Source organism: Paraburkholderia sp. RL17-368-BIF-A (assembly GCF_046054045.1).
GTDB lineage: Bacteria > Pseudomonadota > Gammaproteobacteria > Burkholderiales > Burkholderiaceae > Paraburkholderia > Paraburkholderia graminis.
The window spans coordinates 1-55886 of the sequence record NZ_JARESN010000018.1 but is presented as its reverse complement, the minus strand read 5'-3'; the positions used below and the strand labels follow the sequence as shown (position 1 = coordinate 55886).

Below are 55886 nucleotides of genomic sequence, written 5' to 3'. Positions count from 1 at the left end.
GACGCTTCGTTGCGCGTGCAACGAAAGTAAGCGTTCCGGGAGGCAGCGCGAAGTAGCGCCTCGCCGCACGAAATTTGCCGCTGCCGTACTCGCGCTTATTTCCGCGCGCTCATTCCCGCAGACCCGCCTGGTCCTGCCGCTTTCACACCGATGCAGCAGGCGGCGCATCCTTCGCCGGCACGCGCCGCAAGCTCAGCTTGTGAAAGCGCAGCGTCATCAGCAACGCGACGCTCGCGAGCCCGGCCGCGAGTCCCCACCACAAACCGCGCGCGCCGAGCCCGAAGTGAAACGCGAGCGTATAGCCGGTCGGAAAGCCGATCACCCAGTAACCGAAGGCCGCGGCGATCATCGGTATGCGGGTGTCTTTCAGACCGCGCAGGCAACCGGAACCGACTGTCTGCATGCCGTCGACGATCTGAAAAATAGCGGCCACGCCGAGCAGCGAACTCGCGAGCGCGACGGTCGCGGCATTCGCCGGATCGTCGAGATGCAGGTAGAGGCCGACGATCCAGTGCGGCGCCCCGATCAGCACGATGCCCGACAGCGTCATGAAGCCGACGCCGAGCGCAAGCGCGACGAAGCCCGCGTGGCGCGCGGCCAGCGGCTGCCCCGCGCCGGACCAGAAGCCGACGCGCACATTGGCCGCCTGGCCGATCGCGAGCGGCACCATGAAGGCCACCGACGCGACGTTCAGCGCGATCTGGTGCGCGGCCAGTTGCGATTCGCCGAGCAGGCCGACCATCAGGCCGGTCGCGAGAAAGAGCGTCGACTCCACGCCATAAGTGATCGCGACAGGCCAGCCGATGCCGAACAGCTCGCCCATCAGCGGCACGTTGGGGCGCGTTGCGACGACGAAGTGGCGATAGCGCGGCCGCAGGTGCAACAGCGCCATCAGCACGAGCGCGGTCAGCCAGACGGTGATTGACGTCGCGGCGGCCGAGCCAAGAAAACCGAGCCGCGGCAGGCCGTACGCGCCGTGAATCAGCCCGTAGTTCAGAACGCCGTTCACGCCGACGCTCACAAGCGATACCCACAGGAGCCGCCGCGCCGCGCCGATCGCCGGCAAAAATGAGCGCATCAGACCGACGCCGATCAGGCTGCCGAGCGCGCCCCAGCGCAGCACCGCCGCATATTCGCCGACGTTGTGCGCGAGCAGCGCGGGCTCGCCGAACGCGAGCAGGATCGGCGTGGCGAACGACAGCAGCGCGAACGCCGGCACCGACAGCAGCACCGACAGCACGAAACCCGTCCAGTAGATGTGCGGCACGCGGCTTTCGTCCTGCGCGCCGCGCGCATGCGAGACGCTCACGCTGACGGACGTCAGCACGCCCTGCAGCAGCGTCACCACGACGAAGAAGAGATTCGCGCCGAGGCCGCCGGCCGCGAGCGCGTCGGGGCCGAGCGAGCCGAGCAGGATGGTGTCGGTGACGGCCATCGCCATTTGCGACAGTTGCGCGATCGCGAGCGGCGCGGCGAGCCGCGCGGTGTCGGCGGCGTGGCGCGAGAAAGTCGGCGGCGGGGCGGCGGACCGGGTGAAGCCGGATTGAGTCATGGAGCGTGCGTATTGAGCGGATCGGGACAGCGCGTTGGACGACAGCGGCATTAGCTTGCGGACGGCGCGGCTTACGCACGGCGTAGCGGCCGGCGCACGAGGCGCCCGCAAGCGGCGGACGCGGCGGCGGCTAAAAGTTCGCGCTCTCCTGCGATGGCGCGTGCAGCCATGAATCCGAAGCCGACGACCTCGGCCCATGCGCGTGTCTGGCAAAACCAACAGCTTATTGTGTGGCCGCTGAACTGTCGATGGAGAACGCACGTTTTTGGTGCGCGAGCCGGCTGCGGAATCTCGTGGTCCGGCGCAGCGCCCGCGTCACGCCTCGTGGACGGCGATTCGCGTGTCGCCGAGCAGCACCACCTGACCCGCGCGGATCTTGCACGTTTTACGCGTTTCGACGCGGCCGTCGACGGTCACCGCGCCGTCGGCGACCATCAGTTTGGCCTGGCCGCCGCTGTCCGCGAGTCCCGTAATCTTCAGCAGATTGTGGAGTTCGACGTAGTCGCCAGTGAGCGTGAAATCGAGGTTGGGCATGGGCGTTGCACCTTCAGGCGAGGGGTTCGCATCATAAGCCACAAGCTTGCCCTGAAGAAGGCGCGCTGTGTTTGCCAGTGCGTTTGCCCGCGTCATTGCGGATGCCGGCCGCGCGTCGGCGAGCGCATCGCAAGCAAATGCAAGCAGATGTTATGCGCTTGTCAGAAAGTGAAACGTCGCGTAACACCGGTCGCCACGAAACGACTTCACTCGTAAAGTGGGTCTCAGCAGCAAAGCTTGCCGAAAATTTGTTCGGCTGTGAGCAGACCGGGAGGCGTCCTGCAAAGCGCCGCCGACGCGGCGCCGGACGGCTCACATCACGACAACCTGAAGAGGAAATCGCCATGACCCAGATTCGTACGCTACTGATCGGTACCGCCATGACCGCCTTTGCCGCCACCGCGGCTGTGGCGCAGACCAGCCAACCCGTTCAGCCGATCCAGCCGGCCGCGGGCGTGAATACGCAAGCGCAACTTCAGGCACAGACGCCGGGCGCCGATGTCGCGCCGGCAGCGCAGGGCGTGCAGCCGGTCACGCCGCCGCCGACGCGTCTGACGGCGCCGGGCTCGGCCGATCCGCTCGTCCAGAAGCGCGAAGCGAACGCGAAGGCGAGCGCGGAATACCGCGCGTCGAAGAAGGCATCGAAGGCCGAGTTGAAGCAGCAGCAGAAGGCCGCGAAGTCCGAGTACACGGAGCAGGTGCGCGACGCGAAGATCAACATGAAGGCGGACAAGCAGGCCGCCAGCAACGAAATGAAGATGAACATGCAGGGCCAGGCCGGCGCGCAGACCGACGGCGGCGAGGTCAAGCATTAATCGCCGGTCGCGTCGGGGCGCGATGCGCCCGGCACGTCGGACTTGCGCCCGGGCGCGACGCGCTCTCGCCCGGGCCCATGAGATTTAGATTTGGCAAGGAGGTATCGCATGAACAGCACTCAATCTACGAAGTCGATGAAATCCGCCGCTGGCCGGCTTTGCGCGCTGATGATCGCGGGCTGCCTGTCGTCGGTGGCTTTCGCCCAGGCTAGCGATCCGGCCGCCGCCCCGGTCACGCACGCCGACAAGAAGGCGGCGAAGGAGCAGTCGAAGGCGGACAAGAAGGCGGCTGTCGCGCAAGCCAAGGCCAACAAGGAAAAGACTGAGGCGCAAGCCGACGCCGATAAGGCTAATGCCGAGGCCAATTTGAAGGATGCCAAGAAGCAGTAGGGTTCTGGCTCTCGGCGCGATGAAGGAGCCGGAAGGCTTGCTGGTCTATGACGGCCCGTTCAGCGTGAAGCGAACGGGCCGTTGTGTTTTCTGGCTCGGGCTTGCTGGCTGCCGACGCCATACGGCGCCACGCGTCCCGCGCTGAGTCTGCCTACAACGCCCGCGGCCGTCCGCGAAAAAAAGGGCGCTTGTGCGCCAGGGTTGTATGGATATACAGTATGCGTCGCTCCCCAATCCATCCAATGCCTGCCAAAAAACGTGCTTTCCGTCGCCGAATCTCCGCCGCCATCCGACGCCGCCGCCTGGCTCACGAAGCTCAACGACGCGCAGCGCGAGGCCGTCGAATACGGCGCGGATACGCCGCACGCACCGCCCGGCGCGTTACTGGTGATCGCGGGCGCGGGTTCCGGCAAGACCAACACGCTCGCGCATCGCGTCGCGAATCTGATGGTGAAAGGCGCCGATCCCCGGCGGATTCTGCTGCTCACGTTCTCGCGCCGCGCGGCGCTCGAAATGACTCGCCGCGTCACGCGCATCGCCACCGCGGCGCTCGGCACGCGCGCCGCGCTCGCGCAAGGGCTGACGTGGGCGGGCACCTTCCATAGCGTCGGCGCGCGGCTGTTGCGCGAATATGCGGAGCTGATCGGCCTTGCGCCGGCCTTCACGATCAACGACCGTGAGGATTCCGCCGACCTGATGAACCTGGTGCGCCATGAACTCGGGCTGTCGGCGAAAGAACGGCGCTTTCCGGCCAAGAGCACCTGCTTCGCGATCTATTCGCGCGTGGTGAACACGGGCGCGTCGCTCGGCCAGGTTCTGGACAGCGCGTTTCCGTGGTGCCGCGAATGGGAGGCGGATTTGCGCATGCTGTTCGCCGCTTATGTCGACGCCAAACAGAAGCAAAGCGTGCTCGATTACGACGATCTGCTGCTCTACTGGTCGCACATGGCCGCCGAGCCGGCCATTGCCGCGGATCTGTCGGCGCGCTTCGATCATGTGCTCGTCGACGAGTATCAGGACACCAACCGCCTGCAGGCGTCCATCCTGCTCGCGCTGAAGCCCGACGGCCGCGGCCTGACCGTGGTCGGCGACGACGCCCAGTCGATCTATTCGTTTCGCGGCGCGACCGTGCGCAACATTCTCGACTTTCCGGCGCAATTCGATCCGCCCGCCACGCAGATCACGCTCGAGCGCAATTACCGTTCGACGCAGCCGATTCTCGCCGCGTCCAATGCCGTGATCGAACTGGCCAGCGAGCGCTACACGAAGAACTTGTGGACCGATAAGGCATCGGCGCAACGCCCGCGTCTCGTGACCGTCGCCGACGAGGCCGACCAGGCGCGCTACGTCGTCGAACAGGTGCTCGAAGCGCGCGAGCAAGGCATGAAGCTGAAATCGCAGGCGGTGCTGTTTCGCGCCGCGCATCACAGCGCCGCGCTCGAAATCGAGCTTACGCGGCGCAACATCCCGTTCGTCAAGTTCGGCGGACTCAAGTTTCTCGATTCGGTGCATGTGAAGGACGTGCTTGCCGTGCTGCGCTGGGCCGAGAATCCGCGCGATCGCGTGGCCGGCTTCCGGGTCGTGCAACTGCTGCCGGGCGTCGGGCCGGCCACCGCCGCGAAGGTGCTGGACGAGATCGTCGCTCGTGCCGGCGCCGGTGTCGCTGTCGGCGGCGGTGTCGGCAATCCGGCCGGGACTGTGGCCGAGAGTCTGGCCAACTCGGCGGCCAACGCGCTCGCGGCGTTCGCGCCGCCGCCCCGCGCGCAGGAGGACTGGCATCCGTTCGTCAGGCTGATGTCGAGCGTGTACGGGCGGCAGACGCCGTGGCCCGCCGAGTTCGAGATGGTGCGGCGCTGGTACGAGCCGCACCTCGCGCGCAATCACGAAGACGCCGCGATCCGCCATGCCGACGTGCTGCAGATGGAAAGCATCGCGGGCACCTATGCGTCGCGCGAACGCTTTCTGACCGAACTGACGCTCGATCCGCCCGACGCCACCAGCGACGAATCGGGCGTGCCGCTCATCGACGAGGACTATCTGATCCTGTCCACCATCCATTCGGCGAAGGGGCAGGAGTGGCGCAACGTGTTCGTGCTGAATGGTGTCGACGGCTGCATTCCGTCCGACCTCGGCACGGGCAGCGAAGACGAAATCGACGAGGAGCGCCGTCTGCTCTACGTGGCGATGACGCGCGCGAAGGAAGATCTGCATATCGTCGTGCCGCAGCGCTTTTACGTGCACAACCAGACGCATCTCGGCGACCGCCATGTGTGGGCGTCGCGCACGCGCTTCATTCCCGCGCATCTGATGCCCTTGTTCGACGCTTATGCGTGGCCGCGCGTGCCCGTGGCGAGCGCGCCGACAGCCGCCGGGCTGGCCGCGGCGGCGCAGGCGAAGATCGAGATTGGGGCGAGGCTTAGGAAGATGTGGGATTGAGAGCCGGTTATAGCCGGTTATAGCCGGTTGCTGGCGGCTTGCCGGAGCAGTCATCGGCGAGACAAGTGCGGCGGGGCGCTAGCGGCGCGGCGGGGGCGAGCAAGGTGACCAGAGGCCGCAGCGCCCCAATGCCCCGGAAGCAGCCACGCGAGGCGGCCACCGCGGCCAAAGACCGCAGCGCCAAAGGCCGCAGCACCCAAAGACCACCGCGCCAAGACCACCGCGCCAAGACCACCGCGCCAAGACCACCGCGCCAAGACCACCGCGCCAAGACCACCGCGCCAAGACCACAGCGCCAAGACCACAGCGCCAAGACCACCGCGCCAAGACCACCGCGCCAAGACCACCGCGCCCAAGGACCACCGCGCCACTGACCGCAGCCACAAATTACCCGGAAAGCGGCTAAGCGCTCACCACGCTCACCGCGACTGACGTTGCTGCTGCTGAGGCGTCGGACGCGGCGGAACGAAAAAGTTGCGCAGCCAGGCCGCCATCCGCGAAAACACGTCGTACGGTTCTTCGACGAAAATTTCCGGTTTCAGCAGGCGCAGATATTCCATGATCTGCTGCGCTTCCTGTTTCTGGAACGAGCCGTGCGAAATGCCGAGGCGCAACAGCCCGCGCAGTTCGCCGAGCTTTTCGCGCGCCGTGCTGCCCACGTTCGTTTCGCACGCGACCTTCGCCTCGTACACGCGCTGACGCAACGATTCGACGAGCCGCCATGCCGGCGTCTGCATGACTTCCTCGAGCGCCTGGATGTCCTGCACGGCGCCCTTGATCTGCGCGGCGAGCGGGTCGACCAGCACGGCGTCGCCTTCGGCTTCCTTGACGATGGCCGCCGCCCAGTCGCGGCACTGCTTGGCGAGCTCTTCCGGCGTCCATTCCGAGCGTGCCGCGAAGCCGAAGCCGAACTCGCCGGCCTGCTGCATCAGAATCGCGACGACGTCCGGGAACTCCTTGTCCAGCGTGCGTTTCGCCCATGCATACTGGCCGCCCTGCAACATCCGCTGAACCGCGTGTTCGGTCAGCGGCACCATGTTGTCGAGCAGCTTGGCGCGCAAAAAGTCTTCGAACGACGGCGTCGCGAACTGCGGATCGAGCTTCAGCGATACGCGCAGAAAAGCCTCGAAATCCTTGCGCAGCGTCGCGATGGTCTCGTCTTTGAGCGTGAGGGTGATTTGACCCATGTGTCTATCCCGTTTGGTCCTGCCGCGCGGCCTCGTCGTGTGCTCCGGTCGCAAGCGGACCCGGAGATTCGACGCGCGATGGCCACGCGCTTGATTCCTGCCTGTTGCCGCGTCGTTGGCGGGACGTATCCCGTATCCCGACGAGCGGACCTCGACTGCTTATCGGCGGATTGACGGGAAACTTAAGGGTTTTATCGGGTAGCGCGCGGGCGCTGGAGGCGTCCTTTGGTGGCGGGATGCGGCGAGGATGCTGAGGAGCGGGCGGCGGCGACGGCGGCCAATGCGTCCGGCGAGCGGGACGAGCGGGGGCGTTGGTGGCGGTGGATTATGCATCCGGCGCGCGGACGAGCGGGCGTAGGCGGCGGTGGGCACTGCATCGGGCGAGTGGACGAGAACGCGTAGGCGGCGGGCAATGCGTCGGGTGAGTGGACGAGCGGGCGGCGGCGGCTGACTATGCGTCCGGTGCGCGGACGAGCGGGTGCAGGCGGCGGTGGGCACTGCATCCGGCGAGTGGACGAGCACGCGTAGGCGACGGGCAATGCGTCGGGTGAGCGAACGACCGGGCCGTTAGCGGCGGCGGGCAACGCGTCAGGCGAGCAGACGCGCAGGCGTTTGCGGCGGCCGGCCGCCGCAGCCATTGGCAATGCGACGGGCGCAACCGCCACCAGCGCCGCTTCCCACGTGAGTAGGCACTCACCAGGGCGCCGCCCAAGTCACTACCTCAGCACCACGCATTGCCAAACAAAAAACACCGCCAGCCCAATCGCGATGGTGACCAGCGGGCGCCGCGTCAGCGCGCTCGCCGCCACAGCGGCCAGCGCGCCGACCAGTTGCGGATTGCGCCAGGTCAACTCGGCGCCGGCGTCGGCGCCATGCGGCGAGACGGCCATCGGCACGATGATCGCTGTCAGCACGGTGACCGGCACGAAGCCGAGGGCAGTGCGCACCAGCGGCGGAAACACCAGCCGGTCGCCGAGCACGAAGACGGCCGCGCGAATCACCCAGGTGATCAGCGCCATGCCGAGTATCAGGACGACGTAGTTCATCGCGACGCCTCCGCGGAACGGCGCGAGCGCCGCGAACGAAGCCCCGGCGTCGACAGCAGAACGCCGACGACGACGCCCGCGAACACCGCAGCGAGCAGGCCGAGCTTGTACGGCCACGCCTGCCAGAGGAAGGCCAGCGTGCCCGCAGTGACCGCTGCCGCGATGTAGCGCAGCGCAACCAGTTGCGGCACGACGATCGCGATAAACGTCGCGACCATCGCGAAGTCGAGCCCGAGCGATTGCAGGCCCGGAAACGCCGCGCCGAACAGCAGACCGGCGATCGTCCAGCACTGCCAGTTCAGATACATCGCGAGACCCGCGCCGAAGAAGTAGTGCGGTCCAACGGTGCCCGGCTCACGGTGGCGATAGTGCTCCCAGGCGACCGCGAAGACCTCGTCGGTGAGAAGCGCGCCGAGCGCCCAGCGCCAGCGCGCCGGCAGATGCGCGACATGCGGCGCGAGCGTCGCGCTGTACAGCACGTGCCGCAGATTGACGACGAGCGTCGTCGCCCAGATCACGGCAAAACTCGCGTGACCGGCAATCAGCCCGAGCGCGATGAACTGCGCGGAGCCGGCGAATACGACGAGCGACATCAACTGGCCGTGCCACAACTGCAGCGGGCCGGACGCGACGAGCGTGCCGTAAATGACACCGAAGGGCGCTGCGCCGATCATCATCGGGATGATGTCGCGTGCGCCAGCGGTGAATTCCTTGAGATGGTTCGAGCGGGTCAAGACTTGCCTCCTTGAGCCGGGAAGCATAGCGGGCGAGGCGCGGCCGCACTTGTACGTTCTTGCGGACGAGCGATCGTCACGCTCCCTGCCAGCGTCCGGGCGGCACGCCGAACATGCGCCGGAAGTGCCGCGTGAAGTGGCTCTGATCGGTGAAGCCGCTGGCGGCGGCCACATCGGTGACGGGAACGCCCGCGCGCAGCGGCGCAAGCGCGCGTTGCAGCCGCACCTGGTTGCGCCACGCGTGAGGCGGGAGGCCAGTGGCGCGGTTAAAGAGCCGCGCCGCGTGAAACGGCGAGAGCCCCGCGGCCTGCGCGAGTTCGGCGAGCGTAACCGGTTCGAGAAGATCGCCTGTCAGACGCTCTTTCATCGTCGCGACGCGGGCGTCGTCGGCGGCAACGCGCGAGGGTTCCGGCTGTGTCTGCGCGTAGCGCACGAGCAAGGTGGACAGCGCGTCGAGCATCGCGGCTTCCGCGGCGAGCGCGTCGGCGCCGTCTTCGAGCAGACGATGCGCGTTCGCGAGCCGCGCGGCGAGATCAGGATCGCGGATCACGCCGGGCGTGAACCACGGCAGCGGCTGCGGCTTGCCGGCGACTTCGTCGGCGAGTTCGTGGATGAACTGCACGGGCGCATACATCACGCGATACCGCCAGCCGGCCTCCACCGCCTTCGAGCCCGTGTGCAACTCGCCGGGGTTGATGATCGGCACGCCGCCCGCTTCGGCAACGTAGTCCGAGCCGCGATACCGGTAGCCTTCCGCGCCCGCGACGATCACCGGGATCGTGTACGCGTCGTGCCAATGCGGCGCGAATTCGTGATCGTGATATTCGGCCGTGAGCAGGTCCGCGCCGGGCAGAAGCGGCGTGCGCCAGTAACGGGCGGAGTTGCGAAAACGATGGGCGGCGGTCATGGCATGGCTTTCATTCAGCCACCCAGTTTAGCGCGGGCGAGCGGTCGGCGGCATGCGCCTTCCGGCTATGCGCATGCTGCACTTTTTCGTAGGACGCTGGTTATGTGCTGCTATGTCGCGCGTTGTCTCGCCGCTGCGGGCTCACTTGAGCGGAATGGTCGTGCCGGCCGGCATGGGCACGGCGCTCACGCTGTTTTTCGCGCTGCCGCTCACCACGCGGTCGCTGTACGTGAGATAGACGAGCGCGTTGCGTTTGGTGTCGACCACGCGCACGACATGCAGTGCCTTGAAGATCAGCGACATGCTGACGGAGAACACATCGGCTTGCTGCTTGAGCGGTCCGCTGAAATGGATCGCACCAACCTGGCGGCAGGCGATGGACGCCTCCGTGGGATCTTCGGCGATGCCGAGCGTGCCCTTGACGCCGCCCGTCCGCGCGCGCGATACGTAGCAGGTCACACCTTGCACGAGAGGATCGTCATAAGCCTCGACGACCACGCGATCCGAGCCGGTGATGCGAAAGTTCGTATTGACGCTGCCGACTTCCTCGGCGTGCGCAAACGGCACGAGCACGGTGGAGGCCAGTGCAAACGCAGCTGTAAGTGCGACCGCAAACGCGGCCGCAGGCGCCGTGCACAACGAGATGAATTTCATGAGATTGCCGACTGATGAGCAGGGTTCGTTGGGCAGCGCGGTGATGCGCTGCGAAGCCGTCATCGTATACCGCCGCGTCGTTCGCGCGACGATGGATGGCCAAAGCCATCGGCAAAACAAAAAGGCCCGCACGGATGCGGGCCTTCGAATTTTGGCTCCTCGACCTGGGCTCGAACCAGGGACCTACGGATTAACAGTCCGGCGCTCTACCGACTGAGCTATCGAGGAACAGCAGTACAACTTGATCTACATAAAAAAGCCCGTCTTGGTTAACGGGCTTTTGCAATTCTTGGCTCCTCGACCTGGGCTCGAACCAGGGACCTACGGATTAACAGTCCGGCGCTCTACCGACTGAGCTATCGAGGAACAGAACAACAACAGCAGAGAAACGGAATTGTAGGAGCAGCTTTCGCACCTGTCAATACTTCGCGTTCATCTCTATTTGGCTGAAACGGCCGCGTACCGACAGCGCCGCAACGCTCAGCGCACCAGCAGCGCGAGCTTTTCCTTGACGTCCTTGAACTCGTCGGCTTCCGGCAGCGGCGCCTTCGTCTTGGTGATGCTCGGCCAGTTCTTGGCTAGATCGGCATTCAACTCGATGAAGTTTTGCTGGTCGCCCGGCACGTCTTCCTCGGCATAAATGGCGTTCACCGGGCACTCGGCCACGCACACAGCGCAGTCGATGCATTCATCGGGGTCGATCGCGAGGAAGTTGGGACCTTCGCGAAAGCAGTCCACCGGGCACACATCGACGCAGTCGGTATAGCGGCACTTGATGCAGCTTTCGGTCACAACGTGAGTCATTCAGGCAGCTCCTGCATGCGGAATCAGAAAGGCGCAAACGCCAAAAGCGCTATTGTAACGTAACGTCAAGAGGCGCATGCGGCATCACACAACGCCTTTTATATGTTTTCGTGATTAGTTTATTGCGCGCGAAAACAGTATCCCGCCGACGGCAAGCGGCGCCGCGCGGGCCGCGGCCGGGAGCCTGAAGGCCGGCGCATTCGGGTAACATGCGTCAAGCCGGTGCGCACGAGGCGCGCCGTATGCATGGGTTGAGTCACGCCTCCCGTACTTCGCAGTCCCGTTCGCACCATCATGATTATTACTTCGCTGCTCGACACCGATCTGTACAAGTTCACGATGATGCAGGTGGTCCTGCATCATTTTCCCGCGGCCAACGTCGAGTACCGCTTTCGTTGCCGCACGCCGAACGTCGACCTCGTGCCGTACATCGGCGAAATACGCGCGGAAGTGCGCAAGCTCTGCAAGCTGCGCTTCACCGACGAGGAACTCGACTACCTGCGGCGCATGCGTTTCATCAAGGGCGATTTCATCGAGTTTCTCGCGCTCTTTCATCTGAACGAGAAGTACATTTCGATCGAGCCTTCGCCGAAGAACAACGGCGAGATCGACATCGAGATCAAGGGTCCGTGGCTGCACACGATCCTGTTCGAGATTCCGATGCTCGCGATCGTCAACGAAGTCTATTTCCGCAACACGCAACAGGAACCGGACTACAGCGAAGGTCGCGGACGTCTCGTCGAGAAGATGAAACTTCTCGGCGCGCGGCCGGAATTCGCCGACTGCAAGATCGCCGACTACGGCACGCGCCGCCGCTTCTCGAAGCAATGGCACGAAGAAGTGATCCTCACGTTGAAGGACGGTCTCGGCGAGCAGTTCGCCGGCACGAGCAACGTCTTTTACGCGATGAAGCACAGCCTCACGCCGCTCGGCACGATGGCGCACGAGTACCTGCAGGCATGCCAGGCGCTGGGTCCGAGGCTGCGCGATTCGCAGATCTTCGGCTTCGAAATGTGGGCGAAGGAATATCGTGGCGACCTGGGTATCGCGCTCTCCGACGTGTACGGCATGCAGGCGTTTTTGCGCGACTTCGACATGTACTTCTGCAAGCTGTTCGACGGCGCGCGTCACGACTCCGGCGATCCGTTCGATTGGGGCGAGCGCCTGCTCCAGCACTATGAAGCGAACCGTTGCGATCCGCGCACGAAAATCCTCGTGTTCTCCGACGCGCTCGACATTCCCAAGGTGCTGCAACTCTACGAGCGCTTCCGCGGACGCTGCAAGCTCGCATTCGGCGTGGGCACCAATCTGACCAACGACCTCGGCTATAACCCGCTGCAGATCGTCATCAAGATGGTCCGTTGCAATGGGCAGCCGGTGGCGAAACTGTCGGATTCGCCGGGCAAGAATATGTGCGACGACAAGGCGTATCTCGCGTATCTGCGGCAGGTTTTCGGCATCGCGCAGCCCGAGGAAGAGCCCGCGAAGTAGCGGGTTTGTAGCGCGTTTGTCGCGTGTCCGATGTGTTCCTATGCCGTTCGGCCAGGGTGTTCGCGCGGAGGGTGGCCGGTATAATTCCTCGCATGCACGCCCCGCATCTCGCATGGCCATGCACACGAGGACTATCGAGGACTTTCGCATATGGACACATCGATTGCCCGCCGCAATATCCTGGCGCGCATCCGCGCGGCGCAAGGCCGTGAGCCCGAGCCGTCCGCGTCCGAACGCGAGGCCGCGGCGGATTATCTCGCGCGCCATCCGCCGGGTCCGCGCCCCGACATGCCTGCGGATCTCACCGCGCGCTTCATCGAAGAAGCGCGGAAATTGTCCACCACGATCGACACGGTCGAGTCGCTGAGCGACGTGCCGATCGCCGCACATCGCTATCTGGTCGAACATGCATTGCCGTTGCAGGCGATCGCGTGGCAGACGCTGCAGGATCTGCGCTGGAGCGACGCGGGCCTCACCGTCGAATTTCGCAAGCCGAAAGACGGCGACGTGGTCGGTCTCACCGGCTGCTTTTGCGCCACTGCCGAAACCGGCTCACTCGTGCTGCTGTCAGGGCCCGAGACTTATGCGTCAGCCGGCCTGCTTCCCGAAACGCACATTGCCATCGTGCCGGCTTCGCGCATCGTGGCGGGACATGAAGAAGCGTTCGCGCTGATTCGTAGCGAGCGGGGCGAACTGCCGCGTGCGGTCAACTTCGTTTCGGGGCCTTCACGCACCGGCGATATCGAACAGACCATCGTGCTGGGCGCGCACGGGCCCTATCGGGTGCACGTGATCGTCGTACTCGGCGCCTGAGTGCCGCGGCGGCGTCTATTCGTTCGCCGATGTACGCCGGCTTGCGCCGTCAGTTGCCATTTCAAAAGAACCAGGGAATCTGTTGCATATGACTAGACGTGCCGCTCCGGCGAGCATGGTGCTCGCTGCTGCATTGACGTTAATGAGCTGGCCTCAACTTGCGTGCGCCGCGACATTGGATGGCGCAACGCTTTCCGCGCTATGGGGATTGCCGTTCGCCGGCGTGCTGCTTTCCATTGCCGTCTTTCCGCTCGTCGCGCCGGCTTTCTGGCATCACCATTTCGGCAAGATCGCGGCGGCGTGGGCGCTGGCGTTTCTGGCGCCGTTCGCGTTCGCATTCGGCGCAGACGTTGCCTTCGCCACGCTCATCCATGCGTTACTCGAAGAGTACATTCCGTTCATCGTGCTGCTTACCGCGCTCTACACGGTCGCGGGCGGTATTTGCGTGCGCGGCAATCTGCACGGCACTCCGCGGCTGAACGTGACGATCCTCGCGCTCGGCACCTTGCTCGCGAGCGTGATGGGCACGACCGGCGCGGCCATGCTGCTGATCCGACCGTTGCTGCGCGCGAACGATAATCGGCGGCATGTCGTTCACGTCGTCGTGTTCTTCATCTTTCTGGTGGCGAATGCCGGCGGCTCTTTGTCGCCGCTCGGCGATCCGCCGCTGTTCCTCGGCTTCCTGCAAGGCGTCGACTTCTTCTGGACCACCACGCATCTCGCGTTGCCGATGCTGTTCGTGTGCGCGGTGCTGCTCGTCGCGTTCTATTGTCTCGACTCGTATTATTTCCATCGACGGGAAGAGGAGCGCTCGCTCTTCCTCGATCCGACGCCGGATTCGCCTCGGCTCGGGATCGACGGCAAGATCAATTTTGTGCTGCTCGGCGCGGTGGTCGGCCTCGTCCTGATGAGCGGGCTGTGGAAGCCGGGCGTGAGCTTCGACGTGTTCGGCACGCATGTGGCCTTGCAGAACGTGGTGCGCGATGTCGCGCTCATCGGCGTCACGGTGCTTTCGATTCTGTGGACGCCCCGTGCGGCTCGCGCAGGCAACGACTTCAACTGGGCGCCGATCGAAGAGGTCGCCAAGCTCTTTGCCGGCATCTTCGTGACGATTGCGCCGGTTATCACGATGCTGCGTGCGGGCGAAGCCGGCGCGTTTGCCGGCATCGTGCATCTGGTCAACGATTCCGCAGGCCAGCCGCACGACGCGATGTACTTCTGGGCGACGGGCCTGCTATCTTCGTTTCTCGACAACGCGCCCACCTATCTCGTGTTTTTCAACCTGGCGGGCGGCGACGCACAGTCGCTGATGACCACCGGGGCGACCACGTTGGCCGCGATCTCGGCGGGCGCGGTCTTCATGGGCGCGAACAGTTATATCGGCAACGCGCCGAACTTTATGGTGAAGTCCATCGCGGAGTCGCGCGGTGTGCGCATGCCGAGTTTTTTCGCTTATCTCGGCTGGTCAGGCGCGGTGTTGCTGCCGCTTTTTCTCGTCACCGGCTGGCTCTTTTTCTGACACCGGGCCTGCTGCCGAGGCTGTCTCACTCGATTCGCTACACGGAGAATTGCAATGCAGAAGATCCTCGTCGCCCGTCCGATTTTTCCTGACGTGATCGAACGGCTTCAACAGTATTTCGACGTCGACTGGAATCAGGGCGACGTACTGCCGGCGGAAGAACTGAAGCGCCGCCTCGCCGACAAGGACGGCGCGCTGACTGCCGGCGACCCGATCGGCGCCGACGTTCTCGCGGCCGCGCCGCGTCTGCGCGTGGTCTCGAATATGGCGGTGGGCTACAACAACTTCGACATGGCCGCGTTCAACGCGGCGAACGTGCTCGGCACGAACACGCCGGACGTGCTGAACGAATCGACCGCCGACTTCGGCTGGGCGCTGATGATGGCCGCGGCCAGGCGCATTGCCGAATCGGAGCACTGGCTGCGCGCGGGCAAGTGGCAGAAGTGGTCATATGACGGCTTTCTCGGCGGCGACATCCACGGCTCGACGCTGGGCGTGATCGGCATGGGCCGTATCGGTCAGGCGCTCGCGCGGCGTGCGCGCGGCTTCAACATGCAGGTGATCTATCACAACCGTTCGCGCGTCGCGCCGGAAATCGAAGCCGAACTGAACGCCGAATATGTGTCGAAGCAGGACCTGTTGCGGCGCGCCGATCATGTCGTGCTCGTTTTGCCGTACACGCAGGAAAACCATCACACGATCGGTGCGGCCGAACTCGCGCTCATGAAGCCGACCGCGACGCTGACGAATATCGCGCGCGGCGGCATCGTCGACGACGCGGCGCTCGTTCAGGCGCTGCGTGCAAAGCAGATCGCCGCAGCCGGTCTCGATGTGTTCGAAGGCGAGCCGAATCTGAACCCGGACCTGCTCACAGTGCCGAACATCGTGTTGACGCCGCATATCGCGAGCGCGACGGAAGCGACGCGCCGCTCGATGGCCAATCTCGCCGCGGACAACCTGATCGCCGGTCTTGGCGAAGGTCCGCGCGCGGGTCAGCCGCCTAATCCGATCAATGCCGAAGTCATCGGCCGGGCGCGTGCATGACGATGATTCTGGTCGCGGCCGTCGCGGTGCTGGCGGTCGCTCTTGTGCTTGCTTTGGCGTTGCTGATGCGCGGCCGGGGCCGCGCCGGCGAACAGGAACAGTTCGACCTGCTGAACGAACGCATCGACGCGGCAGCCGATGCGCAGGCGCACGCGTATGAGCGCCTCGAGCGGCAATTGCGCAACGACATCACGGAGACCGCGCGCGTTTCGCGCACTGAGCAGAGCAGCGGCTTTGCGCATTTCCAGCAGACGCTGGCCGCGCAATTCAGCAGCATGACGACGGTGCAGGGCGGCAAGATCGACGGATTCGCGCAACAGCTCGACGCGGTGCGTCACAGTCTGCAACAGCAGGCGCAACAGGCGCGCGATGAACAGGGGCGCTCGCTCAAACAGTTCGGCGATACGCTCAGCCTGCAACTCGGGCGCCTCACCGAGGCGAGCGACCGGCGCTTCGCCGAAGTTCGCGCGACCATCGAGCAGCGGCTGAAGGACATCGAGGCGAACAACGCGAGCAAGCTGGAAGAAATGCGCCGCACCGTCGACGAAAAACTGCACGCCACGCTCGAACAACGCCTGGGCGAATCGTTCAAGCTCGTGTCCGACCGGCTCGAGCAGGTGCATCGCGGCCTGGGCGAAATGCAGACGCTTGCGGCCGGCGTCGGCGATCTGAAGAAGGTGCTGACGAACGTCAAGACGCGTGGCACCTGGGGCGAAGTGCAGCTCGAGGCATTGCTGGAGCAACTGCTCACCGCAGATCAGTACGCGAAGAACGTGGCGACGGTGCCGAAAAGCGCGGATCGTGTGGAGTTCGCGATTCGCTTGCCGGGGCGGGTAGAAGCGGGCGTGGCGGGCGCGGCCGGTGCCGCGGGCGGCGCGGCGGCGCCGGTGTGGCTCCCAATCGACGCAAAATTCCCACGCGAAGACTACGAACGCCTGATCGACGCGCAGGAAAGAGCCGACCCGCTCGCGGTAGAAGAAGCGTCGCGCGCGCTCGAAGCACGGATTCGCGCGGAGGCACGCAGCATCGCCGAGAAGTACGTGTCGCCGCCGCACACCACCGACTTCGCGCTGCTGTTCCTGCCGACCGAAGGTTTGTACGCCGAAGTGCTGCGTCGGCCGGGGCTCTCGGATCTGCTGCAACGCGAGTATCGCGTGACGATTGCCGGTCCCACCACGCTGACCGCGCTGCTCAACAGTTTGCAGATGGGTTTCCGCACGCTTGCCATCGAACGGCGCTCGAGCGAGGTGTGGCAGGTGCTCGGCGCGGTCAAGACGGAGTTCGGCAAATTCGGCGATGTGCTCGCGAGGACGAAGGCGCAGCTCGAAACGGTCACGCGTTCCATCGAAGCGGCGGAGACGCGCACTCGCGTCATGAACCGCAAGCTGCGAGACGTGGAGGCGCTACCCGGCGAGGAGGCGAATGGTTTGATAGGCGGCGGTGCAGTGCCGGGCATCGAGCCCGATGAGCAGTGAGGTAACAAGAGGCTGACGCCGCGCGTGGACATCGGCGGTCCGCGCCTGCTGCCCGACCGGGCCCGCGCTCGCGGGCTCGGTAGCAGTGACGCGGAACGCAGCGCGCGTCATGCTTCTTCGGGTGCGTCGGTCAACTGGATTTCAATGCCGCCGAAGCGCGACGCCACCCAGTTGTACGCGTGGCAGGCGATCCACAGCAGGATGAAGCCGAGAATCGCATTCAGCAACAGCGCGCTGAACACCGTGCTCAGTTCGACCGAACCGTAGCGCACGAACGCGACCAGCACGCCCAGCAGCACGATAGGCACGGAGAACGTCAGGTAGACGAGGATAAGTGCTTTGGCCGTTTGTCCCGGTGCAATGAACGAGATCTGTTTTTTCATGTAAGTCAAACCCGCATGTCGTAGTGGTAATGGGTAAAACAAATGTGCCGGTGATGACAGCGCCGGATCGCGAATATTCGACGAACCGTTAGATCAGGCCGTGGAACAGCATGATACTGACGCGCTCGCCCTCGGCGACGTCGCCGTCTTCATGGCCGAGCACGATGAAACAATTCGCCTCGCTCATCGAACTCAGCACGCCCGAGCTTTGCGACTCTGTCGGCGTGACCTGCCATTGGCCGTTTGCATGCTGGGCGGCGATGCCGCGCTGAAACTCCGTGCGTCCGGGGCGCTTGCGGATCGAGCGCAGGCTTGCCGCGTGGATCACCGGCAGCGGCTGCGGCGTGACGCCCGACATGAGCAGCAGAACCTCGCGCACGATCTGATAGAACGTCACCATGACGGCCACCGGATTGCCCGGCAGACCGAAGAATAACGCAGGCAGTCCGACACCCGGCCGCTCGCCGGACCAGATGCGGCCAAATGCGAGGGGGCGGCCGGGGCGCATGGCGAGACTCCAGAACGCGACGTCGCCGAATGTCTGCAACAAGCGCCTCGTCACATCCGCCTCGCCGACCGAGACGCCGCCCGAGGTCAGCACCACGTCCGCGCTCGCCGCGGCGCTGCGCAACGCGGCTTCGAGCGCGGCGGGTTCGTCGCGGATCACGCCGAGGTCGAGCGTGTCCACGTTCAGGCGCCGCAGCATCGCAAAGAGCGTGTAGCGATTGCTGTCGTACACGGAGCCCGCTTCGAGCGGCTCGCCGAGCGAGCGCAACTCGTCGCCGGTCGAAAAGAAGGCGACGCGCAAACGCCGCCGGACATTGATTTCGCCGATGCCGAGCGAAGCCAGCAAGCCTAAATCGGACGCGCGGATCACGCGGCCCGCGCGCAACGCCGCATGGCCGCGGGCGAGGTCCTCGCCTGCGAGCCGCCGGTTTGCGCCGGCCTGCACGGCGTCGGCTGCAAAACGGATCGACGCAGAATCGGCGCTGCGCTCGACCAGTTCCTGCGGCACGACCGTATCGCAACCGTCCGGAATGCAGGCGCCCGTCATCACGCGCACGCATTGCGCCGTTGCTTCGACGCGGCCCGCGAACGGATGGCCCGCCAAAGCCTTGCCGACCACCGCGAGTTCGACGGACGGCGCGCCGCTCGTCAATGCGGCGCGGTTGAACGCATAGCCGTCCATCGCGGAATTGTCGTGCGAGGGGACGTCGATCGGCGAGACGATGTCTGCGGCGAGCACGCGGTCGAGTGCATCGCGCAGAGCCACGCGTTCGACCGCCGCGACGGGCGTGGCCCACTCGCGAGTAATCGCCTGAGCCGCCGAAACAGGCAGCGCATGAGGATCGTACTGCGCGACGCAGCGGGAAAATTCGTTTTGCGTGGTCATGAAGAAGCGGGACGTCGCGGCCGGCGGCGGGCGTGGCGCTTGCCGTGCGGCGGAGCGGGATTTCAGCCGGGACCCCGATGACGCTCGAGGTCGGCGAGTTCTTGTAAAGAATTGATATTGTAAAACGCGCGCTCGTCGGTAAAGGCGACTTCCACGGTCTTGTGGCGCGCGTACCACGCGCGGACCTTGCGCTCGCCGGCTTCGAGAAAATCCGCGAGGTCGTCGGCGAGACGGGTGCGCAGCAGCGCGAAGACAGGGTGGAGCGATACGTTGCCGCCGGCGTCCGAGGTCGTGACGGTGGCGATGTCGGCCGCGCTCGACTCGAGCGCTTCAGCGAGCCGTGCACCCAGATCCACGGGTAGCCACGGCGTGTCACACGGTGCGCTCAGCAGATAATCGCTTTGGGCCGAGCGCAAACCGGCGAGCAAACCGGCCAGTGGGCCAGGAAAGTCGGGCAGCGTGTCGGCGACGATCTTTGCGCCGAACGGCGCGCCGAGTGCGGCGTAAATGTCCGCGTGACGATTCGCGCTGATCAGCAGCGCGGCGGTTTGTGGCGCGAGGCGCTTCAACACATGCGCGGCGAGCGGTTCGCCGTGCAGTGGCTGCAAGCCTTTGTCGACGCCGCCCATGCGGGTGCCGCGCCCGCCCGCGAGCACGAGGCCGGTGATCCGTTCGCGTGTCGGCCGCCGGGTTGGCTCCATGCGCCGATCAGCCGCCGATGTACGACATTTCGACGCGGCGGGCATCCTGCGCGCCCGGGTCGGCCGCGTTGCTGCCGCGCAGTTGCGAGTAGCGGTCGCCGCGGCCTTGCCAGATTTCGGCGACGGCCGTCGCGATGTCGGCGTCGCTCGCTCCGGCGCGCAGCAGCGCGCGCAGGTCGTGGCCCGCCGATGCGAACAGGCACAGGTACAGCTTGCCCTCGGTCGAAAGGCGAGCGCGCGTGCAGCTTGCGCAGAACGCGCGCGTCACGCTGGAGATCACGCCGATCTCGCCGCTGCCGTCCGCGTAACCCCAGCGTTGCGCGGTTTCCGCGGCGCTATGCGCTTCGAGCGGCGCAAGCGGGAAATGCTCGGCGATGCGCGCGACGACATCGGCGGAAGGCAGCACTTCGGTCATGTTCCATCCGTTCGACGTGCCGACATCCATGTACTCGATGAACCGCAGCACCGTGCCCGAGCCTTTGAAATGGCGCGCCATCGGCACGATTTCGCTGTCGTTCGTGCCGCGCTTGACCACCATGTTGACCTTCACGGGCGCAAGTCCTACGGCCTGCGCGGCGGCAATGCCGTCGAGCACGTCGGCTACCGCGAAGTCCGCGTCGTTCATGCGGCGAAACAGCGTGTCGTCGAGCGCGTCGAGGCTGACCGTCACGCGAGTCAGGCCAGCGTCTTTCAGGCTGCGGGCTTTGCGCGCGAGAAGCGAGCCGTTGGTGGTCAGCGTCAGGTCGAGCGGCCGGCCGGCCGGCGTGGTGAGTTGCGCGAGCCGCTCGATCAGGAATTCGAGGTTCTTGCGCAGCAGCGGTTCGCCGCCCGTCAGACGAATTTTCTCGACACCATGCGCGACGAAGAGCCGCGCAAGGCGTTCGATTTCCTCGAAGGTCAGCAAGGCGCTGTGCGGCAGGAACGCATAGTCCTTGTCGAACACGGCGCGCGGCATGCAGTAGACGCAGCGGAAATTGCACCGGTCCGTCACCGAAATGCGCAGGTCGCGCAGAGGGCGCGCGAGCGTGTCATGCAGCGCGCCGCTAGGCGTCTGCAGCGGACCGGAGATGACCGGCGCCGCGCTGAGATCGGCAACAGGGATGATGCGTCGTGACATGGGTTGCTTGGGTTGCGCCAAACCGGGAAGACGAGTTCTTCATTCTATCGGAAATGCATGTTCCAGCAGGGCGAGGGCGGGCGCCTTCGGGGTTTACGGGGATGGCTACTGGCTGCGGGCTGACTGCGGTTCTTCGGGCGAAAAAAAGCCCGCCGGTGAGGCGGGCTTTTCGAACCGGCATCGCAGACTTACTGCGGATACCTGTTGGTTTCCACTTGCTGCATCGGCGCGCTGTCGGTCGGCGGTAACGGCTTGCGTTCGCGCACGACGCGCGGCGGCTTCGCCGTCTGCGCGGCCGCTTCCTGCGCGGCGCGCAGCTTGTCGGCGTCCGTATTCACCCAGACGAGACCGGCTTTCTCCAGCACGGGCTTCAGCGCTTCCGCCGACACCCCGCCGTTGAACGACGCCTGAGCCGGCTTGGCCGCTTGCGACACCTCGGCTGCCTGCGTGGCTTGCACGGCTTGCGACGGCGCTGCAATCGCCGGCTCCACTGCCGGCGCGGCTTCGTCCGCGGCCGGTTTCGGCTCGACGATTTCGGCTTGCGGCGCGGGCTCAGCGACCGGCGCGGCGACTACTTCGGCCGGAGCGGCGGGCTCGACGTGAGCCGGTGCAGCTTGCGCTTCAGCGGCCGGCGCAACAGCCGGTGCTTCTTCACGAACGACCGGTTCTGCAGCCGACGATACCGTTTCCGCAGCCGCGAGGACTGCCTGAGCCGGTTCGGCGGGCGCGGTGGGCGCGACCGGCGCTTCGGCGACCGGCGCTTCGGCAACCGGTTCGACGGCAGCCGGAGCAGCCGGCAGTTCCGCGACCGGCACGATCGTTTCGGTCTTCGCAGCCTTTTCGGCGGCGAGGGCCGGCGTTTCCGTGGCCGCGTGCAGTTCGCTGACGACAGCCTTTTCGGTCGCGACAGCCGCAACGACGACTTCCACCGGCGCCACTTCGTTCGCTTCGTTGGCTTCCGGCTTGCGTTCCACCGACTGCTGGGCGACGCGCACAGGTGCGTCCTCGCTCACGTTGGCGTTGTCGCCTTCCGCTTCCGCGACGTCCGCAGCCAGATTGCCGTTGACGTCTTCCTCACGCTCACGACGACCGCCACGACGGCCGCGACGGCGACGACGACGCTCTTCGCCCTCACGCGCCACCGCTTCCTGATCGACCGGCGCAACGTTTTCAGTGAGGGCGGCCTGGTTTTGCGCCACGTCCTCTGCGATCTGCGTATCGGCTTGCGTCAACGCGTCCGCGGTTTCCGTCTGCGGCTTGCGACGCTCGCCGCGCTCAGCACGTTCGCCACGTTCCCGACGCTCACCGCGTTCCTGGCGTTCGCCACGCGGGGTGCTTTCGACTGCCTCGGCACGGTCGGCGCCGCGGGTGTCGCGGTCGCGGCCTTCACGGCCTTCGCGTGCTTCGCGCGGCTCACGGTTCTCACGCGGTTCGCGGTTGCCACGCGGTTCGCGTGCTTCCCGTGCCTCGCGCGGTTCACGGCCTTCGCGTGGTTCCCGAACCTCGCGTCCCTCGCGTCCTTCACGCGGTTCGCGTTCCTCACGACGCTGCGACGGCTGCTGGCCCTGACGGCCGCCGTTTGCACCTTCACCACGCGCTGCCACGTCACGGCCGCCCGCGCCGCCACGGCGATTGCGGTTACGATCGCCGCCGCGTTCGCCGGTACGCTCACCGCGCTCCGTGCGTTCGCCGCGCTGCGGACGGGCCTGCTTTTCTGTCGTAGCCGGCGCAACCGGTGCCGGCGCCGCCGGCTGTACGCCGAACAGATTCTTCAACCAGCCGATGAAGCCGCCGCTCGCCTGCGTCACCGCAACCGCAGCCGGTGCCGCGACCGGGCGAACCGGCGCGCTCGGCGCCGGCTTCTCAGGCGTGATGCCCTTGACCGCCGCTTCCTGCTTCGGCTTCACTTCTTCGGTGCGCTTGCTGTAGCCGGTTTCCGACTCGAGCTCGCGAGCCGCTTCCTCGGCCATCTTCCACGAAGCGCGCGGCTCGTCCAGACGGGCGTCGTCGTGACGCAGGCGTTCCAGCTTGTAATGCGGCGTGTCCAGATGCTTGTTCGGCACCAGCACGACGTTGACCTTGAAGCGCGACTCGATCTTGTTGATTTCCGAGCGTTTTTCGTTCAGCAGGAAGGCGGTCACCTCGACCGGCACCTGGCAATGGATCGCCGCGGTGTTTTCCTTCATCGCTTCTTCCTGAATGATCCGCAGCACTTGCAGCGCGGACGATTCGGTATCGCGGATGTGACCCGTGCCGTTACAGCGCGGGCAGGTCACGTGGCTGCCTTCCGACAGCGCCGGACGCAGACGCTGACGCGACAGTTCCATCAGGCCGAAGCGCGAAATCTTGCCCATCTGGACGCGCGCGCGGTCGTGCTTGAGCGCGTCTTTCAGCCGCTGCTCGACTTCGCGCTGGCTCTTGGCCGACTCCATGTCGATGAAGTCGATCACGATCAGGCCGCCCAGGTCGCGCAGACGCAACTGGCGCGCGACTTCGTCGGCGGCTTCGAGGTTGGTGCGCGCGGCCGTTTCCTCGATGTCGGCGCCCTTGGTGGCGCGAGCCGAGTTCACGTCGATGGCGACGAGTGCTTCCGTGTGGTCGATCACGATCGCGCCGCCCGACGGCAGCGGCACCGTGCGCGAGTACGCCGTTTCGATCTGATGCTCGATCTGGAAACGCGAGAAGAGCGGCACGTCGTCGTGGTAGCGCTTCACCTTGCTGACGTTGTCCGGCATCACGATGTCCATGAAGGCGCGCGCCTGGTCATGGATTTCGGTGGTGTCGATCAGAATTTCGCCGATATCCGGCTGGAAATAGTCGCGAATCGCGCGAATCACGAGGCTTGATTCGAGGTAAATCAGCATCGGCTGGCCGGCCGAACCGCTTTGCGACGCGGCTTCGATCGCGCGCCACAGCTGCATCAGGTAGTTCAGGTCCCACTGCAGTTCTTCGGCGCTGCGGCCAATGCCGGCCGTGCGCGCGATGATGCTCATGCCTTCCGGCAATTGCAGCTGCGCCATGGTTTCGCGCAGTTCCTGACGGTCGTCGCCTTCGATCCGGCGCGACACGCCGCCGCCGCGCGGGTTATTCGGCATCAGCACCAGATAACGGCCGGCGAGCGAGATGAACGTGGTCAGGGCCGCGCCCTTGTTGCCGCGTTCTTCTTTTTCGACCTGAACGATCAGTTCCTGACCTTCCTTGAGCGCGTCCTGGATGCGGGCGGAGCGCATGTCGACGCCGTCGCGGAAATACTGGCGGGCGACTTCCTTAAACGGCAGAAAACCGTGGCGGTCTTCGCCGTAGTTGACGAAACAGGCTTCGAGCGACGGCTCGATGCGGGTGATGATGCCCTTGTAAATGTTGCCTTTGCGCTGTTCGCGCCCGGCGGTTTCAATGTCGATGTCGATGAGTTTTTGCCCATCGACGATGGCGACGCGCAGTTCTTCCTGCTGCGTCGCATTGAACAACATGCGTTTCATTGAACGGCTCCAGAGCGGCTCGGCCGGCCTCCGCTCCGCGGTTGTCAGGCGCGAGAGCGGGAGGCAGCGGCATGCCGCGCCTTATTGTGTTTTCACAAGCACGCTGGAGCGGGAAGAATGGCGGGAGAATTGCCTGAGAGGGCCCGGCTCCACAAACAAAGGAGCGCGGTGCCGCAGGGCACATGCGAACACGGCTTCAAATAACGACCCGACACGCCGCGGGTTCTGCCGGCAGACCTTCATAAACCCACGTCCCCCTCGCCGGCGCGCCGACTGGGCGCGGGACCGGAGGGTCGAAGGCTGCGGTCATGCCGCAACGGGAAGTTCGCGCAAGAGGCGCGTCTTTTCCTGCTGGGGGTGTCTCGCCTCATTTTGACGTCGCCAAGTCTTGCACTTTCTACAAGACGCCACGGGCGCACGCCGTATTTTCGCAACCTGCAGCTTCGTACAGCCGGGCGTAACGCCGCCCGATACCGAAGCTGGAAGTTAAATTCTTTTTTACCAAAATTCCGTTACCGTCGAAGCTGACCTTGACCGAACGCGCCTGTGGGCGCCGTCCCTGCCGGGTACTGACTTCGTGCGTGCAACTTGTTGCATCTCATTTTCAGGGCGAGCAACCAGCCCCCGGCACAAGTAAAATAACGATTTACGCTTGCACCTGCGCAGTCCGCCCGAATTCCGGACACTGCGCCGGCCGCCGCAGACTGCTGGGCAAATTATATTCAGAATGAAAGAGTTAGGCAAAATATCCCAGAAATCGGTAACAAGCGCGGTCGCGAGCGACCAGGTCTCCGTCATCGAGATCGACGACAGTGCGGCCGGACAGCGCATCGACAACTTTTTGTTACGCGTCTGCAAAGGCGTGCCGAAAAGCCATATTTACCGCATCCTGCGCAGCGGGGAAGTGCGCGTCAACAAGGGCCGGATCGACGCGCAGTACCGGCTTGAACTGGGCGATCTGGTGCGCGTGCCGCCCATCCGCGTCGCGCAACATGACGAAACGGTGCCGTCGGCGCCGGTTCCGAGCGCCGAATTCAGGATCATTTTCGAAGACGAGCATCTTCTTGTCATCGACAAACCGGCCGGCGTCGCGGTGCACGGCGGAAGTGGCGTCGCCTTTGGCGTCATCGAGCAGATGCGCCAGTCGCGCCCGCAGGCGAAGTTCCTCGAGCTCGTGCATCGGCTGGATCGCGAGACCTCGGGCATTCTGATGCTCGCCAAGAAGCGTTCGGCGCTCGTCAATCTGCACGACCAGATCCGCGAGAACCGAATGGACAAGCGGTACTATGCGTGCGTCCACGGCGAATGGGCGAGCGACTGGGGCCGCCGTCGGGCGGTGAAGGAGCCGCTGCACAAATATCTGACCGCGGACGGCGAGCGGCGCGTGCGCGTGCAGGCCGACGGTCTGGCGTCGCACACGGTGTTCAACCTGATCGACCGCTGGCCGGACTACGCGCTGCTGGAGGCGGAGCTGAAGACGGGCCGCACCCATCAGATACGCGTGCATTTGCAGCATCTGGAGCTGCCGATCGTCGGCGATGCAAAATACGGCGACTTTGCGCTGAACAAGGCGCTCGCCCGCTCGAACGCGAAGCCGGGGCTCAAGCGCATGTTCCTGCACGCTTACCGCCTGAAGCTCACGCATCCGGCCACCGGCGCGCCGCTGCAACTGGAGGCGCCATTGCCGGCCGAGTGCCGCAATTTCATCGCGCAGCTCAACGAATTACGAAATGGGTCATACCCGGAGACGGCACCGCATGGCTAGAGAGCAATTTGACCTGATCGTCTTCGACTGGGACGGGACGCTGATGGATTCGACTGCGCACATCACGCGCAGCATTCAGGCGGCGTGCCGCGATCTCGGTTTGCCCGTGCCCGCGGACGAAGCGGCGAGCTATGTGATCGGCCTCGGCCTGCGCGACGCGCTGCAGATCGCCGCGCCCACGCTCGATCCGGCCGACTACCCGCGGCTCGCCGAGCGCTACCGGTTTCACTATCTGGTGAAGGATCAGACCACGGAGTTGTTCGCCGGCGTGCGCGAGATGCTCCGGGAACTGCGCGATCAGGGCTATCTGCTGGCGGTCGCGACCGGCAAAAGCCGCGTCGGCCTGAATCGTGCGCTCGATCAGGTGCGGCTCACGAGCCTGTTCGACGGTACGCGCTGCGCGGACGAAACCTTCTCCAAGCCGCATCCGGCCATGTTGCACGAACTGACGCGTGAACTGGGGCAGGACCCGGTGCGCACGGTCATGGTCGGCGATACGACACATGACCTGCAGATGGCGATCAACGCGGGCGTCGCGGGTATCGGCGTGACCTACGGCGCGCATCCGGCGGACTCGCTGAGCGCGCTGTCGCCGAAATATATGGCGTCGAGCATCAGCGCGCTGTCGGGCTGGCTGAAGGACAACGCATGAGTTCGGCGGAAGAGCCCGGCGGGCGGGCAACGGAGGCGGCGCAGGCCGTGCGCGTGTGCCGTTCGGAGGAACTGGTCGATGGCGGCATTGGCGTTCGGCGTGCCGCGCGAGTCGGCGCCGAAGAAGTCGTGGTGTTTTTCGTCCGCTACGACGGTCGCGCCTACGGCTATCTGAACCGCTGCGCGCACGTGCCGATGGAGCTGGACTGGGCAGAGGGTCAGTTCTTCGAATCGTCGGGTTTATACTTGATGTGCGCCACCCACGGGGCAATTTACGCGCCGGACACCGGCAAATGCGTAGGCGGTCCGTGCCGCGGCGGGCGGCTGCGAGCGCTCCAGGTCGACGAACGCGATACCCCGGAAGGCCGCGCCGTTTTCTGGCTTCCCGACGGCGAACTGCGGCCCATCGAGTCCTGATCGGCGTCGCCCCGTCTCTTTCCCTTACTGAAAAGCCTGAATGTCCGACAACTTGACGCCTGAAACCAAAGAGCCGTCCACGAACGGCCGCGCTAACGCCGAACCCGGCTGGGAGCGCGCGGCGCTCGAGCGCATCGCGCTTGCCGCGGTCAATGAACAACGGGCCGCGCGCCGCTGGAAAATCTTTTTCCGTCTGCTTTTCCTGGCCCTGGTGGCTTTCGTCGTCTGGACCGTGTTCGATTTTTCCGGCGACAAGCTGGCGGCTTCCGGCCGTCACACGGCGTTGATAGCGCTCGAAGGCGAAATATCGGCGAATACGCGTGCGAACGCCGAAGATATCAGCGCCGCGCTGGAAAGCGCGTTCGAAGACTCCGGCACGGCGGGCGTCATTCTCCGCTGCGACAGCCCCGGTGGCAGCCCGGTCCAGGCGGGCATTATCTACGACCAGATGAGGCGTTTGCGCGCGAAACATCCGTCAATTCCGCTTTATGTGGTGGTCGGCGACATGTGCGCGTCGGGCGGGTACTACGCCGCGGCGGCGGGGGACAAGATTTATGTCGACAAGGCGAGCATCGTCGGCTCGATCGGCGTGCTGATGGACAGCTTCGGTTTCACCGGGCTGATGGACAAGCTCGGCATTCAGCGCAGGCTGCACACCTCGGGTGAGAACAAGGGTTTTTACGATCCGTTCTCGCCCGAAACGCCGAAGATGGACCAGCACGCGCAGGAAATGCTCGACCAGATCCACGCACAGTTCATCGAAGCAGTGCGTCAGGGCCGCGGCAAGCGTCTGCATGAGACGCCGGATATGTTCTCCGGCCTCTTCTGGACGGGCCAGAAGAGTGTCGAGCTCGGTCTCGCCGATGGTTTCGGCGACGCCAACTACGTGGCGCGCGAAATCATCAAGGCGCCGGATATCGTCGATTACACGGTCAAGGAGAGCATTACCGACCGCGTCGCGCGTAAATTCGGCGCGGCCGTGGGCAATGGCGCGGTGCACGCGTTGGCGCTTGGCGGGAAGCTGGGTTTGCGCTGAGGCGAGGCGGCCGGAAAGGCTTGTGGGGCTTGTGCCGCGCGCCGGGATTAGCCGCGCGGTCCCCGTCTTCACACTTCAGCCGTCGTCATCTCACGCCGCCAATATCAGAAAAATGGCGGGGCGCTTGTGCAAGTCGAGCGCCGGTTTCTTCTTCCAGTCCGCCACCGTGTGGCTGCGGATGGTTTCGGTGTCCAGCGTCAGGTCGACTGCGACGCAAACCAGCGTCGAAGGCGCGCAGGTGGCGAGCAATGTGTCGAGCAGCGCCCGGTTGCGGTACGGCGTCTCGATAAAAATCTGCGTCTGCTTGCCCTTGCGCGATTGCATTTCAAGATCGCGCAGACGTTTTGCCCGCTCTGCCGCATCGACCGGCAAATAGCCGTGGAATGCGAAGCTTTGTCCATTGAGCCCCGAAGCCATTAGCGCCAGCAAAATGGAGCTAGGCCCGACGAGCGGCACCACCTTCACACCGCGCTCGTGCGCCCGACGCACCAGCAGTGCGCCTGGGTCCGCCACCGCCGGGCAGCCGGCTTCCGAGACGAGGCCCGCGTCGGTGCCGGCGAGTAGCGGCGCGAGCAGTTTGTCGATTTCGCCGGCCGGCGTGTTGACGTTCAGTTCGCGGATCTCGATGTCCTGAATCGGCCGCTCGGTGCCCACTTTCTTCAGGAACGCGCGCGTGGTCTTCGCGTTTTCGCCGATGTAATACTGCAACGCCGCGGCCCGGCCGCGCACGGGAGCGGGCAGGACAGCGCCGAGCGCGTCCGCGTCGCCTTCGCCTAGCGTGTTCGGGATCAGATAGAGCGTGCCGCTCATCGCGCCCCCAATAGCGGATAGCCCGCCGTCAACAGCATGCCCGACAGCGCGATCAGCGGCAGGCCGATGAGTGCGGTCGGATCGTCGGAATGGATTGCTTCGAGCAGCGCAATGCCGAGCCCTTCGGACTTCGCGCTGCCGGCGACGTCATACGGCGTTTCGGCGCGCAGATAGGCTTCGAGCGCCGCATCCGGCAGGTCGCGAAACTGCACGCGAGTGACGACGTCGACGGTCTGCGCGGCCCCCGAGTGGCTGTCGAACAGGCACAGCGCGCTATGGAACAGCACTTCGCGGCCGCGCATCGCCTGCAATTGGGCGAGCGCCTTGTCGTGCGTGCCGGGCTTGCCGATTTGCAGGCCGTCGTAGGTGGCGACCTGGTCGGAGCCGATCACGAGCACCGCCTGATCCGGCGAAAATGACCGGGCCACGGCGCGTGCTTTCGCCTCGGCGAGGCGCAACGCGGTGGCCTCGGGCGTTTCACCGGCATGCGGCGTTTCGTCGATCGCGGGCACGGCCACGTCGAATGGAACGCGCAGGCGTTCGAGCAACTCGCGGCGATACGGCGAACTCGACGCCAGAATCAGGCGTGGCGGGCTTTGGGGGGAATCTGGCATGGTCGATCAACGGCTTGAAGGGCGGGGCATACAGGGTTGCGCGAAGGCCACGCCGGTACGGGCTTAAGTGTTTGACTCGAAAAGACAAAACGGATATGATTTTGGGCTTTTCATCGGTATGCTTGCGTCAGGCGGGCTCGGTGCGTGCTGAAGCAGGTCGAGAGCAAATCAAGAACTGCCGGGCACATTGCCGAAGTTACGCGGGCATTCTCGCAACTGATTTACCCCGCGATTTGGCGGCGCGAAACAAACGTCGACGAACAGCAAAAAGCGGCGAAACCTTTGCCGACGCAGGAGCGCACATGACTCAACATCCTGGCAAACCTGCAGGTCTGTCCGACCCGCATGAACTCGATCTGTTCGAATTTGCGCGGAGCGGCCGGCAGGCCGCGGGTGTCGTGCGCGTCTCGCAACTGCCGCGCATGTTAAACGAAGTCCCGGCAGAAGCGCCAGACCGCGATACCGGGTTCACCTGGCAAGCCGAAGGGTCGACGCAGCCGGAATTGCAGGACGACGGCACCGAGGGTCCCCAGCCGTATTTGAGGCTGGCGATTCACGGCGCGGCATGGCTCGAATGTCAGCGGTGCATGACCCCGTACTCGCAGGCCTTCAATGTCGACGCGACCTACCGGATCGTCAGCACTGAGGCGGAAGCCGAAGAGTTTCCGCTCGACGAAGATGAAGTCGAAGTGATCGTGGGCTCGCGCCAGTTCGATCTCATCGACCTGATCGAGGAAGAGTTGCTGCTTTCCTTGCCGCTTGTGCCCAAGCACGAGGTTTGTCCCGAGGTGCACGAGAGTCTCGTCTCTGGTGCGGCCGGTGCCGAGGGCGAGGGCGACGAAGCCGCGCTGGACGAAGCTGGCGAGGGCGAAGAGCCCGAGCGGCCGAATCCGTTCGCGGCGCTCGAAAGTCTCAAGCGCGGTGAGTCGGGCGACAAGAAGCACTGAACAGTTGCATAGGAGCGCGAAGCGGGGCGCATAGGCCATTCGGCCAGTGGCGGACACCGTGTCGGGCTGTGTTAGAATTCGGAAAATTTTTAGGAGTTAGTCATGGCAGTTCAACAAAACAAGAAGTCGCCGTCGAAGCGCGGCATGCACCGTTCGCACGATTTCCTGACGGCAGCGCCGCTGGCCGTGGAACCGAGCACGGGCGAAGTGCATCTGCGTCACCACGTTAGCCCGAACGGCTACTATCGCGGCAAGAAAGTCGTCAAGACGAAGAACGACTAATCGTTTCACTGCGTTGCGCCCACTGGCGTTTCGCGTGGCGATCAGCTCGCTTGACATTTTCCCGGCTCGGCAAAAAGGCGGCATTCAATTGCCGCTTTTTTATGTCTGAAATTCGCCGCACTCCATGACAGTAAAGCTCACGATAGATTGCATGGGAGGCGACCACGGCCCGTCCGTGACCGTTCCCGCTGCCGTCAACTTCGTTCGCTCGCATCCCGACGCGCAGTTGCTGCTCGTCGGCATTGAAAGTGCGATTCGTGCGCAGCTGAAGAAGTTGAAGGCTCAGGACCTGTCGGCGTTGACGGTCGTTTCCGCTTCCGAGATCGTCGCGATGGACGATCCGGTCGAAGTCGCGCTGCGCAAGAAAAAAGATTCGTCCATGCGCGTGGCGCTGAATCGCGTCAAGGAAGGCGAGGCGCAAGCCTGCGTCTCCGCCGGCAATACCGGCGCGCTGATGGCGGTGTCGCGCTATGTGCTGAAAACGCTGTCGGGCATCGAGCGCCCGGCGATTGCGTCCGCCTTGCCGAACCCCAACGGCTACACGATGATGCTCGACCTGGGCGCCAACGTCGACTGCGAACCGCAGCATCTGCTGCAATTCGCGGAGATGGGGCACGCGCTCGTGTCCGCGCTCGAAGGCCGCGAGCGGCCCACCATCGGCCTTCTGAATATCGGCGAAGAAGTCATCAAGGGCAACGACACGATCAAGCGTGCCGGTGAACTGCTGCGCGCGAGTACACTGAACTTCCACGGCAACGTGGAAGGCAACGACATCTTCAAAGGCACGGTCGACGTGATCGTGTGCGACGGGTTCGTCGGCAACGTGGCGCTCAAAACGTCCGAAGGCCTCGCGCAGATGCTGTCGAATATCATCAAGGAAGAGTTCGGCCGTTCGTGGCTCACGCGAGTCATGGCGGTGCTCGCATTGCCCGTGTTGATGCGTTTCAAGAAGCGCGTCGATCATCGGCAATACAATGGTGCCGCGCTGCTCGGCCTGCGCGGACTGGTGATCAAAAGCCACGGTTCGGCAGACGCCTACGCGTTTGAGTGGGCTATCAAACGCGGGTATGATGCCGTCAAAAACGGCGTGCTGGAGCGCCTTGCGCAAGCGATGGAAGAGAACGCGGGTTCTCTTGAACAGGCGGCGCGCGACGCAAGCGGTGCGGGCCACGCAAGCCCCATCGCAGGCCAGCCGGCCGAGCCCTACGCTGCGCAATCCTCGAAGGCATAATGGCTCAATCGACAATTTATTCCCGCGTCCTCGGCACCGGCAGCTATCTGCCGCCCGCGCGCGTCACCAATCAGGACCTCGCCGAGCGTCTCGCGAAGCAGGGCGTCGAGACGAGCGACGAATGGATTGTGGCCCGCACGGGCATCCATGCGCGCCACTTCGCCGATCCGGACGTCACCACGAGCGACCTCGCGCAGTTCGCGTCGCAGCGCGCGATCGAAGCGGCGGACATCGACCCGCAAGCCATCGACCTGATCATCGTCGCGACTTCCACGCCTGACTTCGTGTTTCCGAGCACGGCGTGCCTGTTGCAGAACAAGCTCGGCATCAAGAATCACGGCGCGGCTTTCGACGTGCAGGCCGTCTGCTCGGGCTTCGCCTACGCAGTCGCGATGGCGGACAGCCTGATTCGCGGCGGCCAGCATCGCACGGCGCTGGTGGTCGGCGCGGAGACGTTCTCGCGCATTCTCGATTTCAACGACCGCACGACCTGCGTGCTGTTCGGCGACGGCGCCGGCGCGGTGATCCTGCAGGCATCGGCTGAGCCGGGTGTGTTGGCCAGCGCTTTGCACGCGGACGGCAGCCATTCGGGCATTCTCTGCACGCCGGGCAACGTAAACGGCGGCGTGGTGGCGGGCAGCGCGTTCCTGCACATGGACGGGCAAGCGGTCTTCAAGCTCGCCGTCAACGTGCTGGAAAAGGTCGCGGTCGAGGCGCTCGAGAAAGCGAACCTGTCGGCCGATCAGATCGACTGGCTGATTCCGCATCAGGCCAATATCCGCATCATGCAAAGCACTTGCCGCAAGCTCGGCTTGCCGCAGGAACGCATGGTCGTCACGGTGGGCGAGCACGGCAATACGTCGGCGGCGTCCATTCCGCTCGCGCTCGACGTCGCGGTGCGCGACGGCCGCATCAAGCGCGGCCAGAACGTGCTGATCGAAGGCGTCGGCGGCGGCTTCACGTGGGGCGCGTCGGTCATCCGCTACTGATAACGGGCCGATTTCCGGCGGCGCCTTTCAGTGCGCCTTGCGCCGCGTCCGCGCGCTTTGAAGCCGCGCGCCTACATCTGACTAAATCGTTTTTGGGGACGATATGAAATTTGCGTTCGTTTTTCCCGGACAGGGTTCGCAATCGGTCGGCATGCTCAACGCGTTTGCCGATCACGCCATCGTGCGCGAGACGGTTCAGGAAGCCTCCGACGCGCTCAATCAGGACCTCGGCAAGCTGATCGCCGAAGGTCCCGCCGAAGATCTGAATCTCACCACCAACACACAGCCGGTCATGCTCACCGCGGCCTACGCGATCTATCGCGCGTGGCAGCAGGCGGGCGGCCCGGCGCCGGCGATCGTCGCGGGTCATAGCCTCGGCGAATACACGGCGCTCGTCGCGGCCGGTGCGATCGCATTTCGCGATGCCGTGCCGCTGGTGCGCTTTCGCGCGCAGGCCATGCAAACGGCAGTGCCCGTCGGCGAAGGCGGCATGGCCGCGATTCTCGGTCTCGACGACGACACGGTGCGCGCGGTGTGCGCGGAAGCGTCGGTTGCAGGCGTCGTCGAAGCGGTCAATTTCAATGCGCCGGCGCAAGTCGTGATCGCGGGGCACAAGGCTGCTGTCGAGAAAGCGTGCGAAGTGGCGAAAGCGAAGGGCGCGAAGCGCGCGTTGCCGCTGCCGGTGTCTGCGCCGTTCCACTCGTCGTTGCTCAAGCCCGCTTCGGATCAACTGCGCGAGTACCTGGCGAGCGTCGACGTGAAGGTGCCGTCGATCCCCGTCATCAACAATGTCGACGTCGCGATCGTCAACGAGCCGGCGCAGATCAAAGACGCGCTGGTGCGTCAGGCGGCCGGTGCGGTGCGCTGGGTCGAGAGCGTGCAGGCAATGGCCGCGCAAGGCGTCACGCACGTCGTCGAATGCGGGCCGGGCAAGGTCCTTGCGGGCCTGACCAAACGCATCGACGGCAATCTGGTCGGCGCTTCGGTGTTCGATCCGGCCTCGCTCGAGGAAACGCTCAAGCTCGTGACAGCAGGCTAAGCGCGACGCCGCACAGACGCGGCAACTCGTATCGGCAATCAATCAGCCCTGCGAAGGGCATTCGGATCGACAGATGGAAAAGAATCTCGACAAGCACATCGCAATCGTAACGGGCGCCTCGCGCGGCATCGGCCGCGCCATCGCCATGGAACTCGCGCGCCAGGGCGCTACCGTGATCGGCACGGCGACGAGCGAAAGCGGCGCGGCGGCCATCAGCGAAGCGTTCAATGCAGCCGGCGTGAGCGGCCGCGGCGCGGTGCTCGACGTGAACGACGCAGCGGCTGCGGAAGCGCTGATCGACGGCACGGTGAAGGAATTCGGCACGCTCAGCGTGCTCGTGAACAACGCCGGCATCACGCAGGATCAACTCGCCATGCGCATGAAAGACGACGACTGGGATGCGGTGATCGACACCAATCTGAAGTCGGTGTTCCGTCTGTCGCGCGCGGTGCTGCGTCCGATGATGAAGGCGAAGGGCGGGCGCATCATCAACATCACGTCGGTGGTCGGTTCGGCGGGCAACCCTGGGCAGATCAATTACGCCGCGGCGAAAGCGGGCGTGGCGGGCATGACGCGCGCGCTCGCACGCGAGATCGGCAGCCGCGGCATCACGGTGAATTGCGTGGCGCCTGGCTTCATCGATACCGACATGACGCGCACGTTGCCCGAAGAGCAGCAAACCGCGCTGAAAACGCAGATTCCGCTGGGCCGTCTCGGCAGCCCGGAAGACATCGCGCACGCTGTCGCATTCCTCGCGTCGCCGCAAGCCGGTTACATCACCGGCACGACGATGCATGTGAACGGCGGAATGTACATGTCGTAACCAAATTCGGTTACTATCCGCGCCTTGATGCGTTTGCGAATGCGTAAGGCGCATGCCTTGACAGCAACCTGATGCGCCGCTTTTTTGCCGGGTCAAACCTGATAAAATGCGCGCACCTGTATTTTTGAACTTCTTTCCCTTGGAGGGGTAATGGACAATATCGAACAGCGCGTCAAGAAGATCGTCGCAGAACAACTGGGCGTGGCCGAAGCTGAAATCAAGAACGAAGCTTCGTTCGTGAACGACCTCGGCGCCGACTCGCTGGACACGGTTGAACTCGTGATGGCCCTCGAAGACGAATTCGGCATGGAAATTCCGGATGAAGAAGCCGAGAAGATCACCACCGTTCAGCAAGCGATCGACTACGCTCGCGCAAACGTCAAGGCCTAAGGTCATTCGCGCCTGCGTTTCTGCGTTCGCGGCGCATGACGCCCTGCCGCGTCGGTTGCCGACGCTATCGGGGCTGGCGTGTTTTGCCACGCCGCTTGTCGCAAGAGTTGCCATGCAGGAGCCAGCGATGTTGACAGCGCAAGTTTCCGCGCGATTGCCGACTTAACAGCCACAGGGTACACAGGGCAGGTTCCTGTGGCCGCTGTGGCTTTTGCTTTTGTCATCTATGAAAAAGGGGTTACCGTGAGCCGCCGTCGTGTTGTTGTTACAGGCCTGGGGCTGATTTCGCCTGTTGGCAATAATGTTGCCGACGGCTGGGCCAATCTGGTCGCCGGCAAGTCGGGTATTGCCAATATCACGAAGTTCGACGCTACGAACTTCTCGACTCGTTTCGCCGGCGAGGTGAAGGGCTTCAATATCGAGGACTACATCCCCGGTAAGGAAGCGCGCCACATGGACACGTTCATCCATTACGGCGTGGCTGCCGGCATCCAGGCGATGCAGGACAGCGGCCTTGAAGTCACCGACGAGAATTCGGAGCGTATCGGCGTCGTGGTCGGCTCGGGCATCGGCGGTCTGCCGATGATCGAAGTCACGCAGACCGAGCTGCTCAATCGCGGCCCGCGCCGCATTTCGCCGTTCTTCGTGCCGGCGTCGATCATCAACATGATCTCGGGTCATCTGTCGATCAAGTTCGGCATCAAGGGTCCGAATCTGGCGATCGTCACCGCGTGTACGACGGGTCTGCACTGTATCGGCGAGGCTTCGCGCCTGATCGAATACGGCGACGCCGACGTGATGATCGCGGGCGGCGCTGAATCGACCGTGTCGCCGCTCGGTATCGGCGGCTTCGCGGCGGCGCGCGCGCTGTCGCAGCGCAATGACGATCCGGCAACGGCGAGCCGTCCGTGGGACAAGGACCGCGACGGTTTCGTGCTCGGTGAAGGCGCCGGCGTGATGGTGCTGGAAGAGTATGAACACGCGAAGGCGCGCGGCGCGAAGATCTACGCGGAAGTCGGCGGCTATGGGATGAGCGGCGACGCGTATCACATGACCGCACCGCTCGAAGACGGCGACGGCGCACGCCGCTGCATGCTCGCGGCCATGAAGAACGCGGCCATCAACGCGGATCAGGTGAATTACCTGAACGCGCATGGCACGTCCACGCCGCTCGGCGATCTGGCTGAAACCACCGGCATCAAGCGCGCATTCGGCGACCACGCCAGGAACATCGTCGTGAATTCGACGAAGTCGATGACGGGTCACCTGCTCGGCGGCGCCGGCGGTCTCGAGTCCGTGTTCACTGTGCTCGCCGTGCATCATCAGGTGTCGCCGCCCACGATCAACATCTTCAACCAGGACCCCGAGTGCGACCTGGACTACTGCGCCAATACCGCGCGGGAGATGAAGATCGACGTCGCGCTGAAGAACTCGTTCGGGTTCGGCGGCACGAACGGCACGCTCGTGTTCAAACGCGCCTGACGCTCGTAGCCGGGTGACGCACCAGTCGACGGCGCCGGCCTCGCCGGCGCTTTGCCCTGAAACAACGGCTATGTCCGAAAGAGCGCCGCAGCTAATTGCGCTGCGGCGCTCTTTCGCGATGCGCGTTGCGTCGGCTGCTTTTGTAGCGACGGCGTCGGCGGCGGTTTATCGCTGCGTGTCGCCGTGGCTCGGCGCGTGGCAGGCGGTTCCGTTGACGCTTGCCGTGTTCGCGCTCCTCGCGCTTTGCGCGCTGAGGCACGACCGGGCGCAACCTGTGGCTCTGCAGATCGGCCGCGAGAATCTCATTGCGTGGGGGCGGGCCGGTATCCTGCTCGCACAAGGCCGCATAGCGGGCTGCGCGCACTGGGGCGACCGTTTGCTGGTGCTCATCCTGAAGCCGGACGAGGGTGGCCGGCAAACGCTGCTGGTTCCCGCCGACACCGTCCCGCCAGCGGTCTTTCGCGAGTTGGCGGTGCGCGCCCGGCGCCGCGCCGGCGCGTGACTGTTACGACTGTAACCGCTGTTACCGCGCGGCATGACCTCCGTAACGTGCCTCGCCGAGGGGGACGCTACAATGGTGCCCCCGTCATGCGCCCTCAAGTTAACGGATTTATCAGGTGAGCGAAAAAGAAATTGATCAGGTGCTGGTCGAGCGCGTCCAGAAGGGCGACAAGGCCGCGTTCGAGCTTCTGGTCTCCAAATACCACCGCAAGATTCTCCGGCTGATTTCGCGCCTCGTGCGCGATCCCGCCGAAGTCGAAGACGTTGCACAAGACGCTTTCATCAAGGCGTACCGGGCGTTGCCGCAATTTCGCGGGGAATCCGCGTTTTATACGTGGTTGTACCGGATTGCGGTCAACACCGCGAAGAACTACCTTGCGACCCAGGGCCGGCGCGCACCCACATCGACCGAAGCAGATGCTGAAGAAGCTGAAACTTTCTCGGACGCCGACCAACTAAGGGATATCAACACGCCTGAGTCGATGTTGATGAGCAAGCAGATCGCTGAGACGGTCAATGCTGCGATGGCGGTTTTACCGGAAGAGCTGCGTACCGCCATTACTCTTCGTGAAATTGAAGGTTTGAGCTACGAGGAAATCGCTGAGATGATGGGCTGCCCAATCGGCACCGTCAGATCGCGAATTTTCCGCGCTCGCGAAGCCATTGCGGCAAAATTGCGTCCGTTGCTTGACACACCCGAAGGCAAGCGCTGGTAAGTCACTAGCGCGCCGAACGGGGCTCGGGTGCAATATCTGGATTAGTGGTGTCACTACGGGGTTTTCGTAAGATGGGGAGCATCATGGGGTCGGTCTCGATGCAATCGCAAGCCAGTTCGCGCGGCGAGCGTCTGTCAGCTTTTGTCGACGGCGAGCTGTTCGGTGAAGAGCATCTGAATGTGGACAAGTTTGTGTCCGAGCTGGACGGCGAAGATCGCGCCGCATGGTCCAGCTATCACCTGATCGGCGACGCATTGCGTTCCGACGATCTGGCGGTCGGTTCCGCGGCTAGCAACGCGTTCCTGAGCGGATTCGCTGCGCGCTTCGAAAGCGAGCCGCATCTGCTCGCGCCATCCGCTCAGCCGGTTACGCGCCGTCTGCTGGCGCTGCGTCGCCGCGTGGTGCCGGCTTTCGCAGTCGCTGCCGCGGCCGCCACGCTGACGTGGATCGTCGTGCCGCAACTGCAGGGCGTGCCGGGCGGCCCCGGCGCGACGCAGGTCGCCTCGGTGTCCTCGCATGGCGATGCGCTGCAAAAGGTCGCGATGGCGTCCGTGCCCTCGGCGAATGTGATGCCGGTCGCGCAAGACGCCAACATCATTCGCGACGCGAGTCTCGACCAGTATCTGGAAGCACATCAGCAATTCGCGCAGCAACCGGTCATGCCGGGTTCCATGCCGCTGATCCGCGCTGCCGCCGTTTCCACGCAAGGCCAATAGTTTGATGCAGACTCCGCGGTTCAATAAAACGACTATCTGGGGGCGGCTGCCGGCATTTCTCTTCTGCGCAGCCGTATTGTTGTCCGCGACACCGGGGGTCTTTGCACAAACCGACGATCCGCTCGTCGCCCGCCGCACGGCCGCCGATCTCCTCGATCGCATTCACCAGGCCGCGCAGCAGCAGAACTACGAGGGCGCGTTCGTTTATCAGCGCGGCAACTTCGTTCAAACGTCGCGCATCGCCCATTACGCGACCCGTGCCGACGGCGAATTCGAGCAACTTGAAAGCCTCGACGGCAAGCCGCGCAAGATGCTGCGTCATAACGACGAGCTCTACACGTTCGTGCCGGAACGCCACTTGTGCGTCGTTGAAAAACGCCAGAACAAAGACTCGTTCCCCGCGTTGCTGGCTGTGAGCGGCGAACAGGTTCTGTCCGTGTATGAGCCGAAACTGCTCGGCGACGATCGCGTTGCCGGCGTCGAAAGTCAGGTGATCGAACTCGATCCGAAAGACGCGTACCGCTTCGCTTACAAACTGTGGGCCGACAAGAAGACCGGCTTGCTATTGCGTGCGCAGACGCTCGACCCGAACGGCCAGGTGCTCGAACAACTGTCGTTCTCCCAGATTCGCATCGGCGTGCCCGTCGACAAGACTGGCATTGTCAACGGCATTCGCAATACCGCCGGCTGGACCGTGGTGCGCCCGCCCATTGAACCGGTGGATATGGCTGCACAAGGCTGGCAGTTCGGGGCCTCGGTGCCGGGCTTTCGCAAGATCCGCGAATTGCGTCGTCCGATGGCGGCGCGCGAGGCGGGCCAGCCGACCATTCCGGTCGACCAGGCCGTGTTCTCGGATGGTCTAGCCGCGGTCTCGGTGTTCATCGAGCCGGTTGAGAACAACACGCGCAAGGAAGGCGCGGGCAGCAGCGGCGCGACGCACGTGCTGGTGAAGCGGCGCGGCGATTTCTGGATTACCCTGCTCGGCGAAGTGCCCCAGGCCACGTTGCAGCAATTTGCCTCTGCCATAGAATACAAGGCTCCGAAGTAATTCTCCGACTCCTGAATCCCTCGGCTTCCTACGATATGACGACTTTCTCGGTGCGCAAATTCCTCGCGGCCGCGGTGGTGGCGGCATGTTTGCCGTTCGCACCGCACACGGCGTCGGCCGCTTCCGCCGCCAATCTGCCCGACTTCACCGACCTTGTCGACAAGGTCGGTCCGGCGGTCGTCAACATTCGCACGACCACGCGCGCGACGAGCAGCGGCCCGCGCGGCGCGTTGCCGCCGGGTATGGACGACGGCGACATGTCGGAGTTCTTCCGGCGCTTTTTCGGCATTCCGATGCCGCAGTCGCCGCAATCTCCAGGCGCGCCGCGCGGCGGCGATAACGGTGGCAGCGGCGGAAGTGGCGGCGGTCAGGACACGCCCGACAGCAACGACCCCGAACAGAACAGCGGCGTCGGCTCGGGCTTCATCCTGTCGGCTGACGGCTACGTGATGACGAACGCGCACGTCATCGACGACGCGGACACCATCTACGTCACGCTGACCGACAAGCGCGAGTTCAAGGCGAAGCTCATCGGCGTGGACGATCGCACCGACGTCGCAGTCGTGAAGATCAGCGCCGCTAATCTGCCGACCATCACCATCGGCGATTCGAACAAGGTTCGCGTGGGCGAGTGGGTCGTCGCGATCGGTTCGCCGTTCGGCCTCGAAAACACGGTGACGGCCGGCATCGTCAGCGCGAAGGGGCGCGACACCGGCGACTATCTGCCGTTCATCCAGACCGACGTGGCCGTCAATCCGGGCAACTCGGGCGGGCCGCTCATCAACATGCAGGGCGAGGTGATCGGCATCAACTCGCAGATCTACAGCCGGACCGGCGGTTTCATGGGCATTTCGTTCGCGATTCCGATCGACGAAGCGATGCGCGTCGCCGATCAGCTCAAGGCGTCGGGCAAGGTCGTGCGCGGCCGGATCGCCGTGGCAATCGGCGAAGTGACCAAAGACGTTGCCGATTCGCTCGGCTTGCCGAAGGCGCAGGGCGCGCTCGTCAGCAGTGTCGAGCCGGGCGGCCCGGCGGACAAGGCCGGTGTGCAGCCGGGCGACATCATCCTGAAGTTCAACGGCCATTCGGTCGATACGGCGACTGACCTGCCGCGCATGGTCGGCGACACGAAGCCGGGCACGAAGGCCACCATCACCGTGTGGCGCAAGGGCCAGACGCGCGATCTGCCGGTCACCATCGCCGAAATGCAGCCGGACAAGACCGCCAAGGCCGACCAGAAGAAGCCGCAGCCGCCGAAGCAGCGCGCCACGAACGTCCTGGGCGTGGCCGTCAGCGACATTCCGGCCGATCAGTTGCGCGCGCTCAAACTGCGCAACGGCGTGCAGATCGACGCAGTCGACGGTCCCGCTGCGCGAGTCGGCTTGCAGAAGGGCGACATCATTTTGCGCGTCGGCGATACCGACATCACGAGCGCGAAGCAGTTCGACGAACTGAGCTCGCACCTGGATTCGCAAAAGATGGTCGCGCTGCTGGTTCGCCGCGGCGAGAACACGCAGTTCGTGCCGATTCGTCCGCGCGGCGTTCAGAAATGACGGAGAGGGCGCCGCTCACGCTCTACGGGCGCGCGTGGTGCCATCTGTGCGACGACATGCGCGCCGCGCTCGAGCCCTTGCTGGCCGAGTTCGGCGCGCAGGTCGAAGTTGTCGACGTCGACAGCGACCCGTTGCTCGAAGCCCGCTACAACGAACTTGTGCCGGTTTTGCTGTGCGACGGCGTCGAGCTGTGTCATTACCATCTGGACGAATCGCGGGTGCGCGCTGCGCTCATGGCGCGCGCTAAGGCCGCATCGGCGGCCACACGTTGAGAGCGGCCGCGCTCTCGTCATCAGGCGCTGGCACGCGCTTTCAGCTCTGGCGGCGGTCGAATCGCGCGTGCTGCGCCGTTCGTCTCGCCGTCCCACCCTCGCAAGATCCGCCGGGCACCTGCCTTTTCGGCTAAAATAGACAGGTTTTTCACCTACTTACAAGGCGTGCTCCGCTATTGTCCGAGCGCGCCTTTTTTGCTTGATCGGCACTGAATGGATCATATTCGTAACTTCTCGATCATTGCGCACATCGACCACGGCAAGTCGACGCTTGCCGATCGCATCATCCAGATTTGCGGCGGCTTGTCCGACCGCGAGATGGAAGCCCAGGTGCTCGACTCGATGGACCTCGAGCGCGAGCGCGGCATCACCATCAAGGCGCAAACCGCGGCGCTGGCGTATCGCGCGCGCGACGGCAAGGTCTACAACCTCAACATGATCGACACGCCGGGCCACGTCGACTTCTCGTACGAAGTCAGCCGCTCGCTGTCCGCGTGCGAAGGCGCGCTGCTGGTTGTCGACGCGAGCCAGGGCGTCGAGGCGCAAACGGTCGCGAACTGCTACACGGCAATCGAACTCGGCGTCGACGTCATTCCGGTGCTCAACAAGATCGATTTGCCGGCCGCCAATCCCGAGAACGCGATCGCCGAAATCGAAGATGTGATCGGCATCGACGCAACCGACGCCACGCATTGCAGCGCGAAGACCGGCCAGGGCGTCGAAGACGTGCTCGAAGCGCTGATCGCGAAGGTGCCGCCGCCGAAGGGCGATCCTGAAGCGCCGCTGCAGGCGTTGATCATCGACTCGTGGTTCGACAACTACGTCGGCGTCGTCATGCTGGTGCGTATCGTCAACGGCACGCTGCGTCCGAAAGACAGAATTCGCATGATGGCTACCGGCGCCCAATATCCGGTCGAGCATGTCGGCGTGTTCACGCCGAAGTCGAAGAATCTGGAATCGCTGTCGGCGGGGCAGGTGGGCTTCATCATCGCGGGCATCAAGGAATTGGCCGCGGCGAAAGTGGGCGATACGGTCACGCTGCTGAATCGTCCGGCTGCTGAGCCGCTGCCGGGCTTCAAGGAAGTGAAGCCGCAGGTGTTCGCCGGTCTCTATCCGGTCGAAGCAAACCAGTACGACGCGCTGCGCGACTCGCTCGAAAAGCTGAAGCTCAACGACGCGTCGCTGCAATACGAGCCGGAAGTTTCGCAAGCGCTTGGCTTCGGTTTCCGCTGCGGCTTCCTGGGGCTGCTGCATATGGAGATCGTGCAGGAACGTCTTGAGCGCGAGTTCGATATGGACCTGATCACCACGGCGCCCACGGTGGTCTACGAAGTCGTGCAACGCGACGGCACGACCATCATGGTCGAGAATCCGGCCAAGATGCCGGAGCCGTCGAAGATCGAGGAAGTGCGCGAGCCGATCGTCACCGTGAATCTGTACATGCCGCAAGACTACGTCGGCCCGGTGATCACGTTGTGCACGCAAAAGCGCGGCACGCAGATCAACATGCAATATCACGGCCGCCAGGTGCAGCTGACCTACGAAATTCCGATGGGCGAAGTCGTGCTCGACTTCTTCGATCGCCTGAAGTCCATTTCGCGCGGCTATGCGTCGATGGATTACGAGTTCAAGGAATACCGCGCATCGGATGTCGTGAAGGTCGACATGCTGATCAACGGCGACAAGGTGGACGCGCTGTCGGTCATCGTGCACCGTTCGCAAAGCCAGTATCGCGGCCGCGAAGTCGCGGCGAAAATGCGCGAGCTTATTCCGCGGCAAATGTACGACGTGGCGGTTCAGGCCACCATCGGCTCGAACATCATCGCGCGTGAAAACATTAAAGCGTTGCGTAAGAACGTGCTGGCAAAATGCTACGGCGGCGACATTTCTCGTAAAAAGAAGCTGCTGGAAAAGCAGAAGGCAGGCAAGAAGCGAATGAAGCAAGTGGGGTCCGTCGAGATTCCGCAAGAGGCTTTCCTCGCCATCCTGCGTGTCGAAGACAAATAAGACGAACAACGGAACCCTATGAATTTTGCGCTGATTCTTTTTGTGCTCGTCGTTTTGACGGGCGTCGCATGGGTCGCAGACAAACTGGTGTTTATGCCGCAACGGCGGCGCGCGGCAGATGCCGTGGTCGCCGAGTTCGACCGTCAGCAGGAACGCGTGGGCGAGCGTTTCGCCGACGAAAACGCCGCTCAAACGCGCGCGCGTCTGCGTGACGACAAGCTGCGCCAGCCCTGGTGGCTCGAGTATTCGGCGAGCTTTTTCCCCGTCATTCTGGTGGTTTTCGTGGTGCGCTCGTTCGTTGTCGAGCCGTTCAAGATTCCGTCCGGTTCGATGGTGCCGACGCTGCTGGTGGGCGATTTCATCCTCGTCAATAAATTCGATTACGGCCTGCGTCTGCCGATCGTCAATACGAAAATCACCGAAGGCCGTCCGCTTCAGCGCGGCGACGTGGTCGTGTTCCGCTACCCGAAAGACGAGTCGGTCGACTACATCAAGCGCGTGATCGGCTTGCCCGGCGACACCGTTGCCTATCAGGACAAGCAGCTGACCATCAACGGCAAGCCGGTGCCCGAAACGCCGCTGCCCGATTATCTCGACGAAGAGCGTCTCGGCTATGCGAAGCAGTTCGAAGAAAATCTCGACGGTCGCAAGAACGCGATTCTGAACAATCCCGCGGTGCCGCCGTTTATCGTGGGCGCCGAAGATTATCCGTATCGCGATAACTGCAGCTACAACGCGCGCGGCGTGATCTGCAAGGTGCCGCCGGGCAATTACTTCATGATGGGCGATAACCGCGATAACAGTGCGGACAGCCGCTATTGGGGCTTTGCGCCGGACAAGAATATCGTCGGCCGCGCGTTTTTTATCTGGATGAACTTCAGCAATCTCAAGCGCATCGGTTCGTTCCAGTGAGCGATCACGCGCGATCCCTGTAAGTGGCAACGTGCTATCACGCCACTTTAAGAAAGTCCGGTAACGTCGCTTCACCACGCTTTTTCCGCTGGCCGTACCGCGTTTTCGCCCGGTACGGCGCCCGCGTTATACTCTGCCCATGCCCTCATCTCCGTTGGAAAGCCGTCTGCGCTATGAATTTCGCAATGCGGAATTGTTGCGCCAGGCTTTAACGCACCGCAGTCACAGTTCCACGCATAACGAACGGCTCGAATTTCTTGGCGACTCCGTTCTGAACTGCGCGGTGGCTGCGCTTTTGTTCCAACGTTTCGGCAAGCTAGACGAAGGCGATTTGTCGCGCGTCCGTGCAAATCTGGTCAAGCAGCAATCGCTGTACGAAATCGCTCAGGCCCTGAATATTTCCGAAGGTCTTCGCCTCGGCGAGGGCGAACTGCGCAGCGGCGGCTTCCGTCGGCCGTCGATTCTCGCCGATACGCTCGAAGCCGTGCTGGGCGCGGTGTTCCTCGACGGCGGCTTTGACGCCGCGCAGACGGTCATCAAACGTCTTTACGTGCCGATTCTCGATCATATCGACCCGCGCACGCTCGGCAAGGACGCCAAGACGCTCCTTCAGGAATATCTGCAGGGACACAAGATTGCGTTGCCGACGTACACCGTCGTCGCCACGCATGGTGCGGCGCACAACCAGCAGTTCGAAGTCGAATGCACCGTGCCGAAGCTGGACGTGAAGGTGTCCGGCTCGGGCGCGAGCCGCCGCGCGGCAGAGCAAGCCGCGGCGAAGAAGGCGCTCGACGAAGTCATGGCCGCGGCGCCGGCTGTCGTCTCCAAGTCGAAGCGGTCGAAGGGCGCGCGCGCGGCGAAAAAGGCCGAGGCTGAGATTGTGCCGGGCGTGACTGGCGTGCAGGCAGCGCTGGATTTGCGCAGTCCCGACCGCAAGAACGAACGCGCGGCAGCGCGCGGCGAAATGCGGACGGCGCCGGCCGCTGAACCGATACCGGAACGCACGGCGATCGCGGTGGCGGCCGTCGCTGCGCCGCTCGCGGTGATTCGCGCCGCGCATGTCGAGTACAGCGCGCCGGAGAAGCTGGAGCGCGCGGACAGGGTCGAAAGGGGCGAAAAGGCGGATAAAGCCGACAAGCTAGACAAGCCCGCCGCCGAACCGAAGATGGCCGAAGCGAAGCCCGCCGAAGCCAGGCCCACCGACCCAAAACCCGCCGAACCCGCCGCCCGCACAACCGACAAGCCGCACCGCACTCGCGACGCCGCGGCTAGTGCGGCGGCCAGTGCAGCGACCAATGCGGCGGCCAGCTCCGCATCGCCCGCAACGAACGCGGCGGCGCCCACCGAACACGAACCCGGCGTAGCCGACGCGGTACAAACGCGCGTCGCCGACGCGGGCCATTGATTGCCCCGGCGCGCGACTTCTGCGCGTCCCCGAACCTGCCGTAGCCCGAATATGAACGCTCCCACTCCCACTGGTTTTCGCTGCGGCATGGTCGCGATCGTCGGCCGTCCGAACGTCGGCAAATCGACGCTGATGAACGCGCTGGTCGGCCAGAAAGTCAGCATCACGTCGCGCAAGGCGCAGACTACGCGCCATCGCATCACCGGCATTCACACGCTCGAAGACGTCCAGTACATTTTCGTCGACACACCCGGCTTTCAGACCAAGCACAGCGGCGCGCTGAACCGTTCGCTGAACCGCGCGGTGACGTCCACGCTGACTTCCGTCGATGCGATCCTGTTCGTGATCGAAGCCGGCCGTTTCGGCCCGGACGACCAGAAGGTGCTCGACCTGATTCCGCCGTCGGTGCCCACGCTGCTGATCGCGAACAAGCTCGATCGCGTGTCGGATAAGGATTCGCTGTTCCCGTTCATGCAGCAGATGAGCGCGCTGCGTCCGTTCAACGAGATCGTGCCGCTGTCGGCCAAGAACCCCGACGACATCAAGCGTCTGATGGCGACCATCAAACCGTATCTGCCGGAAGGCGCGCCGATCTACGGCGAAGACGATCTCACCGATCGCAGCGAACGCTTTCTGGCGGCCGAAATCCTGCGTGAAAAAGTGTTTCGCTGGACCGGCGACGAACTGCCGTACACGAGCACCGTGCTGATCGACAAGTTCGAAACCGAAGGGCGCCTGCGCCGAATCTTCGCGACGATTCTCGTCGAACGCGATACGCACAAGGCAATGATCATCGGCCAGAAAGGCGCGAAGCTGAAGCAGATCAGCACCGAGGCGCGCCTTGACATGGAAAGGCTGTTCGACGGCCCGATATATCTCGAAACCTTCATCAAGGTGAAGAGCGGCTGGGCCGACAACGAAGCAGGACTTCGTGCGTATGGGTACGAATGACGCGTGGGTCACGCTGAATTCCGGCACCGACCCGGACGACTCCGAGTCGGCCGAGCCGTCGCGCGGCCGCGCGAAGTCCACGCGCGCTAGCCGCCAAACTTCCACCAGAAAGACCTCCAGCGCCGATGCCGGCGCTGCCGGCGACGAGCCGCGCAAGACGCCGGCTCGCAAGTCGTCGCGCTCGGGCTCCGCTTCCGAATACCGGATCGCCGAGCAGCCCGCATTCGTTCTGCACAGCTATCCGTATCGCGAGACGAGTCTGATCATCGACGTGTTGTCGCGCGATCATGGCCGCCTCGCGCTCGTCGCGAAGGGCGCGAAGCGTCCGCACTCGGCGTTGCGCGGCGTGTTGCAGACGTTCCAGCCGCTCGCGCTGTCGTGGTCGGGCAAGTCGGAAGTGCGCACGCTGACCGGCGCCGAATGGGTCGGCGGCATGTTGCCTTTGACGGGCGACGCGCTCCTGTGCGGCTTCTACGTGAACGAGCTGCTCGTGAAGTTCTGCGCGCGCGAAGATCCGCATCCGCAACTGTTCCATCACTACGTCGTCACGATGACACGCCTCGCGCATGACGAGCCGCCCGTGCAGGTGCTGCGCTCGTTCGAGCGCGTGCTTTTGCGCGAGACCGGTTACGCGATGTCGCTCGATCGGACGGTCACGCGCAAAGCGGTCGATGCCGGCAAACGCTACGTGTTCGACCCCGAGCGCGGCGTGCGCGAAGCCTCCGACGACTTGCCCGCGCAATGGCCCGTGGTCGCGGGCCAAACCTTGCTCGATATGGAACAGGACGATTACCATCGAGCGCAGACCGTGGCGCAAAGCAAAACGCTGATGCGCTTTCTGCTCAATACTTACCTTGGCGGCACGCCGCTCGCGACGCGCCAGATCCTGATCGACTTGCAGAACTTATGAGCTTCTTTCTAACGTCGCCGAATGTGATCGATCTCGGCGTGAATATCGATCACGTCGCCACGCTGCGCAACGCGCGCGGCACGTCGTACCCCGACCCGATCCGCGCCGCGTTGATGGCGGAGGAGGCCGGCGCCGACGCCATCACGTTGCACCTGCGCGAGGACCGCCGCCATATCGTCGACGCCGACGTGCGCGCGCTGCGTCCGCTGCTGAAGACGCGGATGAATCTCGAATGCGCGGTCACGCAGGAAATGCTCGACATCGCTTGCGACGTGCAGCCGCACGACGTCTGCCTCGTGCCGGAAAAGCGCCAGGAGCTGACGACCGAAGGCGGGCTCGACGTGGCCGGCCAGTTCGAGGCCGTGCGCGCTGCATGCAGGCAGCTTGCGGACGCGAACTCGCGCGTGTCGCTTTTCATCGATCCTGACGAGACGCAGATTCGCGCGGCGCACGAAGCGGGCGCGCCGGTGATCGAGCTGCATACCGGCCGCTACGCCGAAGCGCACGATCCCGCGGAACAGCAGCGCGAATACGAGCGCGTGGTCCGCGCGGTCGAATTCGGCGCGACGCTCGGCATCAAGGTCAATGCGGGCCACGGCCTGCACTACACGAACGTCCAGCAGATCGCGGCGATCGACGGCATCGTCGAACTGAACATCGGTCATGCGATCGTCGCGCACGCGATCTTCGCGGGCTGGGACAACGCGGTGCGCGAGATGAAGGCGATCATGGTCGCCGCGCGTCTCGGCGCACGCGCCTGATGCCGTCGCCGGGACGGTCGCGCCTATGACGATCTACGGTATCGGCACGGACATCGTGCAAGTGAGCCGCGTCGCCGCGGTGATGACGCGCACCAACGGCCGCTTTGCCGAGAAGGTGCTCGGCCCCGACGAACTGCGCGTCTATCACGCACGCAATGCGCGGTCCGCGGCGCGCGGGCTCGCGTTTCTGGCCACGCGCTTTTCGGCGAAGGAAGCCTTCTCGAAGGCGATCGGCCTCGGCATGCACTGGCCGATGACATGGCGCGCGCTGCAAACGCTCAACAAGCCGAGCGGCGAGCCGATGGTGGTCGCATCGGGCGAACTCGCCGAATGGCTCGAGGCGCGCGGCATCACCGCGCGCGTCACGATCAGCGACGAGCGCGATTACGCGGTGTCGTTTGTGATCGCGGAAAGCGCTGAGCCGTCATCCCGCGTTGAATAGACACCACTCCGAATGCGGCCGAAACGGCCGCGTCTGTCCTTGCACGCAATCTTCCAACGGAATTCGATGAAAACCATTCCCGGACCGGTGATGCTCGACGTCGTCGGCAAAACGCTGAACGACGACGACAAGCGCCGCCTTGCTCACCCGATGACCGGCGGCGTGATCCTGTTCGCGCGCCACTACGAGAGCCGCGCGCAACTCATCGCGCTGACCGATTCGATCCGCGCGATTCGCGACGATCTGCTGATCGCGGTCGATCACGAAGGCGGCCGCGTGCAACGTTTTCGCACCGACGGTTTCACCGTGCTTCCGGCGATGGGCAAGCTCGGCGCGCTGTGGGACAGCGACGTTCTGCACGCCACCAAGGTCACGACCGCGGTCGGCTATATCCTCGCTTCCGAGCTGCGCGCGTGCGGCGTCGACATGAGCTTCACGCCGGTGCTCGATCTGAACTACGGGCAGTCGCAGGTGATCGGCGATCGCGCGTTTCATAGCGATCCGCGCGTGGTGACGCTGCTTGCCAAGAGCCTCAACCACGGTCTCGCGCTGGCCGGCATGAGCAACTGCGGCAAGCATTTTCCGGGGCACGGTTTTGCCCATGCCGATTCGCACGTCGCGATGCCCGTCGACGATCGTTCGCTCGACGAAATTCTGCGCGACGACGTCGCGCCGTACGATTGGCTCGGTTTGTCGCTGGGCTCGGTGATTCCCGCGCACGTCGTCTATCCGCAAGTCGACTCGAAGCCGGCGGGTTTCTCGCGCGTGTGGCTGCAGGAGATTCTGCGCGGCAAGCTGCGCTTCGAAGGCGCGATTTTCAGCGACGACCTGTCGATGGAAGCCGCGCGGCAGGGCGGCACGCTGACCGAAGGCGCGACCGCGGCGCTGCAGGCCGGCTGCGACATGGTGCTGATCTGCAATCAGCCGGAACAGGCCGAAAAGGTGCTGGACGAGTTGCGCTTCACGCCGTCGAAGGAATCGCAGCAGCGGCTTAAGCGCATGCGCCCGCGCGGCAAGGCGCTCAAGTGGAGCAAGCTGGTCGCGCAGCCGCAGTATCTGCAAGCGCAGACGTTGCTGCGCAGCGCGTTCGCCTGAGCGGCGAGCGGAGGCAACAAGAAAACGGCGCCTTGTTCACAAGGCGCCGTTTTTCATTGCACGTTCGCGCGTGTCAGTTCAGCCGCATCCGCTGCAGCTTGTTATAGAGCGTCTTGGGACTGATACCGAGCAGCGACGCCGCGCGATGACGCGTGCCGCCGACCGCATCGAGCGTCGCGCGAATCAGCATCTCTTCGACATCGGCGAGCGGCGTGCCGACCGTGACCTGCACGCGGCTGCCGTTCAGATCGCGGCCGTTGACGGAGCCCGCTTCGTCGGCGCGCAGCGATTCGAGCACATCGCCCGACGCGAGATAGGCGCGCCGCACGCGGTCCTCCAGCTCACGCACGTTGCCCGGCCATTCGTAGCTCAGACATTCGCGCAGGAAATTCGGCCCGACCTGTTTCGCGACATCCGACGCGCCGCGCGCAGCGGCGTCCTGATTCAGTTCGTCGACGATGGCCTGCGCGATCAGCGCCGGGTCCTCGCCGCGCTCGCGCAACGGCGGCAGCGTCACGGCGGCGGCTTCGAGGCGCAGCGCGAGATCTTCGTGCAGGCTGCCGTCGGCGACCGCGGCGCGCGGCGCCTTGCGCGTCGACGCGATCAGGCGGAAATCGGTCACCACCTGGCTCGTGCCGCCGACGCGCATGAAGGTCTGCGAATCGAGCGCGCGCAGCAGCGCCTCCTGCTGGGCGCGCGGCAACTCCGCGATTTCGTCGATGAAAAGCGTCCCGCCGCTCGCCTGCTCGAAGAGACCAGGCTCGCGCTGCTCCGCGCCGCTGAACGCGCCGCGTTCGTGGCCGAACAGAATGCTGTCCAGCGAACGCAGCGCCGCCGTGCCGCCCGCGCTGCGGCAGTCGAGCGTCACGAAAGGACCTTTGCGGCGCCGGCTCATGTCGTGCATCGTGCGCGCGGCGACCTGCTTGCCGGTGCCGGCTTCGCCTGAAATCAACACGGCCGCTTCAGTCGGCGCGATATGTTCGATGGTGTCGTAGACGTGCTGCATCGCGCCGCTGCGCCCGAGCATCGAGCCGAAGCGACCCAGTTGGCGCAGCGACGTACGCAGCGTCTGAACTTCCTCGGTCAGCTCGTACGGCCGCGGAATGCGCGCGAGCAGACTGCGCAGCCGCGGAATGTTGACGGGCTTCAGCAGATAGTCCCAGATGCCGTGCCGCAAGCCCTCGATCGCGCTTTCGACGGTCGCGTTGCCCGTCATGACGATGACCGGCAACGCGCCGCCTGGCGGATGCGCGGGCAGATGCTGCAACAGGTCGAGCCCGCTGCCGTCCGGGAGATTCAGGTCGACCAGCACGACATCGGGGATGAAGCGTGTGAGCGCGGCCCGTGCCTCGGCGATGGTCGTCGCCGTGTCGACGGAAAAGCCGTCGGCAGCAAGAATGGCGGACAGACCAGACAGGCTATTGGGATCGTCTTCAACAATCAGGGCGTGTGGCATGGCGAGCGCAACTTTTTAAATGAATGGAATATCCGTTGCCGCGCTGCAATTGCTGCGCGTGGCGGGGGCACGATGGCTGGCCGGTACTGTCGGTCGGATGCGTCGCCACGCGCGCAGCCTCAGCCGAGGCGGCGTAGCAGCGGCCTTCCAGTCGGCATGAGCGCGGTATCCGGCGCGCAGGGCGCCGGGCGAAGCGGACGGCGAGTCGACTCACGTAGTTCGGGTCCTTTGCTGTAGCAAAAGGGCGGTTCGCGAAGCACCGATGCACGTCGCGCTGCCCCCGGTCCAAATCCGCCGGCATCCTTGCGGCCACGGCGTGGCCGGCAAGGGCGCCGGTATTTACGTCGGTTCTGCTGTCAAAAATCGCGGTTGCTGTCGAAAAAGCGGCGCACTTCGCGCTCGGCGTCTTCGCGGCTTTTGCCGTAGCGTTCCTGGATCAGCCCGGCGAGACGGTCGGCGCGGCCTTCGGCCTGCGTCAATTCGTCGTCGGTGAGCTCGCCCCACGCCGCCTTGGCTTTGCCAACGAGCTGCTTCCACTTGCCTTCAGCGATGTCGTTGTTCATCTCGCATCTCCGGTCGACAAACATAAGGTAAGTGCTGACTAGCATGACTTGTGCCAATGCGCTTTGATTTGCTAGATCAAGGGCTTACATCGGCGCGGGCGGCAAGATCGGGCAACGCGACCGGCAATTTGGACAAAATTGCCGGTAAAGTTTTCCTCAACGATACTCGGCGGCACAAAAAAGAAAAAGCGCCCATTTGGGCGCTTTCGTATTTTTTCTCAGCGCGCGATGCATTGCGCTGAGATCAGGTTGCCGGCGTTTAGGCGCGGCTGCGGTACTCGTGCGTGCGCGTGTCGATTTCGATCTTGTCGCCGATGTTGCAGAAAAGCGGCACTTGCAGTTCGAAACCGGTGTTCAGCTTAGCGTTCTTGAGCACCTTGCCCGACGACGTGTCGCCCTTGACAGCCGGTTCCGTGTAGATGATTTCGCGAACCAGCGTGGTCGGCAGTTCGACCGAGATGGCCTTCTCGTTGTAGAACACGACTTCGCAAGCCATGCCGTCTTCGAGGTAGTTCATCGCGTCGCCCATCATTTCGGCTTCGACTTCATACTGGTTGTAGTCGGCGTCCATGAACACGTACATCGGGTCGGCGAAGTACGAGTACGTCACTTCCTTGCGCTCCAGCACGACGACGTCGAACTTGTCGTCTGCCTTGTAGACGCTTTCCATGCCTGCGCCGGTCAGCAGATTCTTGAACTTCATCTTGACGACGGCGGAGTTGCGGCCCGATTTGTTGTACTCGGCCTTTTGCACGACCATTGCGTCTGTGCCGATCATCACGACGTTGCCGGTGCGGAGTTCCTGTGCGGTCTTCATAAAACTGTCCTGTACGAAATTAATAGCTTCAACTTGTGCTCAACGGCATACGGCGCAAGCGGCTTCGACGTTTCCTGCGCGTTGCGCCGCGCCGCGACGAGGCGGCATGACGGGAGGCGATGCACGAAGCGTGGTTGGCTTGCCGCGGGATTCACGAGTGGCGCCGCTCGGCAGCATGGTCCTGACGCGGGTTATTCCGACTCTGCCTCGCCTTTGCGACCGTTTTAGGTCGGAAAAGAGCTCGGACGAAACCGGAAACACCAGGATTTTTTGCTGCGATCGGACCGCGCTTGCGTCGTCGGCCGTTGGATAACCGCTTATTTTAACTGAGTTTTTGTGAACAAGGCGAGATTTCCGGCGAGGTCGCCGACTTGCGCCAGCTCGCCGGCCCATTCGAGCGCGCGCCGCCGCAGCGCCGGGTAGTGGCGGCGCAGCGCTGCCCAGTCGGGCGCGCCGGCGCCGTTCCATGCATGCCAGAAGCCGGCGAGCGCAGCGGCGGCATCGGCGGGAAGCGTGCGGGCGTAGTGCGCGAGCGCGGCGTCGAGTTTCGGCAGATGGGCGTCGTCGGCTTGCGGGTAGATGTGCCAGACAAAGGGCTTCGCGGCCCATTGCGCGCGCACGAACGAATCTTCGCCACGCACGAAGTTGACGTCGCTTGCCCACAGCAGCGCGTCGTATCCGGATTGTTCGGTGAATGCGAGGCCGTGCGCGTTCAGCGCGCCGCGTTCTGCGTGCGCGCCCGCGCCGAACGAAGCCAGCCCGAAAAAGCGCGCCAGCGCGCCGGAAATGCGGCCCTCCGGCGCGAGTAGCACGATCGGCTCGTCGCCGTCGCGCCATTGTTCGAGCAGACTGTCGACGGCGGGATTTTCGTAGGCGAACAGCGAGACGACCGTGGCGCCGACCGGCGGCGCGCGGCCCACGGTTTTCCGCCACCACGCGTCGCGCGCAGCGGGCGACGCTTCGAACGCGGCGCGCGCTGCATCCAGATCGTTCTCCTTCAGCACGCCGCCGGTGCCCGGGCCGAGTCCCGGAAAGAAGAACGTCTTGACGAGCGGATAGCGAGGATGCGGCGACGGCCGCAGATGAAAATCCGCGACCCAGTCTTCGGCGCTCAGATATTCGAGGTTGATCCACACGGGCGCGCGCTCGCGCTGCGCCATCGCCGCCACGTAGACGGGCGGCAGCTCGCAGGCAAATGCTTCGATGACGACGTCTGCGATTTCGAGCGTGTCGCCCGCGTGCGCCGGCGTGTGCCAATGCTCCACGACGATCCCGTCCACCGCCTGCCGCGCGCGATCCAGCGCGAGCGACGGGCACAGTCTCTGGAACGCATGCAGATCGTCGACGAAGACGCGCACCTGCCAGCCGTGTTCGCTCGCGAGTTGCCGCGCGAGGCGCCAGCACACGCCGATGTCGCCGAAATTGTCGATCACCGCGCAGAAAATATCGCAGGCGATCGCTACGGGCGTCGCTGCGGGCGATTCGATAGACGAGCCGGCAGACGGGCCGGCAAGCGGCGCAGTGGAGGACATCGCAGGGCTCCGGCGGACGCGGAATGTTCTAAACTGGCGATTCTAAAGCACTCGCACGAAGAAGCACCCGTCGGATTTTCTTGCGCCGGCGCTCATGCGGCGCGCGGCCCACGGCGCGCCGCTTCGCAAGACAGTTCCACCAGCCGATCCTGCATGACCGAACCCGAAGCAAGCATCGAATTCGAGCCCAAGAAAGTGCTCGCCCAGTTGCCGCATCTGCCAGGCGTCTATCGCTATTACGATACGCACGGCGCCGTGCTGTACGTCGGCAAGGCGCGCGACCTGAAAAAGCGCGTGTCGAGCTATTTCACGAAGACGCAACTGTCGCCGCGCATCGCGATGATGGTGACGCGCATCGCGCGCATTGAGACGACCGTGACGCGCTCCGAGGCCGAGGCGCTGCTGCTCGAAAACAATCTGATCAAGGCGCTCGCGCCGCGCTACAACATTCTGTTTCGCGACGACAAGTCGTATCCGTATCTGAAGCTGACCGGTCACAAGTTTCCGCGCATGGCGTATTACCGCGGCTCGGTGGATCGCAAGAACCAGTACTTCGGGCCGTTTCCGAGCGCGTGGGCCGTGCGCGAGAGCATCCAGATCCTGCAGCGCGTGTTCCAGTTGCGTACCTGCGAGGACTCCGTCTTCAACAACCGCACGCGGCCGTGTCTGCTGCATCAGATCGGCCGCTGCACGGCGCCGTGCGTCGGCAACATCAACGAAGAAGACTATGCACGCGACGTCGCCAACGCGTCGCGCTTTCTGCTCGGCCGCCAGGGCGAGGTGATGAAGGAGCTTGAGCAGAAGATGCATGCGTTCGCGAGCGAGCTGAAGTTCGAGCAGGCCGCGGCGGTGCGCAACCAGATGAGTTCGCTGTCGACGGTGCTGCATCAGCAGGCGATCGAGGTCGGCAGCGACAGCGACGTCGATATTCTCGCCGTGGTCGCGCTGGGCGGGCGCGTCTGCGTGAATCTCGCGATGGTGCGCGGCGGCCGGCATCTCGGCGACAAGGCGTATTTCCCTGCGCACGTCGAAAGTGCGTTGACCGCGGACGAGGGCGGGCTGGAAGACGCAGGAGATGAGGGCGCGCTTACTGAGGTTGCGTTGGATGCGGGGTCGTCAGTTGAAGAGAGCGCGGGCAACGAGGCTGGGTCGCTCGATGCGGACGCGCTCGCAATCGCACAGGAGTTGCCGCCTGAAGAAGACGAGGCGGGCGAAGCCGACGCCAACGCCGACGCCGAAGCCGACGCCGAAGCCGACGCCGACGCCGAAGCCGACGCCG

Annotated in this window: 55 protein-coding genes and 2 tRNA genes; 36 read left to right on the top strand and 21 right to left on the bottom strand. The window is 64.4% G+C overall.

Annotated elements, in window-relative coordinates; all coding sequences use genetic code 11:
• Positions 1–142: 142 nt before the first annotated feature.
• Together P0D87_RS25740 and P0D87_RS25735 are read right to left on the bottom strand one after the other, a co-directional pair.
• Positions 143–1552, bottom strand: a complete 1410-nt coding sequence (locus tag P0D87_RS25740; RefSeq protein WP_053858568.1) for an MATE family efflux transporter — start codon at positions 1550–1552, stop codon at positions 143–145.
• Positions 1553–1867: 315 nt separating this feature from the next.
• The gene (locus P0D87_RS25735) at positions 1868–2086 is read right to left on the bottom strand and encodes an RNA-binding S4 domain-containing protein (RefSeq protein ID WP_006052853.1); all 219 of its coding nucleotides are present in this window, start codon (positions 2084–2086) and stop codon (positions 1868–1870) included.
• Between the two features lie 344 nt (positions 2087–2430).
• Between P0D87_RS25735 and P0D87_RS25730 the strand changes: the two genes are divergently transcribed.
• The 3 genes from P0D87_RS25730 (at position 2431) to P0D87_RS25720 (ending at position 5727) form a co-directional block, all read left to right on the top strand.
• Positions 2431–2901: a hypothetical protein gene (locus P0D87_RS25730; protein ID WP_029967819.1), complete on the top strand. Its 471-nt coding sequence runs from the start codon at positions 2431–2433 to the stop codon at positions 2899–2901.
• Between the two features lie 108 nt (positions 2902–3009).
• Positions 3010–3291: a hypothetical protein gene (locus P0D87_RS25725; RefSeq protein WP_006052855.1), complete on the top strand. Its 282-nt coding sequence runs from the start codon at positions 3010–3012 to the stop codon at positions 3289–3291.
• Positions 3292–3549: 258 nt separating this feature from the next.
• A complete protein-coding gene (locus P0D87_RS25720) occupies positions 3550–5727 on the top strand; it encodes an ATP-dependent helicase (protein WP_053858567.1) in 2178 nt (725 codons plus the stop codon).
• 419 nt (positions 5728–6146) lie between these two features.
• On the opposite strand, the gene P0D87_RS25715 is transcribed toward P0D87_RS25720, so the two are convergent.
• From P0D87_RS25715 to fdxA, 8 genes are all read right to left on the bottom strand, one after another.
• The gene (locus P0D87_RS25715; RefSeq protein ID WP_006052857.1) at positions 6147–6914 is read right to left on the bottom strand and encodes a DUF4088 family protein; all 768 of its coding nucleotides are present in this window, start codon (positions 6912–6914) and stop codon (positions 6147–6149) included.
• Positions 6915–7630: 716 nt separating this feature from the next.
• Positions 7631–7960, bottom strand: coding sequence for an AzlD domain-containing protein (locus P0D87_RS25710; RefSeq protein ID WP_006052858.1), 330 nt, complete (start codon positions 7958–7960; stop codon positions 7631–7633).
• Positions 7957–8721 carry an AzlC family ABC transporter permease gene (locus P0D87_RS25705; RefSeq protein ID WP_044022017.1) on the bottom strand — a complete coding sequence of 255 codons (765 nt, stop codon included), beginning with the start codon at positions 8719–8721 and terminating at the stop codon, positions 7957–7959. Before P0D87_RS25705 ends, P0D87_RS25710 begins: the two co-directional genes overlap by 4 nt.
• 49 nt (positions 8722–8770) lie before the next feature.
• Positions 8771–9601: a helix-turn-helix transcriptional regulator gene (locus P0D87_RS25700; RefSeq protein WP_006052860.1), complete on the bottom strand. Its 831-nt coding sequence runs from the start codon at positions 9599–9601 to the stop codon at positions 8771–8773.
• A 141-nt stretch (positions 9602–9742) separates the two neighbouring features.
• A complete protein-coding gene (locus tag P0D87_RS25695; RefSeq protein WP_053859076.1) occupies positions 9743–10255 on the bottom strand; it encodes a CreA family protein in 513 nt (170 codons plus the stop codon).
• A 152-nt stretch (positions 10256–10407) separates the two neighbouring features.
• Positions 10408–10483, bottom strand: a tRNA-Asn gene (locus P0D87_RS25690).
• A 62-nt stretch (positions 10484–10545) separates the two neighbouring features.
• Positions 10546–10621, bottom strand: a tRNA-Asn gene (locus tag P0D87_RS25685).
• A 114-nt stretch (positions 10622–10735) separates the two neighbouring features.
• On the bottom strand, positions 10736–11059 hold the full coding sequence (gene fdxA, locus P0D87_RS25680; protein WP_006052862.1) for a ferredoxin FdxA: 324 nt from the start codon (positions 11057–11059) through the stop codon (positions 10736–10738).
• A gap of 294 nt (positions 11060–11353) precedes the next feature.
• On the opposite strand from fdxA, the gene pncB reads away from it, so the two are divergent.
• The 5 genes from pncB to P0D87_RS25655 all read left to right on the top strand — a co-directional run bounded on the left by pncB (position 11354) and on the right by P0D87_RS25655 (position 17401).
• Complete coding sequence (gene pncB / locus P0D87_RS25675; protein ID WP_006052863.1) at positions 11354–12550, top strand: nicotinate phosphoribosyltransferase; 1197 nt, start codon at positions 11354–11356, stop codon at positions 12548–12550.
• Between the two features lie 150 nt (positions 12551–12700).
• Positions 12701–13363, top strand: coding sequence for a LutC/YkgG family protein (locus tag P0D87_RS25670; protein ID WP_053858566.1), 663 nt, complete (start codon positions 12701–12703; stop codon positions 13361–13363).
• 88 nt (positions 13364–13451) lie between these two features.
• Complete coding sequence (locus tag P0D87_RS25665; RefSeq protein ID WP_029967811.1) at positions 13452–14882, top strand: sodium:proton antiporter; 1431 nt, start codon at positions 13452–13454, stop codon at positions 14880–14882.
• Between the two features lie 54 nt (positions 14883–14936).
• A complete protein-coding gene (locus P0D87_RS25660) occupies positions 14937–15926 on the top strand; it encodes a 2-hydroxyacid dehydrogenase (RefSeq protein ID WP_053858565.1) in 990 nt (329 codons plus the stop codon).
• On the top strand, positions 15923–17401 hold the full coding sequence (locus tag P0D87_RS25655) for a DNA recombination protein RmuC (RefSeq protein ID WP_053858564.1): 1479 nt from the start codon (positions 15923–15925) through the stop codon (positions 17399–17401). Before P0D87_RS25660 ends, P0D87_RS25655 begins: the two co-directional genes overlap by 4 nt.
• Positions 17402–17508: 107 nt before the next feature.
• On the opposite strand, the gene P0D87_RS25650 is transcribed toward P0D87_RS25655, so the two are convergent.
• The 5 genes from P0D87_RS25650 to P0D87_RS25630 all read right to left on the bottom strand — a co-directional run bounded on the left by P0D87_RS25650 (position 17509) and on the right by P0D87_RS25630 (position 24474).
• Positions 17509–17784 carry a hypothetical protein gene (locus P0D87_RS25650; protein ID WP_006053283.1) on the bottom strand — a complete coding sequence of 92 codons (276 nt, stop codon included), beginning with the start codon at positions 17782–17784 and terminating at the stop codon, positions 17509–17511.
• An 88-nt stretch (positions 17785–17872) separates the two neighbouring features.
• Positions 17873–19177, bottom strand: a complete 1305-nt coding sequence (gene moeA / locus P0D87_RS25645; protein WP_053858563.1) for a molybdopterin molybdotransferase MoeA — start codon at positions 19175–19177, stop codon at positions 17873–17875.
• 62 nt (positions 19178–19239) lie between these two features.
• Positions 19240–19878 carry a molybdenum cofactor guanylyltransferase MobA gene (mobA, locus tag P0D87_RS25640; RefSeq protein ID WP_053858562.1) on the bottom strand — a complete coding sequence of 213 codons (639 nt, stop codon included), beginning with the start codon at positions 19876–19878 and terminating at the stop codon, positions 19240–19242.
• Positions 19879–19885: 7 nt separating this feature from the next.
• Positions 19886–20995, bottom strand: a complete 1110-nt coding sequence (moaA, locus tag P0D87_RS25635) for a GTP 3',8-cyclase MoaA (protein WP_006053286.1) — start codon at positions 20993–20995, stop codon at positions 19886–19888.
• 188 nt (positions 20996–21183) lie between these two features.
• Positions 21184–24474: an Rne/Rng family ribonuclease gene (locus tag P0D87_RS25630; RefSeq protein WP_053858561.1), complete on the bottom strand. Its 3291-nt coding sequence runs from the start codon at positions 24472–24474 to the stop codon at positions 21184–21186.
• Positions 24475–25201: 727 nt separating this feature from the next.
• Here P0D87_RS25630 and P0D87_RS25625 point away from each other — a divergent pair.
• Genes P0D87_RS25625 through P0D87_RS25610 form a run of 4 tightly spaced genes read left to right on the top strand, consistent with a single transcriptional unit; the run spans position 25202 to position 28343 of the window.
• Positions 25202–26239, top strand: a complete 1038-nt coding sequence (locus tag P0D87_RS25625) for an RluA family pseudouridine synthase (RefSeq protein WP_006051925.1) — start codon at positions 25202–25204, stop codon at positions 26237–26239.
• Positions 26232–26891, top strand: coding sequence for an HAD-IA family hydrolase (locus P0D87_RS25620; RefSeq protein WP_408637074.1), 660 nt, complete (start codon positions 26232–26234; stop codon positions 26889–26891). Before P0D87_RS25625 ends, P0D87_RS25620 begins: the two co-directional genes overlap by 8 nt.
• On the top strand, positions 26888–27307 hold the full coding sequence (locus P0D87_RS25615; RefSeq protein WP_053858560.1) for a Rieske (2Fe-2S) protein: 420 nt from the start codon (positions 26888–26890) through the stop codon (positions 27305–27307). The genes P0D87_RS25620 and P0D87_RS25615 overlap by 4 nt, the downstream gene beginning before the upstream one ends.
• 40 nt (positions 27308–27347) lie before the next feature.
• Entirely contained in the window at positions 27348–28343 is a 996-nt protein-coding gene (locus P0D87_RS25610; protein WP_053858559.1) for a S49 family peptidase, read from the top strand.
• A gap of 90 nt (positions 28344–28433) precedes the next feature.
• Here P0D87_RS25610 and P0D87_RS25605 read toward each other — a convergent pair whose 3' ends face one another.
• Positions 28434–29153 (bottom strand): SAM-dependent methyltransferase, encoded by a 720-nt coding sequence (locus P0D87_RS25605; protein ID WP_053858558.1) that lies wholly within the window; start codon positions 29151–29153, stop codon positions 28434–28436.
• Positions 29150–29767: a Maf-like protein gene (locus P0D87_RS25600; RefSeq protein WP_053858557.1), complete on the bottom strand. Its 618-nt coding sequence runs from the start codon at positions 29765–29767 to the stop codon at positions 29150–29152. The genes P0D87_RS25605 and P0D87_RS25600 overlap by 4 nt, the downstream gene beginning before the upstream one ends.
• A gap of 302 nt (positions 29768–30069) precedes the next feature.
• On the opposite strand from P0D87_RS25600, the gene P0D87_RS25595 reads away from it, so the two are divergent.
• The 22 genes from P0D87_RS25595 (at position 30070) to nagZ (ending at position 50239) form a co-directional block, all read left to right on the top strand.
• Positions 30070–30714 (top strand): YceD family protein, encoded by a 645-nt coding sequence (locus tag P0D87_RS25595; protein WP_171799885.1) that lies wholly within the window; start codon positions 30070–30072, stop codon positions 30712–30714.
• A gap of 102 nt (positions 30715–30816) precedes the next feature.
• Complete coding sequence (rpmF, locus tag P0D87_RS25590) at positions 30817–30996, top strand: 50S ribosomal protein L32 (RefSeq protein ID WP_006051932.1); 180 nt, start codon at positions 30817–30819, stop codon at positions 30994–30996.
• Positions 30997–31120: 124 nt separating this feature from the next.
• Complete coding sequence (plsX, locus tag P0D87_RS25585; RefSeq protein ID WP_006051933.1) at positions 31121–32227, top strand: phosphate acyltransferase PlsX; 1107 nt, start codon at positions 31121–31123, stop codon at positions 32225–32227.
• On the top strand, positions 32227–33216 hold the full coding sequence (locus P0D87_RS25580) for a beta-ketoacyl-ACP synthase III (RefSeq protein ID WP_006051934.1): 990 nt from the start codon (positions 32227–32229) through the stop codon (positions 33214–33216). The genes plsX and P0D87_RS25580 overlap by 1 nt, the downstream gene beginning before the upstream one ends.
• Positions 33217–33319: 103 nt before the next feature.
• Complete coding sequence (gene fabD / locus P0D87_RS25575; RefSeq protein WP_053858555.1) at positions 33320–34255, top strand: ACP S-malonyltransferase; 936 nt, start codon at positions 33320–33322, stop codon at positions 34253–34255.
• Between the two features lie 73 nt (positions 34256–34328).
• On the top strand, positions 34329–35078 hold the full coding sequence (fabG, locus tag P0D87_RS25570; RefSeq protein WP_006051936.1) for a 3-oxoacyl-ACP reductase FabG: 750 nt from the start codon (positions 34329–34331) through the stop codon (positions 35076–35078).
• Between the two features lie 150 nt (positions 35079–35228).
• The gene (gene acpP, locus P0D87_RS25565; protein ID WP_004197638.1) at positions 35229–35468 is read left to right on the top strand and encodes an acyl carrier protein; all 240 of its coding nucleotides are present in this window, start codon (positions 35229–35231) and stop codon (positions 35466–35468) included.
• Positions 35469–35711: 243 nt separating this feature from the next.
• Positions 35712–36950, top strand: a complete 1239-nt coding sequence (fabF, locus tag P0D87_RS25560) for a beta-ketoacyl-ACP synthase II (RefSeq protein WP_029967791.1) — start codon at positions 35712–35714, stop codon at positions 36948–36950.
• Between the two features lie 70 nt (positions 36951–37020).
• Positions 37021–37452 (top strand): protein YgfX, encoded by a 432-nt coding sequence (locus P0D87_RS25555; protein ID WP_494478600.1) that lies wholly within the window; start codon positions 37021–37023, stop codon positions 37450–37452.
• 115 nt (positions 37453–37567) lie between these two features.
• A complete protein-coding gene (gene rpoE / locus P0D87_RS25550) occupies positions 37568–38167 on the top strand; it encodes an RNA polymerase sigma factor RpoE (RefSeq protein ID WP_006051939.1) in 600 nt (199 codons plus the stop codon).
• Between the two features lie 83 nt (positions 38168–38250).
• Positions 38251–38883 carry a sigma-E factor negative regulatory protein gene (locus P0D87_RS25545; RefSeq protein WP_006051940.1) on the top strand — a complete coding sequence of 211 codons (633 nt, stop codon included), beginning with the start codon at positions 38251–38253 and terminating at the stop codon, positions 38881–38883.
• A 4-nt stretch (positions 38884–38887) separates the two neighbouring features.
• On the top strand, positions 38888–39931 hold the full coding sequence (locus P0D87_RS25540) for a MucB/RseB C-terminal domain-containing protein (protein WP_029967788.1): 1044 nt from the start codon (positions 38888–38890) through the stop codon (positions 39929–39931).
• A gap of 35 nt (positions 39932–39966) precedes the next feature.
• Positions 39967–41484, top strand: coding sequence for a DegQ family serine endoprotease (locus tag P0D87_RS25535; RefSeq protein ID WP_053858554.1), 1518 nt, complete (start codon positions 39967–39969; stop codon positions 41482–41484).
• The gene (locus P0D87_RS25530) at positions 41481–41756 is read left to right on the top strand and encodes a glutaredoxin family protein (RefSeq protein WP_029967786.1); all 276 of its coding nucleotides are present in this window, start codon (positions 41481–41483) and stop codon (positions 41754–41756) included. Before P0D87_RS25535 ends, P0D87_RS25530 begins: the two co-directional genes overlap by 4 nt.
• 213 nt (positions 41757–41969) lie before the next feature.
• On the top strand, positions 41970–43763 hold the full coding sequence (gene lepA, locus P0D87_RS25525) for a translation elongation factor 4 (protein WP_006051944.1): 1794 nt from the start codon (positions 41970–41972) through the stop codon (positions 43761–43763).
• A gap of 18 nt (positions 43764–43781) precedes the next feature.
• Positions 43782–44675, top strand: a complete 894-nt coding sequence (gene lepB, locus P0D87_RS25520; RefSeq protein WP_029967785.1) for a signal peptidase I — start codon at positions 43782–43784, stop codon at positions 44673–44675.
• A gap of 139 nt (positions 44676–44814) precedes the next feature.
• A complete protein-coding gene (rnc, locus tag P0D87_RS25515) occupies positions 44815–46080 on the top strand; it encodes a ribonuclease III (RefSeq protein WP_082367021.1) in 1266 nt (421 codons plus the stop codon).
• Positions 46081–46131: 51 nt separating this feature from the next.
• Positions 46132–47031, top strand: coding sequence for a GTPase Era (era, locus tag P0D87_RS25510; RefSeq protein WP_029967782.1), 900 nt, complete (start codon positions 46132–46134; stop codon positions 47029–47031).
• Positions 47018–47941, top strand: coding sequence for a DNA repair protein RecO (recO, locus tag P0D87_RS25505; protein ID WP_053858552.1), 924 nt, complete (start codon positions 47018–47020; stop codon positions 47939–47941). Before era ends, recO begins: the two co-directional genes overlap by 14 nt.
• The gene (pdxJ, locus tag P0D87_RS25500; protein ID WP_006051949.1) at positions 47938–48702 is read left to right on the top strand and encodes a pyridoxine 5'-phosphate synthase; all 765 of its coding nucleotides are present in this window, start codon (positions 47938–47940) and stop codon (positions 48700–48702) included. Before recO ends, pdxJ begins: the two co-directional genes overlap by 4 nt.
• Positions 48703–48727: 25 nt before the next feature.
• Positions 48728–49144 carry a holo-ACP synthase gene (acpS, locus tag P0D87_RS25495; RefSeq protein ID WP_053858551.1) on the top strand — a complete coding sequence of 139 codons (417 nt, stop codon included), beginning with the start codon at positions 48728–48730 and terminating at the stop codon, positions 49142–49144.
• 66 nt (positions 49145–49210) lie between these two features.
• Positions 49211–50239, top strand: a complete 1029-nt coding sequence (nagZ, locus tag P0D87_RS25490; RefSeq protein ID WP_029967778.1) for a beta-N-acetylhexosaminidase — start codon at positions 49211–49213, stop codon at positions 50237–50239.
• A 73-nt stretch (positions 50240–50312) separates the two neighbouring features.
• On the opposite strand, the gene P0D87_RS25485 is transcribed toward nagZ, so the two are convergent.
• A complete protein-coding gene (locus P0D87_RS25485) occupies positions 50313–51695 on the bottom strand; it encodes a sigma-54-dependent transcriptional regulator (protein WP_006051952.1) in 1383 nt (460 codons plus the stop codon).
• A 356-nt stretch (positions 51696–52051) separates the two neighbouring features.
• Positions 52052–52258: a CsbD family protein gene (locus P0D87_RS25480; protein WP_029967776.1), complete on the bottom strand. Its 207-nt coding sequence runs from the start codon at positions 52256–52258 to the stop codon at positions 52052–52054.
• Between the two features lie 56 nt (positions 52259–52314).
• Between P0D87_RS25480 and P0D87_RS25475 the strand changes: the two genes are divergently transcribed.
• Positions 52315–52500 (top strand): hypothetical protein, encoded by a 186-nt coding sequence (locus tag P0D87_RS25475; RefSeq protein ID WP_149029192.1) that lies wholly within the window; start codon positions 52315–52317, stop codon positions 52498–52500.
• Positions 52501–52517: 17 nt separating this feature from the next.
• Here the strand turns inward: P0D87_RS25475 and efp are convergent, their stop codons facing one another.
• Positions 52518–53075: an elongation factor P gene (efp, locus tag P0D87_RS25470; RefSeq protein WP_006051954.1), complete on the bottom strand. Its 558-nt coding sequence runs from the start codon at positions 53073–53075 to the stop codon at positions 52518–52520.
• Between the two features lie 317 nt (positions 53076–53392).
• Positions 53393–54607 carry an elongation factor P maturation arginine rhamnosyltransferase EarP gene (gene earP, locus P0D87_RS25465; protein ID WP_053858550.1) on the bottom strand — a complete coding sequence of 405 codons (1215 nt, stop codon included), beginning with the start codon at positions 54605–54607 and terminating at the stop codon, positions 53393–53395.
• A gap of 153 nt (positions 54608–54760) precedes the next feature.
• On the opposite strand from earP, the gene uvrC reads away from it, so the two are divergent.
• The coding region (uvrC, locus tag P0D87_RS25460) for an excinuclease ABC subunit UvrC (RefSeq protein WP_408637073.1) at positions 54761–55886 on the top strand (1126 nt) is incomplete at its 3' end.

Excerpts from the sequence above, each read along its gene's own strand:
- P0D87_RS25630 (WP_053858561.1), bottom strand. The coding sequence starts at position 24,474 with ATGAAACGCATGTTGTTCAATGCGACGCAGCAGGAAGAACTGCGCGTC.
- fabG (WP_006051936.1), top strand. The coding sequence starts at position 34,329 with ATGGAAAAGAATCTCGACAAGCACATCGCAATCGTAACGGGCGCCTCG.
- pdxJ (WP_006051949.1), top strand. The coding sequence starts at position 47,938 with ATGAGCTTCTTTCTAACGTCGCCGAATGTGATCGATCTCGGCGTGAAT.
- P0D87_RS25535 (WP_053858554.1), top strand. The coding sequence starts at position 39,967 with ATGACGACTTTCTCGGTGCGCAAATTCCTCGCGGCCGCGGTGGTGGCG.
- P0D87_RS25485 (WP_006051952.1), bottom strand. The coding sequence starts at position 51,695 with ATGCCACACGCCCTGATTGTTGAAGACGATCCCAATAGCCTGTCTGGT.
- earP (WP_053858550.1), bottom strand. The coding sequence starts at position 54,607 with ATGTCCTCCACTGCGCCGCTTGCCGGCCCGTCTGCCGGCTCGTCTATC.
- P0D87_RS25540 (WP_029967788.1), top strand. The coding sequence starts at position 38,888 with ATGCAGACTCCGCGGTTCAATAAAACGACTATCTGGGGGCGGCTGCCG.
- P0D87_RS25615 (WP_053858560.1), top strand. The coding sequence starts at position 26,888 with ATGAGTTCGGCGGAAGAGCCCGGCGGGCGGGCAACGGAGGCGGCGCAG.
- P0D87_RS25670 (WP_053858566.1), top strand. The coding sequence starts at position 12,701 with ATGGACACATCGATTGCCCGCCGCAATATCCTGGCGCGCATCCGCGCG.
- P0D87_RS25605 (WP_053858558.1), bottom strand. The coding sequence starts at position 29,153 with ATGAGCGGCACGCTCTATCTGATCCCGAACACGCTAGGCGAAGGCGAC.
- P0D87_RS25660 (WP_053858565.1), top strand. The coding sequence starts at position 14,937 with ATGCAGAAGATCCTCGTCGCCCGTCCGATTTTTCCTGACGTGATCGAA.
- lepA (WP_006051944.1), top strand. The coding sequence starts at position 41,970 with ATGGATCATATTCGTAACTTCTCGATCATTGCGCACATCGACCACGGC.
- P0D87_RS25715 (WP_006052857.1), bottom strand. The coding sequence starts at position 6,914 with ATGGGTCAAATCACCCTCACGCTCAAAGACGAGACCATCGCGACGCTG.
- P0D87_RS25730 (WP_029967819.1), top strand. The coding sequence starts at position 2,431 with ATGACCCAGATTCGTACGCTACTGATCGGTACCGCCATGACCGCCTTT.
- rpmF (WP_006051932.1), top strand. The coding sequence starts at position 30,817 with ATGGCAGTTCAACAAAACAAGAAGTCGCCGTCGAAGCGCGGCATGCAC.
- P0D87_RS25665 (WP_029967811.1), top strand. The coding sequence starts at position 13,452 with ATGACTAGACGTGCCGCTCCGGCGAGCATGGTGCTCGCTGCTGCATTG.
- fdxA (WP_006052862.1), bottom strand. The coding sequence starts at position 11,059 with ATGACTCACGTTGTGACCGAAAGCTGCATCAAGTGCCGCTATACCGAC.
- rnc (WP_082367021.1), top strand. The coding sequence starts at position 44,815 with ATGCCCTCATCTCCGTTGGAAAGCCGTCTGCGCTATGAATTTCGCAAT.
- lepB (WP_029967785.1), top strand. The coding sequence starts at position 43,782 with ATGAATTTTGCGCTGATTCTTTTTGTGCTCGTCGTTTTGACGGGCGTC.
- P0D87_RS25625 (WP_006051925.1), top strand. The coding sequence starts at position 25,202 with ATGAAAGAGTTAGGCAAAATATCCCAGAAATCGGTAACAAGCGCGGTC.
- P0D87_RS25620 (WP_408637074.1), top strand. The coding sequence starts at position 26,232 with ATGGCTAGAGAGCAATTTGACCTGATCGTCTTCGACTGGGACGGGACG.
- fabD (WP_053858555.1), top strand. The coding sequence starts at position 33,320 with ATGAAATTTGCGTTCGTTTTTCCCGGACAGGGTTCGCAATCGGTCGGC.
- moaA (WP_006053286.1), bottom strand. The coding sequence starts at position 20,995 with ATGTCACGACGCATCATCCCTGTTGCCGATCTCAGCGCGGCGCCGGTC.
- acpS (WP_053858551.1), top strand. The coding sequence starts at position 48,728 with ATGACGATCTACGGTATCGGCACGGACATCGTGCAAGTGAGCCGCGTC.
- P0D87_RS25580 (WP_006051934.1), top strand. The coding sequence starts at position 32,227 with ATGGCTCAATCGACAATTTATTCCCGCGTCCTCGGCACCGGCAGCTAT.
- mobA (WP_053858562.1), bottom strand. The coding sequence starts at position 19,878 with ATGGAGCCAACCCGGCGGCCGACACGCGAACGGATCACCGGCCTCGTG.
- P0D87_RS25530 (WP_029967786.1), top strand. The coding sequence starts at position 41,481 with ATGACGGAGAGGGCGCCGCTCACGCTCTACGGGCGCGCGTGGTGCCAT.
- P0D87_RS25610 (WP_053858559.1), top strand. The coding sequence starts at position 27,348 with ATGTCCGACAACTTGACGCCTGAAACCAAAGAGCCGTCCACGAACGGC.
- P0D87_RS25655 (WP_053858564.1), top strand. The coding sequence starts at position 15,923 with ATGACGATGATTCTGGTCGCGGCCGTCGCGGTGCTGGCGGTCGCTCTT.
- P0D87_RS25725 (WP_006052855.1), top strand. The coding sequence starts at position 3,010 with ATGAACAGCACTCAATCTACGAAGTCGATGAAATCCGCCGCTGGCCGG.
- P0D87_RS25545 (WP_006051940.1), top strand. The coding sequence starts at position 38,251 with ATGGGGTCGGTCTCGATGCAATCGCAAGCCAGTTCGCGCGGCGAGCGT.
- moeA (WP_053858563.1), bottom strand. The coding sequence starts at position 19,177 with ATGACCACGCAAAACGAATTTTCCCGCTGCGTCGCGCAGTACGATCCT.
- efp (WP_006051954.1), bottom strand. The coding sequence starts at position 53,075 with ATGAAGACCGCACAGGAACTCCGCACCGGCAACGTCGTGATGATCGGC.
- P0D87_RS25705 (WP_044022017.1), bottom strand. The coding sequence starts at position 8,721 with ATGCTTCCCGGCTCAAGGAGGCAAGTCTTGACCCGCTCGAACCATCTC.
- pncB (WP_006052863.1), top strand. The coding sequence starts at position 11,354 with ATGATTATTACTTCGCTGCTCGACACCGATCTGTACAAGTTCACGATG.
- P0D87_RS25595 (WP_171799885.1), top strand. The coding sequence starts at position 30,070 with ATGACTCAACATCCTGGCAAACCTGCAGGTCTGTCCGACCCGCATGAA.
- P0D87_RS25695 (WP_053859076.1), bottom strand. The coding sequence starts at position 10,255 with ATGAAATTCATCTCGTTGTGCACGGCGCCTGCGGCCGCGTTTGCGGTC.
- plsX (WP_006051933.1), top strand. The coding sequence starts at position 31,121 with ATGACAGTAAAGCTCACGATAGATTGCATGGGAGGCGACCACGGCCCG.
- recO (WP_053858552.1), top strand. The coding sequence starts at position 47,018 with ATGGGTACGAATGACGCGTGGGTCACGCTGAATTCCGGCACCGACCCG.
- nagZ (WP_029967778.1), top strand. The coding sequence starts at position 49,211 with ATGAAAACCATTCCCGGACCGGTGATGCTCGACGTCGTCGGCAAAACG.
- era (WP_029967782.1), top strand. The coding sequence starts at position 46,132 with ATGAACGCTCCCACTCCCACTGGTTTTCGCTGCGGCATGGTCGCGATC.
- P0D87_RS25735 (WP_006052853.1), bottom strand. The coding sequence starts at position 2,086 with ATGCCCAACCTCGATTTCACGCTCACTGGCGACTACGTCGAACTCCAC.
- P0D87_RS25475 (WP_149029192.1), top strand. The coding sequence starts at position 52,315 with ATGCGCTTTGATTTGCTAGATCAAGGGCTTACATCGGCGCGGGCGGCA.
- P0D87_RS25700 (WP_006052860.1), bottom strand. The coding sequence starts at position 9,601 with ATGACCGCCGCCCATCGTTTTCGCAACTCCGCCCGTTACTGGCGCACG.
- P0D87_RS25650 (WP_006053283.1), bottom strand. The coding sequence starts at position 17,784 with ATGAAAAAACAGATCTCGTTCATTGCACCGGGACAAACGGCCAAAGCA.
- P0D87_RS25600 (WP_053858557.1), bottom strand. The coding sequence starts at position 29,767 with ATGCCAGATTCCCCCCAAAGCCCGCCACGCCTGATTCTGGCGTCGAGT.
- acpP (WP_004197638.1), top strand. The coding sequence starts at position 35,229 with ATGGACAATATCGAACAGCGCGTCAAGAAGATCGTCGCAGAACAACTG.
- P0D87_RS25740 (WP_053858568.1), bottom strand. The coding sequence starts at position 1,552 with ATGACTCAATCCGGCTTCACCCGGTCCGCCGCCCCGCCGCCGACTTTC.
- P0D87_RS25710 (WP_006052858.1), bottom strand. The coding sequence starts at position 7,960 with ATGAACTACGTCGTCCTGATACTCGGCATGGCGCTGATCACCTGGGTG.
- P0D87_RS25480 (WP_029967776.1), bottom strand. The coding sequence starts at position 52,258 with ATGAACAACGACATCGCTGAAGGCAAGTGGAAGCAGCTCGTTGGCAAA.
- P0D87_RS25555 (WP_494478600.1), top strand. The coding sequence starts at position 37,021 with ATGTCCGAAAGAGCGCCGCAGCTAATTGCGCTGCGGCGCTCTTTCGCG.